This window comes from Streptomyces sp. NPDC090445 (assembly GCF_044769385.1).
GTDB lineage: Bacteria > Actinomycetota > Actinomycetes > Streptomycetales > Streptomycetaceae > Streptomyces.
In genome coordinates, this window is sequence record NZ_JBIVXV010000046.1 from 1 (window position 1) to 44,463 (window position 44,463).

The following is a 44,463-nucleotide window of genomic DNA, read 5'->3' on the forward strand; positions in this document are numbered from 1 at the left end:
CTTCCGTCCTACGCGGAGCCCCGCCCCTCTACATCAACATTCCCGAACCACTTGACAGCAGCCCCTGACTGCAAACTTCCCGGTATTGGGTCTTGGCCTCGCCGGGGTAGAGGCTGGCGATCCGTTGCATCGCGAGTCCGGGCAGGTAGGCGACCTGGCAGCCGGTGTCGCGGGCGCCGGTCAGTGGGAGGGCGCCGATGGAGGCGGGCTGGTCCACGATCACCAGGACGGCGATGTGGTGCAGGGTCCTGTGTGCGGTCACCGTCGGGTTGGACAGCTCGGTAGGCACGAGGCGGGGAGCAGGCGAGCATCAGCTCGCCGCTGAGGGCGGGAGCCAGATCTTGCGAGTCGGGGACGGACGGTGTTGGCTCTCTTTTGATCATGCCCGGCGACGGTGCTGGGCATATTGACCAGGGGGGACCCACATGCGTACTCACCGAGTTCGCGGACTCGCGACTGCTGTTGCCGTGTCCGGTTTAGTTGCCGGCCTCATTCTCGCGACCGGCATGGCCCAGGCCTACTCCACGACGTCGGCTCCTGTGCCGAGCCCCACATGCACGCCGACTCCGACCCACACGCCGGTTCCGACGTTGAATCCGACGTACACGTCGGCTCCGACCCGCACGCCGGTTCCGTCGACTTATCCCACCGGCACGCCGGTACCGACTCACTCGCCGGTTCCGACGTTGTACCCGACGTACACGCCGGCTCCGACCTACACGCCGGTTCCGTCGACTTATCCCACCGGCACGCCGGCACCGACTCACTCGCCGGTTCCGACGTTGTACCCGACGTACACGCCGGCTCCGACCCACACGCCGGCTCCGACGACGCACCCCACATGCACACCGGTCCCGACCTACACGCCGGTTCCGACGACGAACCCGACGGTCCCCACCCGCACGCCGGTACCGACGACGCACCCCACAGGCGTACCGCCGACTTCTGCGCACCCGATAGTGAAGTAGAGCGGCGAAGAAGGCCCCGGGCGAATGCACGGGGGTCTCCCCCCGCAGCCACGGAGGGGCGGCCGGGCTCGCCGCACCGGGCCCGGCCGGTGTCGCCCCGTGCACGACGACATCCCGCCTGCGAGGCCCTCTCGCAGGGGCCGCCGGGACGTGACCGGGCGGGTGGCATCGGGCCCTTCGCGTACACGAAGGGCCCGGTCGTTCAGCGTGGGCGTCGTGGCAGCGGCGTGACGGCGCGTGCTTCGTGGAGGGCGGCACCTGGAGCAACTGGACCACGCTCGGCATCCGGACCACCTGATCCCAAGCGGCAAAGAACGCCCTGCGCCCCGGGCCCGATCGGTCCCGGGGCGCAGGGTCGCGCGGCGACGTGAAGCCCGCGTCGGCGGTGCGGATCGGCCGCGAGACCAACCCGCCCCATAGTGAACCTTATGGAATTCGAACTCTTCGCTTATTTCACTTATGGCAAGATGTTCGGTGGTGAGCGGAACGCCGCCCGGAGTCGATGTGAGGAGCGGGGCGATGAAGACGATCGGGCTGATCGGCGGCATGAGTTGGGAGTCGACGGCGCAGTACTACCGGCTGTTGAACGAGTTCACACGCAACCGGCTTGGAGGACTTCATTCAGCCCGATGCGTGATCTATTCATTGGACTTTGCGGAGATCGAGCAGTTGCAGGTCCAGGGGCGCTGGGCAGATGCCGGCGAAACCCTGGCCGCGGCCGCTCGGTCTTTGGAGGCGGCCGGCGCTGACCTGGTGCTCATCTGCACCAACACCATGCACAAGGTCGCCGACGCCGTCGATGCTGCGGTGGCCATCCCACTGCTGCACCTCGCCGACGCCACCGCACACGCCGTACGGGCATCGGGGCTGCGCCGGGTCGGACTGCTGGGCACGGCGTTCACCATGGAGCAGGACTTCTATCGAGACCGCCTGGAAGCGGCCGGGCTCGAGGTCCGCATCCCGGATGCCGGCGGGCGCGCACTCGTCCACCGAGTGATCTACGAGGAGCTCTGCCTCGGCGTCGTGCGGGAAGAATCGCGCACTGCTTACCAGAAGGTCATCGGGGACCTCGTTGCCGCTGGCGCGGAAGGCATCATCCTGGGCTGCACTGAAATCGAGCTCCTCATCGGCCCCGGTGACAGTCCGGTTTCGCTCTTCCCCACCGCACGGCTTCACGCGGAGGCAGCCGTGGACGCGGCGCTGCCGGGCCTCCGGAACGACAGCCCCGGGCCGGGACGCCCGCAGTCCGCCGACGAAAGCGTGGCTGCATCCCTGCAGTGTCGCCGAGCAGGCTGACGCCCGCTCGAGTCCGGCGAGGGTTCAGAAAACCTCCGAGCGAGCCCCGGTTCTCCAGTCGGTGCACCGAAATCGTCCCAGCCCAGCCCAGCCCAGCCCGGGCCAGGCCAGGCCAGGCCGACCCTCGGGCTCGGAGAACCGCCGCCGGCCCTCACCGCACTCCACGGTGGACGCCTCTCTCCTTGGGCGGAACCCTCTTTAAGCCTTGATTGGTGCGGCCGACCTGGCGGCCTGCTCGATCTTCGCGCAGTAGGCTGCACGGGCTTCCTCGTCGACCTGCTTCTCGAGTTCGGCGCGCAACCCGGTCCGGCCGTCGAGGCCCTCGCGCAGGATATCGGCGTGCCCGGCATGCCGGATGGACTCGCCGAGGACATGGACCATGACGGCGAACAGGTTCGTGTCGGCATAAGGCTCCGGCCACCACGGCACGTGGCCGGGGGCGTCGAGGGGAAGCTCGTTGATCGTCGCGTCCGAGTGTTCCCACGTGCGCCGGTAGAACCCGATGATCTGATCGCGGGTCTCGTCCTCGGTCGCCCACAGATCGCTGCCGTCGGAGTCCTGCCACCGGGGCAGCGGTTCCGGGGAAGGGCGGTCGAAGACCTCGCCGAAGTACCTGGCCTCGACGCTGGCCACGTGTTTGACCAGGCCGAGAAGGTTGGTCCCGGTCGCTGTCAAAGGTCGGCGGGCGTCGTATTCGGACAAGCCGTCGAGTTTCCAGAGCAGCGTCTTGCGGTCCCGCCGCAGTCTCCCGTGCAGGTTGTCTTTCGCGAATTCATCGATCATGCGGCATGAGCCTGCCATGGGCTGCTCGTGGTCTCAAGATCCCGTACGTGGTCCGCAACGACCGGCAGAGCCGAGGCCCGGCCATGGCTGCCGCCCTGACCCGCTACAAGAAGGTCGCGAAACGTGCCACGTGAGACAACCTCTTGGCCTGCGCCAGGGCCGGCTCATGGGCAGCATCGGTCCGTGCGATTCCGGCAAAGGAGCCGACGTCGTGACCACCGTGGCCATCCGTATCAACACCGGTGACAGCGCCTCGTCCGACTGTGTACGTTCGGCCGGGCGCAGACCTCAGGCGGCGGCCTGCAAGCTGATCACCGGTCTGGTCGGCTACTGACGCTCAGCCTTCAGCACCCGCCGCCCGCCCGTCACGTGAACCGCGCTCGAGCCGGTTGCGGACCCGGTCCTCCGGGACCAGGTGCCTGCTCGCGCCGACGCCGGCGGTGTCATCCTGTGGTCGCCCGCCGGGTCAACCTGGCGGCGGATGCTGAGCACCCACCCCGCACACGAAGATCGACAATGTCGGATCTCGCCGGGGGCACATATGACCACGCATGCCAGGGACACAGCAGTAGCGACGGCAGCCGAGACCTCAGTCGGCGCGCCGGCCGGCAGCAAGCCGGTCGAGCCCATTCCCCGCTGGGCGGTCCGGGTGGCTCATGCCATCCCGCTGTGTGTCCTGCCGTCCGGCTTATGGCGTGTCGCGCTGGTGCTGGGCCTGGCCGGCTACGACACGGACTACCCCTGGGCGGTGTGGGAACGCCCGTACGTGATCGGGCTATCCGTGGTCTCCGAAGGGCTCGCGTTGCTCGCCCTCGGGCTGGTGCGGCCGTGGGGCGAAGTAGTCCCGCGTTGGGTGCCGGGGCTGCGCGGTAGACGGGTCCCGATCCTGGCGGCGATCATTCCGGCCGCACTCGGGGCAGCGCTGATCATGATGTTCTGCGTGTACGCAGTGCTGAACGAGATCTTCGGTTTCGTGGAGCCGATGAACGAGAACGGCAACGGTTCCCCTACCAGCGGTCCGGCCGCCTGGGCGCTGTGGACGACGTACGCCCCGCTCCTCGCCTGGGGCCCGCTCCTGGCGATCCTCACCGTCGCGTACTACCGACGCCGCCGAGCGAACGACGCATCGGATGCAGCTCGGCCCGAAGCCGAATAGCCGGTCCGATCGCGCCTGCCAAGGCGCAGGCCGACCGCGAGCCGGCGAACACACGCGCGCCTGTCTTCGGCCGGGGCCGCCCGCTCGTGGAGTGTGCGGGTGTCCCAGCCGGTCAAGGGCGCCTCCGGCGTCGCTCTGCGATGGCCTTCGGCCACCCTGGACAGTCCGACCCGCCCACGGCGGCAGGGCCCGGACCGTGCCGTCCGTCGCGGTCCGGGCCCTGCCCCGTGCGGTGCCGCCTTGCGGCGGCGGTGCGTCAGCTCTGTGCGGTGTCGTCGCCCGCGCCCTCGGCTATGCGTGTTTTCTCACGCATCTTGCGCACCAGCTCTGCCTTCTTGTCGGCGGCACCCTGGCGGTCGAGGTTGCGGTGCGGACCGTTGTTCTGCCGTTCGGCGCGGGACAGTTTCTTGCGCTGGCCGCCGCCCTGGCCCACAGGGTTGTTGATGTTCTTGCTGTCGGTCACGGGTTCTCCCGGTGGTGATGCGAAGGGATCTACGGATTCATCGGTGGGGGACGGGTGCGGCGACGTCGAAGGATGTCAGCGGGGCCCGTCCGCTCTCACTCGTGAATCGGCGTCTGGAACATGGCAAGGACGTTACCCGGTTCCGTCGGCCTTGCGCGCCAGGGTTTCGCCGCCCCGGCGGCGGCTGCCTGTTTGGAGGAGGTACTGCGGTTTCAGGAGCGGTCCGACAGCGGCACCGTGAGCCGCTACCGGCAGCGCTACGGTCTGATCGGCGAGGGCAGACTCACGGCCTGGGTGGGAGGAGGGCACGCCGGTGAAATCTCGGAGGGGAAGTTCGAGAGGGTGTGGCTGGACGCCCGGCGTACGTTCGGTTCCACAGGCCCTGGGGCCGCGGTGTGATGGTGCCGTCGGGATGCCACTGCCCGTCCCTCACCTGGAGTTCGCGCCTGCGTCGTAGGGCGCAAGGAGGGCTGCGGGTCGTCACGCCGTGGGGTGGCGGCTCTTCGCCTGTTCACGGATTGTCACGGTTCTGCCACAAGGGTGAGTTGAATGTGTTCAAAACTTGGTGGCGCGTGCCTACGCTGTCCGCTCCGCAACAGGGGAGGGACCCGATGTCCGAGAACGCCGACCACGCCGAACAGGCGAGACCGGGCGGGCCCGCCGAGGCTCCGCTTCCGCCGGCCCAGCCTTCGCCGGCCCAGCCTTCGCCGGCCCAGCCTTCGCCGGCCCAGCCTTCGCCGGCCCAGCCTTCGCCGGCCCAGCCTTCGCCGGCCCAGCTTCCGCCGGCTCCGCCGACCGCCCCGGGCCGGCCCGGGCACGACCCGGCCGCCTGGCACGCCTGGCAGATCCAGCAGTACCAGCTGCGCCGGCAACAGGCCCAGGAGGCGGCCGCCGCGAGGGCGGCCGACTCGATGTGGCAGCGGATCCGGCCCGCCGAGGCCGCTCCGATCCACACCGTCACCCTGGCGGCCGTGCCCGCCGCCGGCCTCGCCACCGCCGCCGCCCTCGGGGACGGCATGGGCCCCGGGCTGCTGCTCGCGGCAGTGCCCGCCATGGTGGCCGCGTACGTCGCGGCCCGCGCGGCCGGGCGCAAGGCCCACCCCTGGACCCTGGTCTGGATCGTCGGCTGCCTGGCGCTGCTCGCGGTGCCGGCGCTGCGGGACTCCGCTTGGCCGTCCACACTGGCGATCCTCGCCGCCGTACTGCTGGCCGCGCTGGCCCTGCACGGAACCCGCCGGTGGCCCGGCGTACTGCTGGGCCCGCTCGGCTTCCTCGACAGTGCCGTCACCGGCGTCGGCTGGGCCTGGGCGGGTGTACGGGCGCGCGGGGGCGGGGCGGGCCGGGAGCGGTGGCTGCAGGTAGCCAAGGCCGGTGTGGTGGCGGTCCTGCTGCTCCTCGTCTTCGGCGCGCTGTTCGCCTCCGCCGACGCGGCCTTCGCGGACCTGCTCGGCCGTCTGGTCCCCGACGTCTCCGTGGGGGACGGCCCGCTGCGGTTCCTGCTCTTCCTGGTCGGCGCGGTCCTGGCGCTGGCCGTCGCCCGCACGGCCGCGGCGCCGCACCGGTGGGACCGGGTGAAGACCAAGCCGGGCAAGGCGCGTTCCCGGGTGGAGTGGATGCTGCCGCTGATCGTGCTGAACCTGCTCTTCGCCGGGTTCAACGCGGTGCAGCTGGCGGTGCTGTTCGGCGGTCACGACAAGGTGCTGCAGAGCACGGGCCTCACGTACGCCGAGTACGCGCGCCAGGGGTTCTGGCAGCTGCTCTGGGCCACGGTGTTCGTCCTGGCTGTCATCGCGCTCGCGCTGCGCTGGGCGCCGCGCGGCGGGACCGGCGACCGGCGCCTGGTGCGGTCGGTCCTGGGGACGCTGTGCCTGCTGACGCTGGTGGTGGTCGCGTCGGCGGTACGCCGGATGGACCTGTACGTGGACGCGTACGGGCTGACCAGGCTGCGGCTGTCCGTCGTCACCATGGAGCTGTGGCTCGGCCTGGTCATCGTGCTGCTGATGGCGGCCGGGGTGGCGGGCGGCCGCTGGCTGGCCCGTGCGGTGGTCGGCAGCGCGGCGGCGACGGTACTGGCCTTCGGGCTGGCCTCGCCGGACGGGATCATCGCCGACAACAACGTGACGCGCTACCAGCAGGACGACAAGATCGACCTGGCGTACCTGCGCGGCCTCTCGGCGGACGCGGCCCCCTACCTGGACCGGCTGCCCGAACCCCGGCGCTCCTGCGCCCTGATGGGCATCGAGGCAGACCTGCGCAGCGCCGGCGCGGCGCCCTGGTACGCGACGAGCCTCGGCGAGCACCGGGCCCGGCAGATCCTGAGGGAGCGTCCGGTGACGGCAACGGTGCCCGAGTGCAGCCGGCTCGGGGCCTACGCGCCCCGCGAGGAGTAGGGCTCGATCGCCGCGCGGAGGCAGCAGCCCGTCCTGCGCGCCCAGCCCCACGCGTCAGGCCGTACCACTGGCAGAAACCGCCCGGCCCGCTTCCTGAGAGCTGCCTCGGTCAGCCGTCGCACGGCACACCGCCCTTGCCCTGACGGCCGCGACGCTCGCGGGAGGTGCGGTCCCGGCCGCCGCCGAGACCGCCCTCAGTACGGTCGAGCTGGAGGCCGGTGCCAACCTCCACCACAACATCGCGAGGGTGGACTGCGAGCGCATCGACGGCGCGGTGAACTCCGTCAAGGTCACCTACGCGCTGATCACCTCCGGCGAGCGTGACTGCGCCTGGGTTCAGTGGAACGACCCGAAGGCCGGCGGGGACGGCTGGACCTCCCTCACCCCCGAGCCCTCGTGTCACGGCATCGGCATGGGGGAGCCGCGCGAAGTCGTCATCAAGGCCCCGGCGGGCCACCCGCTCAAGGTGCGCCTGGCCGCCTACCACTCCGACAGCGCCGACGTGATGCACAAGGACATCGCGAAGCTCTAGCCGCGCGGCCGGACGGGACAGTCGGCCCAGACAGTCTTGCCTGGGCCGACACGGTCCCGTACGCCACAGCGGATTGCGAACTCCCGTACGGGCTACGGGCCGCGCGGGAGGGCCGGTTGTCCGGCTGGTCCACCGAGGCGGTCGCTGATGCGCCGGCTGCCTCGCGGCCGGGGAGTCCGCGGCGTCGGTGCGTCGCTGACCGCTCCGGGTAACGCTACGGGGCCGTTGGCGGTGCTGGGGGAGGTGTACCGGCGCCAGTGTGGATCCCGCGCCCGCGCCCGCTGGTGGGGCCCCGTGACCTGGGATCAGCGGCCCGTTGGGCCGGGGCGCGACCGTGCGGGGGATACCGTGCCGTGGTGTCCTGCTTCATGCTCCAGGCCGCATCAGCATGCGGACCGGCTACACACGGGACCGTCTACCCGGCCTGCTGCGGGCCTTCGAGGGTCCGTTCCCCTACCCCGGCAGCCTCGGCTGCTGGGGTGACCGGTGATTTCGTTCGAGGGGCGGGGACGAGAGCAGCACCTACCAGCCGCACTGATGCCGGTCTACCACGCGGTTCCTAAGCCGCCTCCGGCGGTCTGCACGGCGTCGGTGCCTGCGTGCCGAGCGGCCGATGTCGGCTCTGGACAACCCCATGGAGCCGTTGTTACTTTCGGGTAACAGCGACTCCGGGCAAGCAGAGATGCCGATGGGGGGCGGAACATGTCGTCCGTACCGCAGGGACGCAGTGCCGGGATCGTGGGCGGCGGGATCGGCGGCCTTGCTTCCGCGATCGCGCTGCGCAAGGCCGGATGGCTGGTGACCGTTTACGAGCGGGCACCGGAATTCACCGAAGTGGGCGCGGGAATCTCCCTGTTCCCCAACGCGATCACTGCGTTGGACGCGCTCGGCGTGGGTGCCGCCGTTCAAGCCGCAGGCGTCGGGGAGGGTCCCGGTGAGATCCGCAACGCCGCCGGGCGGGTCCTGTTCACACGTTGGGCGAAACCGCTCCCCGGTGGATTCACGGTGCTGCACCGTGCGGACCTCATCTCCCTTCTCGTACAAGCACTGCCGAGCGACTGCCTGCGGCCGGGCAGCTCGGTCGACGAGGTTACCCTCGACGGCACCCTGCGCGTCGACGGTGAGACGGTGCACCACGATCTGGTCGTAGGCGCCGACGGAGTGCACAGCGCGATCCGGCAGCGCCTGTGGCCGGGCGACACCGACGTGCGTCGCACCGGGATCACCGCCTGGCGTGGTGTGCTCGACACCCCCGTGCCCGAGTTCGCCGGTGGTATCTGCGGGGTGCATGCGGAATTCGGCGTGCTGCCGATGCCCGGTGGGCGCACCTACTTCTTCGCTGCCGCCCACCCCGGCTTCGACAGCCTCGACCATTTCGCCGAGTGGGCGTCGCCGGTGCCCGAGGTCCTGGCCGCGGCCAATCCGGCACGGATCCTGCGCGACGAGTTCCTCGAAGTGCCGGTGCCGAGAACGCTCGCTCTCGGGAAGGTCGCATTGGTGGGCGACTCGGCGCACGCGATGCGCCCGGAGCTCGGCCAGGGTGCCGCCATGGCTCTCGAGGACGCGGTGACGCTCGCGGCCCACGCACCCGACCTGCGAGCCTATTCGAAGGCGCGACGGCGACGGGTGCAGGCGGTGTCATGGATGTCGCGCCAGATGACCCACAACAACATGCCCAACTCCCGGTGGCGCGCGACCGTACGCGACGTCGGTACCAGCGCGGTGCCGGAGGCTGTCGCTCTCGCCCCCCTGTCCTGGCTGTTCCGCTGGCATGCGCCGGTCTCTGCTGCGCCCGAGAAGCTCTAGCACGGCTGCGCAACGGCTGATCGTGCCAGGTGCCGGCCGACGCGCGATGGAGCGGGACGAAGAGGCGGTGGCCGGGTGGGCCGGCCCCTTCGTACACGCCCTCCGCTCCGGTTCGGTCGTTTCAGGGTGAGGGAGTGCTCACCGCGTTCCCATGCCGGACGGGCTCGTCACGAATGCTCGTGGGCGTTCAGGACTGGTCCCAGGCATCGATGATCAGCAGTTCGTCGGGCGGACACGCCGCGATCAGGTCGGGATTCAGGTACGGGTCCGTGAAGGGCCACCGTCCCATCCCGAGCAGCTCCTCGTCGGCGAGGAGAGGCAGCACGTCACCGGCCCGGGCGGTGTAACGCAAGGGGTAGCCAGAAAAGAGGATCTGCTGCGCTTTCCCGTGCTGCTCGAGGTCGTGCAGCCACATCAGCATGGTCGTCGTCGTCCAGGAGGCGAGGGTGCGATCCCTGCCGGGGTGGTGACTGCTGTCTTTGAGGTCCTCTGCCTGCTCCCGAGTCGGAATGACGATGGATACGTTGAAGCCGAGCATGTAACCCCTCTGGTCGCGTGGTGGCCGTTTCAGCGTATGGGCCGTAGGTTTGTACCCGCGTACAGGAGCGGTGCGCCAGATGCCCGCCTCGGAGCGGGTGACCGTCTCCCTCCACCACCGGGGAGTGCCCCCGCCCGGAAGGAGACGATGCGTCGGCAACCGCAGCGGGGCCGCCTGCACGACCGCGTGACGGGGCAGGGCCCGGTTCGCAGCCCACAGCAGCGCGGCGTCGTGAACCTCGCTCCCCGCTCTTGCACCGGGAAGGGACGCCGTCCCGCGCTGCCGAGCGGGTTCCCCGACGTGGGCGGAAGGCTCGCCCTGGTAGATAGCCGGATCGCCCTCGCTCAACTCCTCCCCGTGGGCCGCCCGGATCTGCGCTCCCGGGCGACCTGCCGCCCGCCCCGGCTCGGCTTCCCTGATCAGGTCCTGGCCACCGTGCTCCACCTGCACCTTGCCCCGGCGGCCGAACCCCTCGCCGTGCTCTTCGGCAGCAGCCGCACGGCCATGCACCGCACCCTGCTGAGGTTCAGGAAAATGCTCGAAGCACACGGCATCGTCATCGGTCCAGGTCGCCAGGTCGCCAGGTCGCCAGGTCGCCAGGCCGGCCGCGGCCGGCGAAACCCGGCGCCGCGAAGGCCCCGCCGGCACGCCGCGTACGCCTGGCCCGACCTGGAGACCGTTGACCGCCCCGCCTCCGCCCCGGACACCTGGCGGGAACTCGCCCGCCTGATGGCCGCGTCCCTCCCCGACCTTGCCGATCCGGACGCGGCCCGGATCGTCGCCGACCTGACCCCGGCCGCCCGCGGCCGTATCCGGGCCCACCTCACCGCCCACCCCGACGCCCTGGTCAGCGGAGCACCCGCCGCACCCCGTTCCGACCAGGCCCTCATCACCACCCTGACCGACCGCGGGATCACCGGAGTACGGGCCCCGGCCTGCCTGCGCTGCGGGCGCGTCCGGCCGCTGCGCCCCGCACCTGCTCGGCCTGCGGCAAACCGGCCGAACCGGACCCTGCTCGAACTGCCGCCCCCTGCCGACGACCGCATGCGCGCTCTGCCACACCATCGCCCACGTGACCGCACGATGGCCGCTCGGCCCGGTCTGCACCCCCTGCTACCGGACCGCCCGCAGCGACCTGAGCCCAGCCGGGCACTGATGCCGATGGAGGGGATCAGTCAGCGCGGAGAGCCTGAGCCACCAGTGACCGCACCCGTTCGAGCAGTAACGACGGGGCTCTCGTGGGTACGGCGTCTTGGTCGACTTCCGTCCTACGCGGAGCCCCGGCCGGCGTCAGGCCGGGGGGACCAGGCGGTTCTCGTGGGCGAAGACCACGGCCTGGATCCGGTCGCGGAGTCCCAGCTTGAGCAGGATCCGCCCCAGATGGGACTTCACGGTCGCCTCCGCGAGGGACAGGGCGGCCGCGATCTCGGCGTTGGACAGGCCGCGACCGACCTCGACGAGCACCTCGCGCTCCCGGGCGCTGAGCCGGTCCAGCCGCTCGTCGCGGACGGCGGTGCCCCCGTCGGCCAGGTGCGGACGGAAGTCCTCCAGCAGACGCCGGGTGATCCGCGGGGAGAGCACCGCGTCGCCCGCCGCGACGTTGCGGATCGCGGTGAGCAGCTCCTCGGGCCGGGTGTTCTTCAGCAGGAAGCCCGAGGCCCCGGCGCCGAGCGCGGCGAAGGCGTACGCGTCCAGGTCGAAGGTGGTCAGGATCAGCACCCTGCTCCCCGGGGAGACCTCGACGACCTGCCGGGTCGCCTCGATCCCGTCCGTCCCGGGCATCCGGACGTCCATCAGTACGACGTCGGGCCGCAGCTTCCGGGAGAGGCGGACGGCCTGGGCGCCGTCCGCGGCCTCGCCGACCGGCGCCATGTCGGGCTGGGCGTCCAGGACCGTGCCGAAGGCCATCCGGAGCAGCGCCTCGTCGTCGGCGATCACGATGCGGATCGTCATACGGCGCCCGTCCCGCCGTTGCCCAGCAGGAGCCGGGTCCGCACACCCCAGCCGCCGCTCGGAAGCGGTCCGGCCCGCAGCGTCCCCCCGTAGGCGGCCGCGCGCTCGCGCATGCCGGGGATGCCGTGGCCGGACGGTGCGGCGGCGGGAAGCGCCGGCCGGGGGCCGCTGTCGGTGACCTCCACGCCGACGCTCCCGGCCGAGCACTCGACCAGGACCGTCGCGCGGGTGCCGGCGTGCGTGTGCTTGAGGGTGTTGGTCAATGCTTCCTGCACCAGGCGGTAGACGGTGAGTTGTGCGGTGGCCGGCACATGGGCGTGGCCGCCGCGGACCTCCAGGCCGGTCGGCAGCCCGGCGGCGGCCATCTGGTCGGCGAGCGCCCCCAGCTGGGCGATGCCGGGCAGCGGGTGGCGCTCGGCGTCCGGCTCGTCGGCCCGCAGGACGCCCAACGAGCGCCGCATGTCGGTGAGGGCCTGCCGGCCCGTCTCGGAGATCTGCAGCATCGCGGCGGTGGCCCGGTCCGGGGACCTGTGCTGCGCGTAGACGGCGGCGTCGGTGAGCGCGACCATGACGGACAGGTTGTGGGTGACGATGTCGTGCATCTCGCAAATGATCCGGGCCCGCTCCTCGGCGACGGCCAGCAGCGCCTGCTGCTCCTGGTGCAGCGCCAGCCGTTCGGCCCGCTCCTGCACGGCGGCGAGGTAGGCCCGGCCGGTCCGCACGTTCACCCCGAGGACGGCGGCGGCGACCACCGTCGCGGAGAGCGCGACGAACGGGGTCAGGAACGCGCCGTTCTGTGCCCAGCGCAGGCAGGCCAGCACGGCCCCGCCCTCCACGACGGCGGCGGCGAGCAGCGTGCCGCGCCGGCCCGTGTGCGCGGCCGCCGTGTACAGGGCCACCAGCAGGGCGATGTCCGCGGGCAGTTGGACGTCCGCCAGCCACTGGACGAAGGCCGCGGCCACCACGGCGGCGAACACCGCGAGCGGGGCCCGGCGCCGCCACACCAGGGGCAGCGCCAAGGCGGCGGTGAGTGCCGCCGCCACCGGCAGCTCCCGGGCCGGGTACGTGGTCACGGCGTGGAGCAGGAGCAGCGCCGGCAGCACCGAGTCCCACACCAGGGGCGGTATCCGGTCCCGGTGGCGCACCGTCACACCTCTCCGCCGATCGGTCGTCGTGGCGGCCCGGCCGGGGCCGCCACCGCGTACAGCCGCAGCCTAGGCCGCGGGTTCGCGTCGCACATGAGCCCGGCGTCGGAGCGCACCAGGCAGGGGTACGACCACAGGATGAGCTCTACCCCCTCCCGCGGTCGCAGTCGGCTGCCGGTCCGGGGGCGCCCGGTTGCGACTCCGGTCGCATCGCGGCCCGCCCCGGTTGCCATCCCGGTCGCAGTCGGCGGCGACCCGGGGCCGATGCGGCGGCGCGGGCCCGGCGCCGAGCATGGCCGGGTGACCGAAACCATCCCGGGGCTGTTCCTGTCCCTTCCGGAAGTCCTCGTCCTGCTGGGCGCCGTCGCGCTGCCGGTGGCGCGCTGGCTCCCCCCGGCCGCCCGCCGGCCCGGCACCGTCGCGGCGGGGGCGGTCCTCGTACCGTCGGCGATCGTGCTGGGCATCGTGGGGATCCGCTGGCAGATGCTGCCGGTCCTGGCCGGCGCCGCCGTCGCCTCGGCGTTCGCCCTCCCGCCCCTGCTGCGGCGCCGTACCGGCCGACCGGCGCGGCGGGCCCGCTGGTGGCTGGCCCTGCCGGGATCGCTGGCCTGCGCCGGCCTGATCGCCACCGGCCCGGTGGCCGCCTGGGCCTTCCCCGTGCCCGTCTTCCCCGAGCCGACGGGCGACTTCGCGGTCGGCACCCGGGTGGTGCAGTGGACCGACCCGCTCCGCCCCGAGAGCTTCACCGCCGATCCGGACGACCGGCGCACGGTCGTGGTCCAGCTCTGGTACCCGGCGCAGAAGAGCCCCGCAGGCGTCCCTCGGGCCCAGTACCTGGGACGCACGGAGGGCGAGGCGCGGACCGTCTCCGAGGCCCTCGCCGGCGGGGTCGGCCTGCCCGGTTTCCTGGTCGACGGCGTCCCGAGGGCCCGCAGCCGCGCGGTCGTCGACGCCCCGGTGGCCGGCGGGGGAGAGCGGTTCCCGGTCGTCCTCTTCTCCCCGGGGTCGGGCGGGGTGCGGTCCCAGAACACCGCCTGGGCGGAGGAGCTGGCCAGCCACGGCTACCTGGTCGCCGCCCTCGACCACCCGTACGACTCCACCGTCGTCGTCCTCGCCGACGGCCGCACGATCCGCGCCACCACCGCCTCCTCCGGGGACCGCGACAGGGACGAGGAGCTGGCCGCCGGCTGGACCGCCGTCCGGGCCGCCGACCTCGGCTTCGTCCTCACCCAGCTGGAGCGACTGGACCGCGGTGAGACCGCCGACCCGCTGACCGGACGCCTGGACACCGGCCGCGCCGGGGTGGCCGGCCACTCCCTGGGCGGAGCCGCCGCCCTGCAGGCGGCCCGGCAGGACCGCCGGTTCGACGCCGTCGTCGACCTGGACGGCTACCCCCACGGCCCCACCGCGCCCGCCCTCGAGCAGCCGGCGCTCGCGCTCACCCAGGAGATCACCGCCGGCACCGACCCGCGTTACCTGCCCCGGCTCACCGAGGCCCTCGGGCACAGCACCGCGACGAGCTACCGGCTCACCGTCCCCGGCGCCGGGCACCTCACCTTCATGGACGGCCCGCTCTACCTGCCGCCGGTGCCCTCGATCGTCGGCACCCTGGGCCGCACCGAGAGCCCGCGCGTCGTCGCCGCGGCCACCCTCACCTTTCTGGACGCCACCCTGCGGGGCCGCCCCGGCGACCCGGCCGACACGCTCCGGGCCTACGGCACGGTCTCGTCATCAGGGGCTCGGGGAACTGCGACGCCAACCCCGTGATCGGCCTTACGCGCACGTTCGGCCATCCACGGGGTCGGCCTGGCAGTTCCCCGAGCTCCGGAGCCGTACGGCACGTTCCTGCCGGTGAGCAACGGTCGGTGCGGGCGGTGGCGTGATCACCGGCAGGTGATCGACGGGATTCTGCACCTGGTCCGGACCGGGGTGTACCGGCGCGATCTGCCTGTGCGGTTCGGGTCGTGGAAGACGGGCTGTGAGCGCCATCGGTTGTGGTCGGCCGACGGCACCCGGGAACGTCTGCTCCAGCAGGTCCAGGCCGCGGCCGACGCGGCCGGCGACATCGACCGGGACATCTCGGTGGACTCCACATCGTGCTGCGCGCCCACCGGCACGCGGCCGGCGCCCGCACCGACCCGCCGCCGGCCCTTGCCGGCTCAAAGGGGGACGAGACGCTGGGACACCAGGACAAAAGTCCGCGGCAGAGCCTCGTCGGCCGGAGCTGCTGCGTGCGGTGGGCGAGCTGGCGCCCTCGGCGCGGCCGTGGCCGGAGGCGGTGAACACGCTGGTCCACGAGCCGCTCGCCGTGACGGGCGGGCTGGTCAGCGGGACCACGGTCCCCAGGGCGGCATCAACGACGTCTGGCGTGCCTACCAGGGGCGTGAGGCCGAGGCCGTGGCCATCGACGAGTACGCAGAGCACTGCACGGCCACCCTCACCATCCTGGCCACGCGATCGCGCCACGTCGAATGCGTCTCCGATACCCCGGTCGGGCCCGTCGCAGATTCGGAGACCGTCGCCGCGATGAACCATGACCTCGATCGCTGCAACCAGGCCGCCGCCCGGTGTGCGCCCACCGCCGGTGTCCCCTTCATTGACGTCTGGACCCCGTTCACCGAGACCGCCCACGTCCTCGCCCACCACCAGCACGCGGAAGCGTCTGAGAATCGGGCGCACGGGTGATCCGGTGGTGCATGCGACGGCGAGCTGCTACGCCTTCGCGCGGTTCGGCGATGAGTGGCGGCTGTGCGTGATCGAGCATCAGCGCCTCGGGGGTGAACTTATCCCGGGAGTTCATGGGGCAAGTGTGTTGTCTGGCAACGAGGTGTCGGCTGCTCCACTGGTCCCCAAGGCCGGGCTCGGAATGGGGACGCGGGCCCCGCACGAAACCGGGAGGTCGGGGGTTCACGTGCGGGGCCGCTCACGGGGTGTGGGCCGTCAGACTCCGATCAGGGTGTACGTACCCGTACCGTCCTGCCTGCCGCTGGAGTACTGGCGTATGAACTCCCCGTCCGCGTACCGGTCGTGGCCCATCATGGAGCCGGTGTACTTGTTCTGCACACCGATCTTCGAGCTGCCGGGTACGTCGCGGTAGATGTAGAACCGCTGGAGGTCGTCCTCCGCGCAGGGGGCCGTCTGCACGACCGCCTGTTCGGTGGCCGCGTTCTGCGCGGCGATGGTCGCGCACCCGCCGTTGCCCCAGTTCCACAGGGATGCCTCAAGGACCCCGTTGTTCTCGGTCACGTTGCACAGGCGCCAGTTGTCCAGGTGGGCGCTGAAGATCGTCGAGGGCCGCAGGCGGACACCGTCGGCCGCCAAGAGCGGCGCGCCCCAGGACAGGGGCTTGCCAGGTACGGCGATCTTGTAGGCGCCGGGCTCGCAGTTGAGAGCAGCCCGCGCGCTACGCCCGGTGGCCTTGCGCTGTTCGGCGGACGTGCCGCTGGTGAGAGCCGGGCGCTGCACGAGGCGGTCCCGCTTCTCCTTCGCCGTCGGCGCCACCGCACCCGCCGGGTGCTCGGCCTTCGCGGCGGCCGATCCGCAGTCGAGGAGTTCTTGCGCCTTGGTCATGATGCTGCCCGCGGGCACCATGTCCTGGCAGCGCACCGCGCCTTCCTCAAGGGTGGTGTAGGTGGTGAAGCTGCCGCTGCCGGGCCCTTCGATCCACTTCAACACCCAACTGCCGCCGTCCTGTTGGACGCGGTTGCAGTTGAGGCTTCCGTACGTACCGGTGACCTTCTTGGTGCCCTTGTAGACGCCGTAGTAGCCGGGCTGGCTGAAGTTCCACGTGACCGAATTCGACGCGCTGCTGGTGGAGGAGTAGTTGACCTGTACGTTCAGGCCCAGGCTCGCGCCGACGGTGCCGAGGGTCTCGACGGCGAAACTGCCCTGGTCGTTGCCGTTGAGGCCGACGGAGACCGAGATGGTGGTCTGGGTGCTGGTGCTGATGGTCTGGGAACCGGTCGTGCCCTCGGTGACGTACCAGCCCTTGAAGTGGGTGATCGTCGGGGACACTTCGGTGGTCTTGATGTACGGGTGGCGTGTGCCGAGGTCGGCCGCCGTACAGGTGCCGCCGGGCCGGAGCGCCGTCGTGTTGGTGGGCGTTGCAGCAGCCGGTGAGGCGGCAAGGCCCATGGCGGTGACCGCCCCGGCGGCCGCCGTAGCGGTCACCGCCATGAGTGATCTGCCGATGCGGCTGACGGGTCCTATGGGGCGCATCGTTGCCTGTTTCCCCCTGGTCGTGTGTGTCCGGTCGGGGGTGAATGTAGCGGCCACGCGGGTGGTGACGTGAGGCCGGAACTGGCCACGAATGCTCACGGAGGGGCTTGTCCCACCCCTGGCGCAGACCGTTGCCGGGCCGGTTCGATCCCCGGTCAACCCGTACGCCACCGAACACGGGAGACCACCCTGCGAAACGCGCCAGGCACCTGCTCGCGGCAGTAGCCGCACTCGCCCTGACCGCAGCCCTCCTCGCTCCGGGCGCCTCACCGGCCGCCGCCGCACCGTCGGCGGCCAGCCGGGCGGCTCCCAAGGCCACGGCACGTGCACGGCCACCCCCCGGCCCGACCCTGGGCACCCGCATCGCCTCAATCGCCTCCATCACCGCGGCGAACTGGATGCAGGCATTGGTGTCCCCGCCGATCCTGGCGCCGGCCGCGGGTCCGCGGCCAGGAGCTCGCCTGTACGGCCGCTCATTCATGCGGAACGCCCTCTCAACGGGATGCTTCTGACATAAAATCAGTGCGCTGCGTAATCGCGTGATGGGCTCAGTCCGCGCGCGCGTCGCGACGGACCCGGGCGGGGGACATGACGAAGGCTGCGGCGGCGTGGGCCGCGAGTCGGAGAGGGCCGTCGCTCCACGGGCACGGTCCCACCGGGCAGGCAGTGCTCACCGAGTACTTCGCCATCGGCGACCGCCTGGTGGCGTTCGTCATGCGGCCGGAGTCCGACGTTCCGGAAGTCGCCGAGCTACCGCTCGGCGTCCCGCAGGTGGCGTCGCTCTTGCGCGACTCGGTCGTCGCAGCCGGGCCCGACGGCAGACCCCTCGGCTCAGCCGAGGAATGGGCGAGGACCGCCGGCGCTCTCATCGAGCCCGCCCTGCGCCTCAGCCAACCGGGGGAGACGCTCTGGTTCGTCGGCCACGACGTCCTTCACCTGCTGCCGCTCCATGCAGCCCCCCTGCCCGGCGGCGAATGGCTGCTGGACCGCAATCCGGTGTGCTACGCCCCCAGTGCCACGGTGATGCGGCACTGCCGCAACAAGGTTCGCGGCCGCGGCCGCGGGGCCCTCGTCGTAGGAGATCCCGGAGGGGACCTGGGCGACGCCAGGGAAGAGGCCAGGACCGTCGGCGGAGTCCTGGGCGCCATCCCGCTGGTCGGCGCCGAGGCAGGCCGGGAGAACGTGCTCGCCCGCCTGCAGCAGGAGGATCCCGCATTCCTGCACTTCGCCTGCCACGGCTACTTCGACGCGGCCGATCCGATGTCCTCGGGGATCGAACTCACCGCCGGAGACGGCAGTGCCCGGCTGACGGTCAGGGACCTGCTGACCGTGCGGCTGCACCCGGATCTCGTCACGCTCAGCGCCTGCCGCACCGGACTGCACCGGCTCGCCCCGGGTGACGAACTGCTCGGACTGTCCCGGGCACTGCTCTACGCGGGGGCCCGTGCCGCCGTACTGACCCTGTGGAACGTCGCCGACCTCTCCACCAGGCTGCTCATGGGGCAGTTCTACGCCGCTCTGCGAGCGGCCGCCGACGCTCCGGAGGACCCTGCCGGTCCGCCGCGGTCCCCGGCCGAAGCGCTCCGCGGGGCCCAGCTGTACACCAAGTCACTGACCGTGCAGGCGGCCATCGACGGGATCGACGAGGAGCTGGCACGGACCGGCTGCGACGATCCGGAGCGGCAGCTGACCGCTCTGATCGCACGGGCCCGGATGCAGGTCGCCGCGAGGGATCCGGCGGAAGCCGCCACCGGCTACCAGGCGGCCCTCGACCTCCTCCCGGCCCTGCCCCGCCCGGCGGATCCCTCGATGGCCGCCCGGCTCTCCGAGCGGGCCGCCCTGCTGCGCTTCAAGGCCCGTGTTCCTGCCGCACCGGACTACGGCCGGCGCCCCTTCGCCGACCCCTATCACTGGGCGCCGTTCGTGCTGCACGGCGACTGGTCCTGAATCCTGCTCCCGTTCGAGGTTCCCGATGATCCGACTGGCAGACAGAATCCGTTCGCTGGCCGTGCTCGACCCGGCCAGCGACCGTGACACGGCCCTGGCCGTACTGGACGCGGCCGCAGCGCACCACGCCGTCCTCGACCACGGCGGGCGCCCTGGCGGATGCCCCGGCAGGCGCTACTCCGGCCCGCTCGACCGGACCCGCCTGGCCGACCTGCCGCCTGCGGCCCCCGTCGGCCTCCTCGCGGACCACGCGCGTGCGTCGCCCCGCCTCCACATCGACGGGCTGTCGGAACTCGACGGCCTCACCGTCCCCGAAGCGGAAGCCCTGGCCCTGCTGGCGGCCGTCGGCACGGAGGGCCTGGTGCTCTTCCAGGACGGCCGTCCAGTGGGCTTCGTTCCGTGGGACGACCTCGCGGACGTGCTCCCGCTGCCGACCGATGAGCCGGAACGGTCCGGTGGCGGCCTCGGCGGGACCCCGATGTCACCGGCCCGCTGCTATGTGTGCCGGCACTGCGATCCACCGGTACGCCGGCTGCCCCGGTCGGGACGCGACCTCCCGGTGTGCCCGGTGGACCTCAGGCACGGCCCCATGGAGCGTGAGGCCCCACGATGCTGACGACGGTACTGGCCCGGGGAACCACGGTGTTCGACCGCAGGACCCTCCTCTCCGCCTTCCTGCCGGCGGTCGTCTTCTGGGGCCTGACCGCGGTCGTGGTGCTCAATGCCGCGGTGGGACGGCGGGCTGCGCTCCACGGCTGGCAGGCGGTCGGCGGCTTCGCCCAAGGGCTCGCTCTTGCGGCGTTCCTCGTCTGGTCCGGCCTGTGGGCCTTCCTGACCGCCGCGATGAGTACCAGGACCATCCGCTTCCTCGAAGGCTACGGCCCGCGGCGGCCCGTGACGGCGGCGGTGCGCGACAGGCTCCGGAAGCGGCATGCGGACGAAGTGGAAGCGCTGGAAACCGCTGACGCCCGCCTGGAGATGCGGCATGTCGCCCTGCTCGAAGCCGGTCGCCTGCTGGTGCTGCCGAGCCCTGCTGAAGCCGGCGGCGGCCCGCCGGGAGCCCCCGAGGAGCTGGACCGGCTGCTGGACCGGGCGGAGCGGGCCGTGACCGGCCTCCGGGACGAAGACCTCCGGGCCGAAAACCTCCGGGACGAAGACGTCCGGGACCTCCCCGCCCGGCTGCGTGCATGGTGGTGCTGGTCGGCCGCCCAGCCGGCCGCCCCGGGCGCAGGCGGAGCACACTCGGAACGCCGGCGTCGCCTGGACTCCGTCATCCGGGTCTTCGCCGAGCGCGTGGCCAGGGCAGAGCGGTCGGTCGAAGCCGAGCGCGCCGAACTTCTGGCCCTGCTCGCAGTCTACCCGGCCGACCGGTCGCTGATCATGCCCACCCGTCTCGGCAACGCCGTACGCGCCGCCGAGGGGTACGGGGCCGAACGGTACGGCATGGACACCGTGCTGGTGTGGCCCAGGCTGTACCCGCTCCTGCCGGAGGCCGCCGTGAAGGCGGAGACGGACGCGCGCACCGCCTTGGACCTGCTGCTGAACGTGTGCCTGTCCGCGTGGCTGTTCGGGCTGCCGCTCTCGGTGGTCGCCGCGTTCGGCAGCGGCGTCCGCCCCTTGCTGTGGTGGGTGCCGCTCCTGCTGCTGCTCGCCGCGGCGGCCGTGCGGTCGGCCCCGGCCGCCCTGCTCTCCGTCGCAGCGTTCGCGGCACGGGTCCCGGGAGCGCCGGAGGGCTGGTCCGACGGCCGGGCCGACGCCGGGCTCCAGTTGGCGCTGACGTGCCTCGCGGCGGTGGCACTGCTTTCCACGGCCGCCTATCGCGCGGCGGTGGAAAGCGCCGTCGCCTGGGGCGAGCAGCTGAAGTCGGCGGTGGACCTCTACCGGTGGAGGCTGCTGGACGAGCTGAGCGTCCGCCGCCCGACCGGCCCCGAGCAGGAACGCCTCATCTGGGGCGAGGTGACCGGTGTCCTGCACCGCGGCTATCCGCCGGACGCGGCTCTGGTCGGCTACGGGGGAACCGAGCAGGCGTCCGCAGCCGGTCACCCGCAGCCCCGCCTGTTTCCGGTGCCCGTCCGGCCGCTGCCCGCCTTCCACCCGGTCGGGTCCGCCGACGTCGAACCGCGGTGGGTCTGGTGGAACCTGCCGGACGAGAGGTGCGCGGCCGCAGTCGAGGACATCGTGGGGCGGATTCCGCTGCAGGCCCTGGAGCCCGGCCGCCCGGTCCCGGCACGACTGCTCCTCGGCCCGGAAGGGCCGGGAGCGTCGCGCGCCCTGACCGAGGTGGGAATCGCCATCACCGGCCCGGACGCGCTCGGCGGCGCCTTGCAGCCGGGCGACCGGGTCGACCTCTCGCTCTTCTCCGCCGACCACGTCATCGCCGCGGCGTTCACCGGTCTCGTCGTGCTCCGCTACGTACCCGCACCCGCCGCCTCCCCGCCGGAGCCCACGGGCCCGGACACCCTCGTGGTGGCGGTCGAACCCGACATTGCCGCAGCCCTGACGAGAGCCACCCGCCACACGACCCCTGTGGCCACCAGGGCGCTCCCCCTCACCGGACGCGCCGTCACCACACCGAGCACCGGGGGCGCAACAACGTGACCGAGCCACGCCCGTTCGAACAATGGCTGAAGGACCTCCTCGCCGATCCGCGCTCCGACGACCGGGCGCTGCGGCGCCGGCTGCGGCGGCCGCCACCCATCGGCGTGTCCGAGATGCTGTTCCTGAGAGAGACCGGACTCCAGCTCATCAACGACGTGTCGGTCGAGGCGACGTGGCCGCTCCAACGGCTGCGCAGGCTCGTCATGGCGCTCGCCGAGACGCGTGACCCGTTGACCCGGACGGGACTGCTCGTCATCGGGCAGGAGATCGAGCGGGCGGGCGCAGGTCGCGGCGAGACGCCCGCACAGGCCCTCAACCACCGCGGTTGCGTGTTGGCCGAGCACGAACAGTTCCGGCCGGCCGTCGACCACTTCTCCGCCGCGCTCCAAGCCGACCCCGGCTTCGTGCCGGCACGCGTCAACCGGGCGCTCTGCGCACTGGAACTCGGCAGGGTGGACGACGCCCGGTCGGACGCCGCCGAGGCGCTGGGATGCGACCCCGTCTACCCGCCCGCCCGGTTCGCCGACAGGCTGGTGCGTCTCCTGCTCTCCCTGGCGGCTGGCAGTCCGCTGCCCGTCGGCCTGCTGGCTGCCGAGCACGGCGTGGTCGGCCTGCTCCGCACCTACGACCGCCCCCGACACCTGCTCGACGAGGTCCGCAGCGACTCTCCGTGGGACCTGGAGGCCATCACACCGCCTCCGAAGCCGCCGGCCTCCGCCGGCGCTGCGGAGCACAACCACTACGGCGTCGTCAACGGTCGCCTCGGCCGGTACGCCGAGGCGGTCCACGCCTTCGAATCGGCGCTGGCAAGGGATCCGAAGCATTCGCGGGCCAGGTTCAACCTGGCCAAGGCCCACCAGATGGCCGGTGATCACGAGCAGGCCCTGGCGGTACTGGTCGGCAAGAACCTGCCCCGCGGCGAGGCCTGCACCCTCCGCGCCCGGTCACTCAGGGCCCTGTGGCGCATCGACGAGGCCCGGGCCCAGGACGCCGAGGCGGACGGCCTGACGCGTCGGCGGCGCCGCACGCCGGGCCGACCCGGCCGCCCCGACCTCCCGGAGCTTCTTCGGGCCGTGGCCCGTCCGCCCGCTGCCCCCCGACCTGTGGACCTGGAACCGTGGAGCCCCGAACGCACCGAGTCGACCCTCGCCCAGCTGACCCGGCTGTCGGCCCGGGGCCGACACGACGATGCGATCGGACTCCTGGCCCGCATGGCGCTGCGCCCCGCGCCGACGGCACGGCTCGAAGCCGGGCTGCACGAGCAGCATGCGGTCGCCCTCGCCGGCCTCGGCCGGCCGGCCAAGGCCCGCGAACAGTACTCCGCCGCGCTCGCACTGCTGCCCGAGGGCTCCGCCGACGACATCCGCATGCGGTGCTTCGAAGGCCGGGCGTCCTGCACCCCGGACGGCACCGGGAAGTCCCGCACCGACGACCTGCACGCGGCGCTGACGGCCGCCCTGCGAGCGGCGGACCGGACGGCGGAAGCACGGCTGAGGACCCGGCTGGGACGCACCGCACAAGCGGGCGGACGCCCGCACACCGCAGCGGCGTGGTACCGGTCCGTCCTGGCGCCCGCGCGTGAGGCCGAAGACTGGCAGGTGGAGATCGACGCCCTGCGCCGGTGCGTCGAACTGGCCGGCCGGCTGGGCCGGGCCGATGAGGCGCGCACGTACGGCGAACAGCTGGACCGTGCCCGGCGCAGGGCCCGCGACCTCGCGCTCTGCAGTGACGATGACCCGGGCGCCGTGGCCCGGGCGTCCCGGCGGATCCTGCTCGCCCGCGCGCCCGCCCGGTCCGCCGCCGTCGGAAGCAGCAGCCGGGACCTCGAAACGCTCCTGGCCCACGCGGACCACCTCCGCGGCGTGGTGGGGCGCCCTGCCGACGCCCTGGCCTGCTACTACCCGGCGCTGGCCGTCTGCCTGCAACGCGAAGACCCCGAGGTGACGATGAAATGCCTGACCGGGATGGGCGTGGCCTACGAGAGCCTGGCGGGCGCGACCGCAGGCCGGGCGATCCGCGATGCGTTCAGGAAAGGCGCCCGGGGCGACGACGCCTGGAGCCTCATGGGAACCGTCTCCGATGCCGCCGGAGCACTGACCGGGGGTGAGGCCGGAGAACTGACGGAATGCGCCCGGGCCGCGTTCCGGTGGGCCCTGACACTGGCCGGTATCCGCGGTGACCAGGTGGCGCAGGCCACCGTCCTCAGCACCCTGGCCATGACCGAAGCGCGCATGGGGAACCTCGACACGGCTGCCCGCTACGAGCGGTGGGCGCTGGACGTACACCTGCGCGCCGGGGCGGACGACAACGCCCGCATCGGCCTGGAACACCTTGCGGGCATCGCGGAACGGCTCGGTGACGAAGAGGGCGCCGCCCGCCTGCGCCGCCGACGGGAGGGGCTGTACGAGAGTGTCGAACGCTGACCCGGGCCGCACGCCGCGGCCGTTCCACGAGGACTGGCTGACGGACGTCATCGGCGAGACCTGCGACGCGCAGGACGCCGCCGCCGAACTGCGGGCACTCCTTCGAGACGCTCCCGACGGTTCTGCCGAGGCCCTCACCGGGCAACTGGCCGAGCAGGCCCGGTACGCCCGCGGCTCCACCGACCGGGCCGGCGCGGCCACGCTGCTCGCACTGCTGGACACCGCCGCCGACACGGCCGGGACCCGCGCCGCACGCTTCACGGCAGAACTGGAGCACGGCCGGTACCTGCTGCACGCCGGACTGCCGGGCGACTCGCTGCCCAGGCTGGCCGCCGCACAGGAACTGGCGGACACCCCCGAGGAACGGTGCCGGGCCGTCTTCCACAGCGCAACGGCCTGGATGGAGCTGGGAAACGCCGCAGAGGCGGAATCCGGGTTCCGCAAGGCCCTGGGGCTGGCGATCGAGGCCGACGAGATCGAAGGACTGGTCCCGGCCGCCAACCGGCTCGCGGCGCTGGCGTTCTGGCGGAACGCACCCCGCGAAGCCGACGGGATCATCGACTCCGCCCGGTTGAGCGCCGAGCGCGCGAACCGACCCGACCTGGTGCTCCACCTGGTGATGACCTCGGGTGTCCGGTTCGCGAACAGCGGGGAGCTCGACAGGGCCGAGGCGGAGTACCTGCGCCTCGCCGAACTGGCATCGGCCCCCGGTCCCCGGGACTACGCCGACGAACGCCGCCAAGCCCTCGCGGCATCCCTCTCGGGCAGGATCGCCCTGCGGCTGCGGCGCCTGAAACCGGCAGAGGCCGCGCAGCTGGCTCCGCAACTGCGCGCCCTGCTCGACGGGCTCAACGTGGGCGAGCAGGTCAGGGACCTGGTCCAGCTCAGTGCGGTGGGCATGCTCCTGGGCAACCTGGACGACGCGCTGAAGGACGCCGTCCGCGCCGTCGAGCTGTCCGGGGGAGACCGGCTCCGCCCGGAGCAGGCCGAGGCGTTGGGCCAGCTCTCGTGTGTCTACATGCTGAAGGGAGCGATCGAGCCGGCACACCGCACCTGCCTCGCCGCACTGCGCCTCGTCGAGGACAGCCGCATGACCGTGGGCGATGCACAGGCACGGCTGGCCTTCGTGGAGGACCGCTCCGCGCTGTACCAGCAGGCGGTGCAGCTCTGCCTGATCCTGGCGAAGACCCTCCGCGACCCGGCGTACCGTGCCGAAGCCCTCACCTGGGTCGAACGCATCAAGTCCCGCACCCTCGGCGAGCTCCTGGGCCTCGGCAATCTGGCCGCCCCCGCAGGCATCCCGGCGCACGCGCTGGAATCCGAGCGGGAACTGGTGGGGCGGATCCGCCGGCACGAGTCGGCCGGCGGCCTGTCCCGTGACGAGTACCACCAGGAGTGGCGGCGGCTGGAGACGCTGTGGAAGACGATGGAGGACGAAGCACCCGAGTACGTGGCGCTGCGCCGGGGGACCACCGCGACCCCCGACCAGATCCGGGACCTGCTCGGCGGATCGGGCACCGACGGCACCGAAGGCACGGGAGCCGCCGCGCAGAAGCGCCGCGCAGCGGATCCCCAGCCCCGACCCCCGCGGTACGAAGCCTCACGTGAGGTCGACCTCGAACGGCCGGAGGGCGGGCACGAGCGGCTGCTGATCCTCCCCGGGACGCAGACGGAGAGCCGCCGTCGGCTGCTCGGCCGGATCACGCGGCCCGGCCCGGTGGGGGACCGGCTGGCCGACCTGGTGCGCAACCTCGCGGCGGTGGACGGCGCGTGGTGGCCGCTGTACGGGGACGCCGTGGACGACGGACGCGTGCCCGACGCGGAACAGCTGGGGGAGCGGCTGCGACGCTGCGTCGACCGGTGGGGTTCGGACGACCAGCGCCGCGCGGCGGAGCACTGGTGGAGCGAACGGCTGGTGGCCGGCCTGTGCCGCACGCTCACCCCCAGGCCGCCGGACGACGCCTCCTGGGCCCCCGTGAGGTCGGCCCTCCGCAAGGACCGTACTGCCGCCGCGCTCTGCCGCGACCTCCACGACCGCGGGCTGCTGCCCGGGGAACCCGCCACCGACGAACGGCTCACCCGGGAGGAGGAACTGCTGGGCGCACCCTTCTTCGACCGCCTCGCCCACCGGGTCCGCGACGCCTCCCGCTGCGGCCCCGCCGGAACCGCAGCGGCACGCTTCGAGCTTGGACTGCGCGCAGCCGTACTGCTCGTGCCGGCAGGAGCCCGCCTGCTCGCCGCAGGCACTGCGTTCATCGACGAGCTCCCGGAATACCGCTACGTGTGACGCCGCCCCGAGCACCACCCGTCCGCCGCCCCTCCTGCCGGAACGTGCCAGGCGATGCCGCGCCATTGCTTGAGGCGGTTGAGGCGGCGTTCCACGACGTCCGGCGTGTGTAGACCTGGCGGTCGAAGGCGGAAGGGCGGCCGCCGCGGCTGCCCTTGCGAGCCCGGTTGCGGACCTGGGCGGCCCGCTCGGGGATGGTGCGCCTGATGCCACGGTGTCGCAGCCAGGTGCGGATCGCCTTCGAGCTGTAGCCCTTGTCGCCGATGCCGTGAAGTGCCAGGTTGCGGAGCCCTTTTTTCGTGCGCCGGCCGCGTCCTGGTGAGCGCGGCCGGCGGTGGAGTCGACCGACACCAGCCAGCCGATGTCGCCTGCGGCGTCGGCCTGCGCCTGTGCCGCCGCCAGCACTCGATCTTCTGCCATTGCGCGTCCGTCGGCTCATGTCGCCGCACCACACAACGCATCTGCCCGGCCCAGGCACTGATCCACCCACCCCAGCAAGAGCCATCAGAAACGACCTGGACCGTGGGCGGCGAGGTGGTCGGCGAGCGCGGTGAGTTCGGCGGCGTCGCGCCCGAGGCGCTTCATCTGGTACACGGTGGGGATGACCCGGCAGTGCGGGGTGTGGGCCTTGATGTCGCGGGCGGTGGCGAGCGCGGCCTCGAACCGGGGGCGGACCCGGATGCGGGTGCTGATCTTCTCGCTGAACACCTTCTCGCGCGGAACGCCGTGCTTGGCGAGGGCGTCGAGCCGGGAGTCGAGTTCTTGCCCGAGGGTCGAGCAGCGGGCGTAGCCGATCCGGATGTCTGCACCGGGGGTGTCCGGGTCGACCGGGGCCGGCGGCGGGGTGCCGGGGCGCCACGGCTGCCCCGGCTGGCGGTCGGCCGGGGTCTGGACCCGCAGGAGCTTGGCGAGCCGGGGCACCTTCGTGAACCGGCCGGTGTGGTACGTCCCGGCGACCGCGCCGCCGCGCGAGCGGCACGGCTATCCCGGTGCGGCCGCGCACCGCGGGCAGGGGTGGCACTCGACGTCGGCGGCATCGGCCGGGGCGGGGTCGTGAGGGTCCGTCATAGCCCCGGACGTTGTCACCACTCAGTTCTCAGAACGGGGTGTCGTCCGTTCTCGAGTGAGAACGGGTTGTGAGAACCCGATCCGGCGTCCGTGTGGCTTCCCGGGCCTTCCGTTGACCTTGCTCTGGGAAAGGACACCGTTTATGCGAGATCAGACCGTCCATGAACGGCCTGGAACGTTCCCGCCGCGGTGAACGCGTTGGTGATCGGCGCGATGAGCGAGGCGAAGCGGCGGGCACCTGCGTTGCCGATCGGCGCCCATAGCGCGGCGCAGTGTTCGTCCGTTTCCACTTCGATGCGCTCGCGTGCCGTACTGCCGGCGTCGGTTACCACGCCGTGGGAGTCGAGCCAGCCGCGCGCGACGAGGCGTGCCGTCGCTGCGCTCCACTCCTCGTCGTCCCACTGGCGGGTCGCTCGCGCGAGAGCTGTCGGGAGGCGGCCTGTTGCGGTGTGCAGAACGAGGCAGTCGCACGGCCCGAGGCCGTTGTCGGCGAGTACGACGAGATGGGCGTCGCCGCGCCACTCGCGTGCCACCGTGAGCTGCTGCCACAGGGCGACAAGAGGATCGGATGGAAGCGCGACCGAGGCGTTCGCGGCGGCCAGCACCTTTCCGGCGTAGTCGGCACCGGCGACGACCGGGTCGATCAGCGAGCGCGCCTCGGCAAGGTGGTCGTCCGTGAGATGTACGTTGACGCGCCGCATCGCCCGACCGGCGGCCAGGAAACGGGCGGCCTGCCACCGCTCGGGCGGCGCGGTGTCCCACACGCCCGCCATGGCCCGCACTGCCCGCGGGCTGAAGTTGTAGAAGGCCGCGAGCGTGACCTGCCACGGAACCGCGCCCATCGCGGCCGACCGGAAGGCCAGATACGCCGGCCCGCGGTCGGTCACGCCGAGCCCGGCGGCCTCCTCGGCGCTCTCGGGGGCGAGATAGATGAACAGGTGGGCGGCGCTGACGACGCGGCTGACATCGCGGACGGCGTTGAGGTCCATCAGGCTGTCGCCGGTACGGGCGGAGTCGGGAAGGGAGCCGGGGTGCATGGCGGTGGTGTCTCCGGGAGTCGGGTGGCGCTGTCATGCGGGTGTTTCGGCAGTGGCGATCAACACCGCGCGTCCGGGCGAGGACGTTCTCATCGACTGCCGAATCGACGGTAGCATGGATAATCGATTATTCAGTGGATCGTCTAGGATGGGCTCATGACTCAGACGGCGCACTCCTCCACCCCGCCGGGGAAGCAGATGCTTTCCGAGCAGGTCTACGCACACCTGCGAGACGCGATCATGCGCGGGGACCACTCTCCCGGCGCCCCCCTCAAGCCGCAGGATCTTGCCAAGGAGCAGGGCGTGAGCTTGGCCGTGGTGCGCGAGGCGCTCGTGCGGGTGGTCGGCGAGGGGCTCGCCGACCGGCTGCCCAACCGCGGTTTCGCGGTCCCGTCCTTCTCCGACCGCCGCTGGCAGGAGATCGCGGAAGCCCGCCGGACCGTCGAACCGGTCGTACTGCGCATGTCCATCGAACGCGGCGACGTCGACTGGGAGGCCAGCGTGCGGGCCGCCCACCATCGTCTGGTGCGCACTCCGGCGTACGTGCCGCAGGAGAGCGAGTACTACACAAGCGCTTGGGCCGAGGCCCACAGGGCCTTCCACCGCACCTTGCTGGAGGGGTGTGGCAACAGCGCACTGCTGGCGACCTTCGACCGGTTGTGGACCGCAAGTGAGCTGGCCCGCCGTTGGTCGGCGCACCGCAACCCCGACCGGGACGGCGCCGAGGAACACCACAGGCTGGAGGAGGCGGCGCTGGCCCGCGACGCCGACACCGCAGCCGCGCTCCTGGTCCGGCACCTCACCTTGACCGCGGCTGCTCTGACCGACGATTCAGGCCTCTGAGGAGGATCGGGTCCTCCAGGCGCCGTAGCTCGGGGATGAACCGGGTCAGCGGGTTGTCCGGGGGTCGGACGGCGTATGCCTCGATCACCTTGAGCGCGTCGCCGTCGCTGGTGGTGAACCCCGCCCGGCCAGCCGTGACGCCCCTGCTGTCACGGATGTTCTTCGCGTAGGCGTACTGGATCCCGGTGGTGCTGTCCTCGAAGGCGCTGACCAGCTGGTCGGCACGGCGCCGCTGCTCGGCGGTCATGTCCGCCACCGGCTGCGGCGGACACCGGTCCGCGGGGGTCGGGTGGCTGCACGGGCCCGAAGGCGAAGACGAGGCCGCTTCATCCGGCTTCAGCCGCGTAGACACGGACATGGTCGACCATCATGGTGGGCCGACTTGAGGGGGTCCGGCCGGGTACCGGCGGCGCCGTCGAAGTCGTCCGACCAGACCAGGTGCCAGGACGAGGGCGGAGGTGCCGGGGACGGGCTCGCGGGCGGGGTGCAACCCGTCAGCGCCAGCAGCAGAGCGAGCCCGGCCGCCGCCGTGAGCCGCCCGCCAGGCCGGGCTCCCGGCACGGTCCCGCATCGGCGGATCACGAGGCACCGCAGGTCTTGTGGAGGTAGCAGGTGCTGCCCGCGGGTACGAGGTTCAGGTCGCGGCGGACGATGCTGATCTTGTCGCCCCAGCCCTGGCAGACCTTCCTCATGCCGGACTCGGTGTACTCGATCACGTCGTTCCCGAACGCATCGGTGTAGGCGGCGCACTCGTCGTACTGGCCGCACTCCTCCACCACGGCGAAGTCGGCGCCGACCTCCTTGCGGGCCGGGGCCAGTTCCGGGGTGTTCTTCTGGCCGACGGCCAGGTTCTTCTCGTGCGCGTGGGCGGCGAGGAGGGAGAGAAAGGCCTTCGCGTCGGCGGGGTCAACAGGCCTTTGGGGGCGCGGATGCGGACGGGGACGGTGTCTCGTCCGCTGCCTGGCCGCCTTCGCTCAAGCAGCCGGATATCGTGAAGGCGCCGACCACGGCCGCCACCGTGAGCGCCGCGGCGGTCCTGCGGGTAGAAGTCCGCTGTTTGACGGGTATGGAGACCTCCAGGTCGAGAGTTCGCGGGTCAGTTCGTCCGCGTGACGGGCAGGCAGGCATGCGGGAACGGCGTCCCGGCGGACGGCGGGAGGACGAACGGGTCCGTGGCGTGGCACCACTGGCTCGCGCATGCTTTTTCGAGGTGCCGGCCGGACGGCCTCCACGCCGGCTTCGCCGCCGGGCCCTGGAGCTGTCGGGCTCCAGGAGAGGCCGGCTCCAGGAGAGGCCGGCTCCAGGAGAGGCCGGCTCCAGGCGGGTCGGGGCCGGTCGGTCAGGCGGTGCCGGACACCAGTCCGGCGCGGTGGGCCAGGACGACCGCCTGGACCCGGTCGCGCAGGCCGAGTTTGGCCAGGATCCGTGAGACATAGGTCTTGACGGTCTCCGGGGCGATGAAGAGGGCTTCGGCGATCTCCGCGTTCGACAGGCCCTCGGCCACCTGCCGGAACACCTCCTGCTCGCGTGGTGTCAGTGCCTTGACGACCTTCACGCGTTCGGGGTTGGTGGGGCGGATGTGCTCGGCGAAGTGGCCGATGAGGTGGCGGGTGACCGCGGGCGCGAGCAGGGCCTCGCCCCGGGCCACCGTTCGGATCCCGTTGACCAGCTCGGCCGGGGGTGCGTCCTTGAGGAGGAAGCCGCTCGCTCCGGCCCTGAGGGCGTCGTACACGTACGCGTCGACGTTGAAGGTGGTGACGACCAGGACCTTCGGCGGGTCCTCGGCATCGGGTCCGGCCAGTTGCGAGGTGGCCTGGATTCCGTCGAGCAGGGGCATCCGGATGTCCATCACGACCACGTCGGGACGGAGCCGCCGCGAGGCTTGGACCGCCTCGTGCCCGTTCTCGGCCTCGCCGACGACCTCCATGTCGGGCTGCGCGGAGAAGATGGTCACGTAGCCTGTGCGCACCAGTGCCTGGTCGTCGCAGACGAGTACGCGGATCGGCGGCGGCGCGTCGCTCTGGCTCACGGGGCTACTCCTGCACGGGTTGGGTGGGAATCGTGGCGCGGACCTCGAATCCGCCCTCGGGCCGGGGTCCGGCCTCCAGTTGACCATCGAGCATCCGCACCCGGGCGCGCAGCCCGGCAAGACCTCGCCCGCCCTGCGGTCCCGGCCCGTGTGGTACTGGTGCGGCCTGCGGGGAGCCGGCGGATCCGTCGGTGATCACCGTGATCTCGATGCGGTCCCCGCCGTGGTGGACCGAGACCCGTGTCGGCTGCCCGGCCGCGTACTTCATCGCGTTGGTGAGCGCCTCCTGCACCACACGGTAGGCGGCCAGTTCCACGTCCACCGGCTGCGGCCGTTGCTCGCCCTGCTCGCTGAACTCGACCGGCTGGCCGGACCTGCGAGTCCCTTCGACGAGGTCCGTCACCCGCCCCAGGGTCGGGGCCCGCTCGGCACGCGCCGCCTCTCCGGTCGCGCTCTCTCCGGCCGCGCTCTCGCCGGTCGCCTCCAGCACGCCGAGCAGATACCGCAGCTCCCTCAGCGCCCGCCGCCCGGTGTTGCTGACGGCGACCAGCCCCTCTCCGGCCCGCTCCGGCGCGGAAGTGATCAGGAACTGTGCCGCGTCGGCCTGGACCACCATGGCCGTCACGTGGTGGGTGACCACGTCGTGCAGCTCGCGGGCGATCCGGGCCCGCTCGGCCGCCGTGGCCACCTCGGCGGCCAGCCGCCGCCGCTCCGCCTCTTGCGCCCTGCGCACGCGCACGCTGCTCCCCACCAGCCAGATCGCAGCCAGAGTCAGATAGAACGCGGAAAAGTCCGCGACGCCCAGCGGTGAGCCGAGACGGTTCAGGACGAAGGCCAGGGCGACGTAGCCCGCACTCGCTGCGGCCGCCGTGCTCCGGCGGAAGCGGACCTGATGGGCCCCGGCCGAGTACAGCGCGACGTACAGGCCCACGCTGCCGAACGTCGTCGCGAAGCCCAGCGCCTGGTGCGCGGCGAACGCAGCGGCGACGACGGCCAGACAGGCGGCGGGCCACCGGCGCCGGGCCGCCACCGGCAGGGTCTGGGCCAGGGTCAGTGCGATGCTCAGCACGCTCGCCGGCCGCTCGGGCAGATCACCGATCTGCGCGCCGATGTTCGACAGGGTCGGCGCGAAGGCGAGCAGCGCGAGCACCAGGGCCAGGACGCCGTCCTGGAAGGAGGCGCCCTCTTCCCTCCACCGGTTGAGCGGCGCCCGGAGCCGTGAGAGGCCCCAAGGTGTCTGACGGGACGTCACTTCCGTATCCTCCGGTCGGTCTGTGTCAGTGCCGGGCCCGCCGCCGGGGCAGCAGGTTCCCGCCCCGGCGGGCTAGGACGAACATCGGGACGGTGATCAGCACGCTGAGGAGGATGGGCACGACCGATGCCTCCAGACCGAAGATACCGCCGGTCAACAGCGACGAGCCGTGGGCCTCCACCGTGAACAGGCCGTCGGGGGTGTGCCCGGAGAGCGGAACACCGGCCAGCTGTTGAACGGTGTTCCAGGCGAAGTGCAGGCCCGAGACGAACCAGATGCTGCGCCGCCACATGTACGCGGCGCCGAGCATCACACCCGCCTGCAGAGCGATCGCCAGCGCGCTCCACGGGCCGGCCCCCGCCCCGCCCAGATGGGCGGCACCGAACAACACCGCGGTCACCACGATGGCAATCCGGCTGCCCCACCGCTGCTCCAGGCCCTGCAGGAACAGACCGCGGAACATCAGCTCCTCGGTGACCGCGGTACCGATCTGCACCATGACCGCGGACCCGACGACCGGAAGCAGGCTCTTTCCGGCCCAGGAGAAGGAATATCCCCCGAACAACGAGACCAGCAGCAGGGACGCGAGGATGAAGCCCAGGCCGATCCCACCGCCGAGCAGCGCCTCGCGCAGCGCGCCGGGCCGGGCGATCTCCGGCGTGGCACGCCCCGCGAGCCGGCGCATCACCAGCACGTACACGGCCACCGCGGCGGCCGCACCCAGCACCGGCACCGGACCGGGCCCCGTCGCGGTCACACTCGCGACCAGCCCGACCCCGACCAGCCCGGTCACCGTCCAGCCGAGCGGGGAGCGCAGGATCCTGCCGAAACGGCCGCCCCGGCCAACCGGCTCGGTGTCCGGACCGGGGTCCGCTTCGTGCTTCGCAGTGGATGTCGTACTCATGATGGCCTCTCCTGTGGCGGTGGTCGCACCGGCGGCGACCTGACGACCACGCTAGGAATCCGGAGGCGTCCCGCGAATCACCCGCCGATGGACAGCCCTGGTAGCTCTCACGGGGGATGCGCCGCACCTGCCGACCCGTTCCAGCCCTCTCAACCACGGAACGCAGCCGAGGCACGAACAGGATCGGGCACCCTCCGAGGGCCGGGCCACCCCGGTCGCTGCGGCGGCGAGGTCGAGGTGACGGCCCCCGCCCGGGCCCCTGGCTTCGCGCACCCAGGAGGTGGCCGCTGCCGTCAGGGTCATCGCCACCTCGTGCCCGCAGGCCCACTGCCAACCCCCGTGTCGCTGGCCACTGACACTCCCCTGTCGTCCGTGATGCTCGCGACGCCCGGAACGGTACCGCGATTCGTCGGCAGAACAGCCGAGTGCGCTGATCGGCCGGCCTGACCTGGAGGACACCCTCAACCGCGGCGACGGGCCGCTGCGGCTCAACGACGACGGCGAGTTGGTCATCTCGCCGCTCACAGCGAAGGACATCCCAGGCGAGGCCGAGGAGCTGCACACGGAGCTGGAGCAGATGCTGCCGAACGCGCCCATCACCTCGCTACCGGTGGAGATGGACCGGCACGGGGCGGGAAGGGGGCCCGGTGAATACCCGACAAAGGCGGTGCGGAGAATGTCGGGTGATCGGGGCCGGTGTCGTCGCACGATGGGGGCATGGATGACACGATCTTGGTATCCCGTTTCCTCCGCGACGGCTTCGTGAAGTTGGAGGGCGCCGTCGCGCCGCGCGTAGCCGCGGACTGCGCGCGGCTGCTGTGGCGAGAGACGGGCTGTGCCCCGGACGACCCTTCGACGTGGACGCAGCCCGTGCACTGGGTGGCTGGCATGGCGCAAGGGCCATTCGCCGCCGCGCCCAACTCCCCATCCCTGCATCACGCGTACGACCTGCTCGTCGGCCCAGGACGCTGGGAGCCGCGCTATTCGCTGGGCACGTTCCCGCTGCGCTTCCCGCACAAGGAGGAGCCGGACGACGCGGGCTGGCACATCGAGGGGAGCTATCTGCCGGAGGGCGAGAGCTGGTACTTCACCAATCTGCGCTCCCAGGGCCGGGCGCTGCTGATGCTGTTCCTGTTCAGCGAGGTCGGTGAGGAGGACGCCCCGACCCGGATCCGGGTCGGCTCACACCTCGACGCGCCGAAGGTGCTGGAGCAGTACGGGGAGGACGGGGCGAGCGGGCTGACCCTCGCCCCCGATCTGGTGGCGGCGTCCGACCACCGGCCACTCGCCCTCGCCACCGGGTCCCCGGGTGACGTCTTCCTGTGCCATCCGTTCCTGGTGCATGCGGCGCAACCGCACCATGGGGTGCGGCCGCGCTTCATGGCCCAGCCTCCGCTGATGCCGGCCGCGCCGTACGAACTGGAGCGGGCCGACAGCGCGTACTCACCCGTGGAGATTGCGATCCGCCGGGGCCTGGGACAGGACACCCCCGGTCCGGACGGGGACGGTACCGACCGCAGCGCCGAATAGACGTGCTTCACGATGCAGCTGCCGACCGGGAAGGCGTTGACTGTCCGGGCGGCGGCCGGTGTATCCCTTGACTCGCTCGGCAACCCGAACACGGTGCGGAACCACGGGATCGGGGTTGGCAAGACCGCCGAGCGGATCGGCGAGGGCCGGCAGCCGCTGTCGTCGGTCGCGGACGACGAGATCGGCGAGGCCCCCGAACTGCTCTGGGGGCACTGCGGCGGCCAGCACCTGGAACTCACGCCGGGCCGCGGCGCTGTCCTGGCTGCTCGGCTGGTGCCGCCACCCCGGCCCGCTCGAAGATGGCCATTGACCGGCTGATCGCCCGGCGCGGGGTCCGCCTGCGGGAGAAGACGCTGTGGCGAACGCTCTACGAGACGTCCGGGCGGGCGGATTCGATGTGGGCGGACTTTCAGCCGGGGACCGTCCAGAACCACCCCGACCCGGCGGCCGGCCGATCGCGCTGGACGTGCGTGAAGCGCCTCCACACTTGGTGCCGGAGGACCTGCGCTGGCGGATCACCGGCAATGGGGTCGCGGTTCCCCTCGGCTGGGCCGACCCCACCGACACCGTCCGACTTCCCCACGACCCTGTGTGCCGCTACAGCTTTGTCCCTGTCATCTCCGAACCCGGGAGCGGAACGGGAGAAGCTCCTCTCCAAGTTGCCCGCTCACCTCCGGCAGACCCTCAAGGTCCCTGCAGCACAGCTTCAGACCGACATCCAGGACGCCGTCACCGACGCGCTGTCCGTCCTCACGGCCGGCCACGAGGAACGGCAGGTGCACCCGCCGGGGGAGCGGGCCGCCTACGCGCTGGCCTGCCAGGCCGCCGACCAGACGCGCTCGCCGAAGCGCACGGTGCTGCCGCCGCTGACCGAGCTGCGCGAGCGGTGGCAGGCCTCAGCAATCGCCGCGTTCGGCGCCTGCACCGTTCACCGGCTCGCCGAGCGGGCCCGGGCGGCGGCCACGGCAGTATGGGCATAGGTGCGGCCGGTCATCGACGTCGCCGCCGTGGTGTACGTGATGCGCGGCGCGTTCAAGCACCACCACCTCCGCTCCGAAGCCCGCCACCTCTCCTACATCCTGCTCGTCCAGGCCGTTCTCACCGGCCCGGCCCGGCCTGGACGAGCAGATCGTGCAGCACGTCCTCGACCACTACACCCGCACCATCGACCAAAACCAGACGATAACCGCCGACCTCCACGCCCTGTACCCGCAGGACACCGAGGACCAGGCCGTGCTGCGCCCCTGACCCGCAACAACCGGTCCGCCACCCCGTACGAGCGGGCCCGCCTCGCCGCCGACGCCCTGACCGCCCGGGTCCACGCGGTATGCCGCGCAGACCGCCTGAACTCCCAGGCCCGGCCGCGCACCGTCGCCGTGCCGCCCACCCCGAGACCGAACCTGCGCCCGGGGCGGAGGGCCGGCCGGGACCTTGAGCCGACGACGGACGTCCCCGCGGTGGAGCAGACCCGCCGGACGCTGGAGGCCGCCGCCGAGATGGCCGCCAGGCTCCAGGCCGGCATTCGGGAACGAGCCGCCGCCCACGGTCCCCAAATGCAGCCCGCCCCGGCGACGTCCCCACCACCGCACGCCCAGCAGCCTGTCCAGCCCGTGCCGGGCCGGACACCACCGCCGGAGGAATCGCATGACCACCACGCCGTCGCCGGACCCGAGGATCGAAGCCGTCGCCGCCCGGCTGAGGGAGGCCGTCCAGGAGCGCGCCGAGGCGCTCGGCCCGCCGCCGGTGTGGCAGCCGATCTGGAAGCGGCCCCGGAAGCCGAAGCCCATCAAGGCGAGGAAGGCGGAGCTGGCCCAGCAGCGCAAGGCTGGCGCAGCTCGATCCGCTCCGGCGCCAGTGTGGTGGCCCGGGGGCGCTGGTTGGCGAGGCGGTCCCGTCCGAAGGCTCGGCCGTTAGCGTGGTGTTGATGGTGTGGCAGGGTGGTGGGGCATGTGGGCCTTCGGGGTCCTGTGAACGCGAGAAGGGTATGTCATGAACGAGGCCGAGCTCAGGGCGCTGTTCGACGAGATCGACACGGACGGCGACGGGCGGATCAACATCGTCGAACTGGCGGAGGGGTTCAAGGCCGAGGGCGCCCAGGGGCACCTCGCTGAAGAGGTCAAGAAGGCCATGGCGGCCGACGTGAACCACGACGGGGTCCTCGACTTCGAAGAGTTCCGCACCCTGCTGAAGTAGCGGCAGACTGACAGCCCCCGTACGGACCCGGAAGGGCCGAACGGGGGCTGACGTGTGTGTGAGAACGGTCATCGCCGGGAGCCGGCGAGTACATCGGCGATGCACCGCAGTCTGGTGCTAGAAACGTGTGCCGTGGAGGGGAGGCGGACGACGTCGACGCCGGCGCCCGCGAAGTCCCGTTCCCATCGCTTGCTCCGGGGTGTCCCTTTCCAGCCGCCACCCTTGAAGCAAGGCACAGGGCTACCCGGACGCCTACGGCAACGTTCGCGCCTACGTCAGCCGGGCCCTACGCGGCAAGCCCCGGCGGGTCGGTCCCCGGCAGCCTTCCGCCCGCGCCGTCACCCGCTGGATCCTCACGCGCCCCGGCGCTCTGTTCGAGAGCGACCGGATCCAGCTCAAGGCCGTGCCGGCCACCTGTCCCGAACTGGACGAACTCGCCGGGCACGTGCGCTCCTTCGCCCACATGCTCACCCAGCTGCAAGGCCACCGACTGCCGGCATGGATCGAAGCGGCAACCGCCGCCGACTTGCCCAGCCTCCAGTGATTCGCCCGTCATCTGGAGCGTGACCTCGACGCTGTCACTGCTGGACTCTCGCAGCCGTGGAACTCCGGAGTCGTCGAAGGCCATGTCAACCGGATCAAGATGCTGAAGCGCCAGACGTTCGGCCGGGCCGGCTTCGAACTCCTACGCAAGCGCGTCCTTCTCTACTCCTGAAAAGGCTGCTCAGGACTCATCGTCGACCAGCCCGAACCCTTCCGGGAACTCTTCCAGGAACTCACGACGAGCCGGGTCGCTCTCGGCGGCTGCCATCTCCCCCACCAGCTCAACCAGCGCCTGCCGCTGATCATTCGGCAGCGTACTGACCACGTGGGCGACGCCCTCCATCACCTTGACCGCGTCGTCCTGATCCATCTGCTCGTCTTCGCTGCCGTCGATGAACCACAGAACATCGACCAAAGCCTCGGCCAAGGCACGAGTCAGGGACGGATACGAAGACGTCACGATGGTCTCCCAGCAGATCAACAGCAGAGTCCGGCCATCCCACCACACACTACTGACATCACTATCCGTGAGCCTCCACGGAAAGTGGACCAGAGCCCGGCCTACGGGTTCTGGCACAGATCTTGGGGAGCGGTCACAGACGGTGACAGTGTCATTCGATGGAAAACTGGAGTCATGAGCCTGGATGCTTGGCTGCAACGTGGTCACCAAGTCGCGGTCGTCGAGCGCCTACGGCGCCGTGGGGCCCTGCACTATTCGGGGTGAAGAACGCAGTGGATCCCAGTCAGGCTTTCGTTCAGCTCGCGAGCTCCCAGGGCGACGCGTTCGTCAGGATCCTGCGTCAGCTCCTCGCAGAGCCGCATCGCGTCGTCGCGGTCGCTGGCGTAGATGGCAAATGCATCGCGGACCGCGGTGTGGATCCAATCGCCATGGTTCGGGCTGGCGACTGCCAACGCGGACGCGACAATCAGCAGTCCGGCCCTGTCCTGCCTTCGGAGCAAGGCTTCTGCGGTCACCCGTGTGACAAAGGTGTCATCGCGGTCGAGCACCAGCTCCAGCAGTGGATCGACAGCCTCTTCCATCTCGGCAAAGCTCGCCAGACCGCGACCGGCGTCCGCCCGGTCCCCAGAGTCACTGCTTCGCCCGAGCTCGCCGAGGGCCACGACAGCAGCACGCCGCAGGGCACTGTCCACCAGCTTGCCCACCCCTCCCGCAAATTTCGGCAAAAGTAGCACCACGGTCCCCGCAGCAGATCGGGGGCCTCCACGGCGACTGCCTACCGCCAGTGGGGCAAACTCACTCAGCCCACGGAAACGACCTCCAACTGGCTCCATACTCACTGGTCAGCCCCACTCACAAACCCCCGAGTGGGCACCCTGTCGGGATCTGGACGACCGGCTTCGAAGGCGTCGACCAGCGGCAGAGCAACATCTCCGCGAGGAACTACTGAAGCAGGATCATTTTTCGGAGCAGTTCAAATCCGGCTCGACCGTAGAGCTGTCGCTTGATCTTCTCGATCCGGTTCACGGCGCCCTCGATGCTGCCCGAGCTCCAGTCCAGGGTGAGCCCGGCTGTCACGGCGTCAAGGTCCCGAAACAGGTGGAGTGCGAAGCCGGTGAGCCCGGGCAGCTGGCTGGCCTCGACCGCGTCGATCCAGGTGGGAAGTGTGGAGCCGACGCGGCCGGTGAGCATCTCGCCGAAGCCGCAGACATGCCCGGCGGCCGTGTCCAGTTCGGGGCAGCGGGCCAGGACATCCTTCAGGCCGGCGCGGTCGTCCTCGCTCAGCGCGGTGGGGCGTCGGGTGAGCCAGCCGATCACCTGGCGCACCGTCGGATGCCGGGGCGGCTGACCGGACGGAGCCCCGCGGAGGGTGGCGATGTGGGCGCGGACCATCTGATAGGTGACGGGCGCGTTGTCGGCGACGAGTCCACGGTGGAGGTGGGTGACGCTGGTGCATCCCGCAGCGAAGCGTCGCTCCAGGTAGGGCTTGTAGGGGTCCAGCCTGCTGGGTCGGGGCCGGTTGTCGCGGATGGCGTCCTGCCAGCGTGCGGCGTTCGCGTACCGGAGCACGGTGTTGAGGCCCCAGCCCAGGTGCCGGGCTAACGCCCGCCGTGAGTGACCCTGGGCAAGCAGCTCGTGGGCCAGGGCATGTGCTGCCTTCTTCCGCTCGGCTCGCCGGCCCACGGGGTCCGAGCCGTCCTGCGGCCGACCGGACCCCAGGGTGGCCTCCAGTAGCATGCTGCTGGGCGAAGGACTACGTAGGCAGTCGCGGTGGGCGGCGACGCAGGTTTCCACGGCTCGGCCGAGGCCCTGCCACAGATGGAACCGGTCGGCGACCTGCAGAGGGTCGGGGGCACCACGGCGGGCGCCCTCGGCGTAGGCGCCGGCCCGGTCCCGGCAGATGATCTCAACGCCGGGGTGGCGGATCAGCCAAGTGGCCAGTGGCCCGGCTTCACGGGTCGGGAGCACATCGACCACGCGACGGTCTTCGACGCTGGTCAAGACGGTGGAGTAGGTCTGGCCACGACGGATCGCAAAGTCGTCCACGCCCAGCACACGCGGCATGCTGCACTGCGGATCAGGCAGTGCCATGACCCTGCGTAACAAGGTCATCCGGCCGGCTGCGCAGCCCAGCTGGGCGGCCAGCCGAGCGCCTGCCCGCCCGGCCAGCGCGAGCCCCACTCGCTCCAAGGCGCGGTTGAGTCGAGTCGTGAACCGTGCGTATGGGGCGGCCAGCCGGGAGAACGGCTCGGCGAACGTTCGACGCGGGCAGTCCGCAGTTCCGCAGATGAAGCGCCGGACGGTCAGCTGGATCACAAAGCCCTGCTCAGCGAGCGGCAGGTCCTTCAGCTTGCGCTGGTAGCGGTCGTGGACCCGGTCCGAGAAGCAGCCGCAGTCTGGGCATGCGGCCTCGGCCTCGCGGCCTCTCGCCACCACCTCGACGGTGCCGAACGCGGCCGTCACTGTCTCGACGTCCACCTCGTCGATCCCGTCGAAGACCAGCGAGTCCCAGAACGGTGCATCGGTCTGCATGACCAGCACCATCACCGTTTACGTCCGACCGCAGCAGAGACCGGCAAACACCTGAGGGAGCGTCACTTCTGACCGTCAGACGACAAGGCGTACGCCGTCTCACAGGAATCAGTCTCCTCGCAATCGAACAGCGGGGTAACGCTCCGCGACCGCTCCCCAAGATCTGTGCCAGAACCGACCTACGACGTCGTTTCGATGTGAGGTGGGGAGTCGCAGGCTCGCACGAACAGGTGATGTTCACGAGAACGGGCTCTGGCTCAACTTCTGTGGTGCGGCGCAGCCGCTTGGCGTGCCGCGCCAACGAGCGAGGGAATCACGCAGATCAGCGGCTTGCGACGAGTCGATCGCTCTCCCATAGAGCCCGACTCCACAGAAGTTGAGCCAGAACCCGAGAACGGGAGTCAGCTGCCGCAGGCCCTTTCCCGGGGGTCTCCGTCACTGCCCGGTCTGGTTGGTGAGGGGCTGTGGGGAGGCGGTGGGTGGCGTGAACAGTGCCTGGGCGGTTTCGGTGGCCAGGTCTCGCAGCCAGGTGTGGGCGCGGTCGTTGTCGTAGCGCTGGTGCCACAGCAGGTACAGGGGGACGTCGGGCAGCGGGAGCGGCGTCGGCAGCGTGGCCAGGCCGAGTTGTTCCCGGGCCGTGCGGGTGACCGCGTCGGGGAGGGTGACGACCAGGTCGGTGTTGCGGGCGAGTTGCAGTGCGAAGGCGGCGGTGGGGCCGGCGGCGACGACGCGTCGTTCGAGGCCGCGTGCGGTCAGGGCGTCGTCGATCGGGTCGCGCAGGCGACCGCGCCGCGAAACGGTGAGGTGTTCGGCGGCTGCGTAGCGTTCGATGCTCAGCGGGCCTTCGGTGAGCGGGTGGCCGGGTCGGACGGCGACGACCAGCCGGTCCGTGCCGACGAGGCGGTGGCGGATGTCGGGGAGCGTCGGAGCGCTGGAGCTCGATTCGAGGTCGACCTCACCCCGGCGCAGCTCGGCGTCGTCCGTCCCGGGTTCGGCGGACAGTCGCAGTCGGACGCCGGGGGCCTGATCGCGGACGGCCGTGGTCAAGGCGGTGCCGGAAGCGGCGGTGAGGACGTCGTGCCAGCGCACGGTGAACACCCGGTCCAGGGCCGCCAGGTCGAGTTCCTGCTGCGCGGACAGAAGTTGGTGGGCCTGCTGCACGAGGGAGTGGACCTGGGCGCGCATGGCCAGCGCGCGGGTGGTGGGCACCATGCTGCGGCCGGTGCGGACCAGGATCTGGTCACCGGTGGCCTTGCGGATGCGGCCCAGGGAGCGGCTCATCGCCGGTGGGGTGACGTGGAGGCGCGCTGCCGCGCCGGCGACGCTGCCCTCTTCCAGCAGGGCGTCCAGCGCCGTGAGCAGGTTCAGATCCAGTTGCATGACGGTAACTCTACAAGTGACAAGCATGCACTTGTTGTTAATGATCGGGCGCCCTACCTTCGAAGTGCGGGGACGAGACATCGCAACTGTTTCCCCCCGCTTCTACCGATCCCCCAAGGAGCCCACCATGAGCACAGCCATGCCTTTCGACGCCGACGCGACGTTCCTGGCCGACGTGACCGCCGCGGTGAAGGCCGCCGGCCTCGCACTGCGTGACCGCTACACCTCGCATGCCCGGGGCGTGAGCCTGGACGAGATCGTCGGCGAGATCCACGCCAACGACGACGCGGTACTGGACGTGCTGAGGAAACCGCTGTTGCGAGCCCGGCCGGGGTCGCAGTGGGCCGAGGACGAGCTCGCCGGCGGCGCGCTCCCGGCCGGGGAATGGTGGGTGGTCGACCCCGCCGAGGGCAACATCAACCACGTCCACGGCATGGGGGACTGGGCCGTCACCGCCACCCTGGTCAGCGACAACCAGCCGGTCCTCACCGTTGTCCACCTGCCGCTGACGGGTGACACGTACACCGCCGTCGCCGGCGGCGGCGCCCGCCTCAACGACCGTCCCCTGAGGGTGTCCGCCAAGACCGACCTGGGCGCCGCGCTCATCGGCACCGGTCAGGCCAAGCCCGGCGAGGACGAGCGCACGTTCCGACGGATCGGTGACTCCGTCACCGCCCTGCTCATCAACGGCCTGGTTGTGCGCGTGTCCGTTCCCGCCACGATGCAGCTCATCCACGTCGCCGCCGGACGCATGGACGCGTTCTGGCAGTTCTCAGACGTCCGCTCCGGCCTGGTCGCGGGCGCCCTGCTGGTCTCCGAGGCCGGAGGCACCGTCACCGACCTGACGGGCGAACCCTGGACCACGGGCAGCCGCGACTTCCTGGCCGCCGCCACCGGCATCCACACCGCCGCCCTCAAGGTCCTCTCGCCGATCGCCTGACCGGACGCCTCTGTTCCTCCCCACCCCCATACCGCAAGGAGTATCACCGCATGACCAACATCGGCATCCTGGGCGCCGGACGCGTCGGCACCAACCTCGCCGGCAAGCTCTCCGCAGCCGGACACCATGTCACCCTCGGAGGCCGGAGCCTTGAAGCCGCCGCGGCTCCCAAGGCCGGGCTCGCCCCGCGGATCGCCTTCGCCGACCAGCGCACCACGGCCCGCACCACGGACCTCGTGATCAACGCGACGCCCGGCGAAAGCTCCCTGGAGCGCCTCATCGACCTGCGCACCGAGCTCTCCGGAAAGATCCTCATCGATGTCTCCAATGCCACCCGCGACGCCGCTGACGGCCTGCCCGGCGACCTGTGCTATCCCGGCAGCAGCCTCGCCGAGAAGCTCCAGGCCGCGCTCCCCGACACCCATGTGGTCAAGACCCTCAACACCATGCTCTTCATGGTCATGACCGCTCCCGAATCCCTGGCCACCCCACCGACCGCCTATCTCTCGGGCAACGACGAACACGCGAAGAAGACCGTCACCGGCTTGCTCGGCGACCTGGGCTGGCAGCCCGAACGGATCGAGGACCTCGGCGACATCACCACAGCCCGCGCCACCGAGGCCATGATCCTGGTCGTGCCCCACATCCTGCGCCGACACGGCTTCAAGCCCTTCGCCGTCTCCCTCGCTTCCTAATGCTGTTGTCAAGCGGCTGCCGTGGCTGGCGGTGTCACTTCGTAGCACCGTCGGTCACGGATCAGGGCCCAGATGACGTTGACGCGTCGGCGGGCGAGGGCGAGGACGGCCTGAACGTGCTTCTTCCCTTCGGCTCGTTTGCGGTCGTAGAACTTCCGTGAGTTCGGGTCGTAGCGGACGCTGACCAGCGCGGAGGTGTAGAAGACGCGCTGGAGTCGTCGGTGGTAGGAGATGGGCCGGTGGAGGTTGCCGCTGACCTTGCCCGAGTCTCGTGGTGCCGGGGCGACGCCGGCGAAGGCCGCCAGCGCGTCCGGGGAGTCGAACTCGTCCAGGTCACCGCCGACGGCGGCGACGAGCTCGGCGCCGAGCACGGTGCCGATGCCGGGGACGCTCAGGATGATGTCGGCGAGTTCATGCTCGCGAAACCGGCCCTCGATGAGCTTGTCCATCTCGGCGACATGCTCGTTGAGGGCCATCACCTCCTCGGCCAGGGTGTGGACCAGCTTGGCGATGGTCTTCTCCCCGGGGACGGCGGTGTGCTGCCGCTCGGCGGC

At 71.5% G+C, this 44,463-nt stretch carries 37 protein-coding genes and 8 pseudogenes; 25 read left to right on the top strand and 20 right to left on the bottom strand.

The annotated features are described in order from the left end of the window. Positions 1-76 precede the first annotated feature (76 nt). Positions 77-229: pseudogene (locus tag ACIQUT_RS38420) on the bottom strand (transposase); the annotation flags it as partial. 1,258 nt (positions 230-1,487) lie between these two features. On the opposite strand from ACIQUT_RS38420, the gene ACIQUT_RS38425 reads away from it, so the two are divergent. Continuing rightward, the gene (locus ACIQUT_RS38425; RefSeq protein WP_403570158.1) at positions 1,488-2,264 is read left to right on the top strand and encodes an aspartate/glutamate racemase family protein; all 777 of its coding nucleotides are present in this window, start codon (positions 1,488-1,490) and stop codon (positions 2,262-2,264) included. A 198-nt stretch (positions 2,265-2,462) separates the two neighbouring features. Here the strand turns inward: ACIQUT_RS38425 and ACIQUT_RS38430 are convergent, their stop codons facing one another. Further along, complete coding sequence (locus ACIQUT_RS38430; RefSeq protein WP_403570160.1) at positions 2,463-3,047, bottom strand: DinB family protein; 585 nt, start codon at positions 3,045-3,047, stop codon at positions 2,463-2,465. Between the two features lie 5 nt (positions 3,048-3,052). On the opposite strand from ACIQUT_RS38430, the gene ACIQUT_RS38435 reads away from it, so the two are divergent. The 3 genes from ACIQUT_RS38435 to ACIQUT_RS38445 all read left to right on the top strand — a co-directional run bounded on the left by ACIQUT_RS38435 (position 3,053) and on the right by ACIQUT_RS38445 (position 4,203). After that, a complete protein-coding gene (locus ACIQUT_RS38435) occupies positions 3,053-3,181 on the top strand; it encodes a hypothetical protein (protein ID WP_403570162.1) in 129 nt (42 codons plus the stop codon). A 77-nt stretch (positions 3,182-3,258) separates the two neighbouring features. Beyond that, positions 3,259-3,381, top strand: coding sequence for a hypothetical protein (locus ACIQUT_RS38440; protein WP_403570163.1), 123 nt, complete (start codon positions 3,259-3,261; stop codon positions 3,379-3,381). 207 nt (positions 3,382-3,588) lie between these two features. Then, complete coding sequence (locus ACIQUT_RS38445) at positions 3,589-4,203, top strand: hypothetical protein (RefSeq protein ID WP_403570165.1); 615 nt, start codon at positions 3,589-3,591, stop codon at positions 4,201-4,203. Positions 4,204-4,459: 256 nt separating this feature from the next. Here the strand turns inward: ACIQUT_RS38445 and ACIQUT_RS38450 are convergent, their stop codons facing one another. Beyond that, positions 4,460-4,666 carry a DUF6243 family protein gene (locus tag ACIQUT_RS38450; protein WP_403570166.1) on the bottom strand — a complete coding sequence of 69 codons (207 nt, stop codon included), beginning with the start codon at positions 4,664-4,666 and terminating at the stop codon, positions 4,460-4,462. A gap of 611 nt (positions 4,667-5,277) precedes the next feature. On the opposite strand from ACIQUT_RS38450, the gene ACIQUT_RS38455 reads away from it, so the two are divergent. From ACIQUT_RS38455 to ACIQUT_RS38470, 4 genes and pseudogenes are all read left to right on the top strand, one after another. Beyond that, positions 5,278-7,056: a DUF4173 domain-containing protein gene (locus tag ACIQUT_RS38455; protein WP_403570168.1), complete on the top strand. Its 1,779-nt coding sequence runs from the start codon at positions 5,278-5,280 to the stop codon at positions 7,054-7,056. A 247-nt stretch (positions 7,057-7,303) separates the two neighbouring features. Further along, a complete protein-coding gene (locus ACIQUT_RS38460) occupies positions 7,304-7,588 on the top strand; it encodes a hypothetical protein (protein WP_403570169.1) in 285 nt (94 codons plus the stop codon). 702 nt (positions 7,589-8,290) lie between these two features. Further along, positions 8,291-9,394 (top strand): FAD-dependent monooxygenase, encoded by a 1,104-nt coding sequence (locus tag ACIQUT_RS38465; RefSeq protein ID WP_403570171.1) that lies wholly within the window; start codon positions 8,291-8,293, stop codon positions 9,392-9,394. Positions 9,395-10,325: 931 nt separating this feature from the next. Next, positions 10,326-10,499: pseudogene (locus tag ACIQUT_RS38470) on the top strand (ISAzo13 family transposase); the annotation flags it as partial. A 723-nt stretch (positions 10,500-11,222) separates the two neighbouring features. Here ACIQUT_RS38470 and ACIQUT_RS38475 read toward each other — a convergent pair. Both ACIQUT_RS38475 and ACIQUT_RS38480 read right to left on the bottom strand, forming a co-directional pair. Next, on the bottom strand, positions 11,223-11,885 hold the full coding sequence (locus ACIQUT_RS38475) for a response regulator (protein ID WP_403570173.1): 663 nt from the start codon (positions 11,883-11,885) through the stop codon (positions 11,223-11,225). Beyond that, the gene (locus ACIQUT_RS38480) at positions 11,882-13,036 is read right to left on the bottom strand and encodes a sensor histidine kinase (RefSeq protein WP_403570174.1); all 1,155 of its coding nucleotides are present in this window, start codon (positions 13,034-13,036) and stop codon (positions 11,882-11,884) included. Before ACIQUT_RS38480 ends, ACIQUT_RS38475 begins: the two co-directional genes overlap by 4 nt. Before the next feature lie 258 nt (positions 13,037-13,294). On the opposite strand from ACIQUT_RS38480, the gene ACIQUT_RS38485 reads away from it, so the two are divergent. The 3 genes and pseudogenes from ACIQUT_RS38485 (at position 13,295) to ACIQUT_RS38495 (ending at position 15,715) form a co-directional block, all read left to right on the top strand. After that, the gene (locus tag ACIQUT_RS38485; protein ID WP_403570176.1) at positions 13,295-14,797 is read left to right on the top strand and encodes an alpha/beta hydrolase family protein; all 1,503 of its coding nucleotides are present in this window, start codon (positions 13,295-13,297) and stop codon (positions 14,795-14,797) included. A gap of 39 nt (positions 14,798-14,836) precedes the next feature. Next, positions 14,837-15,174, top strand: a pseudogene (locus ACIQUT_RS38490) (transposase); the annotation flags it as partial. Between the two features lie 253 nt (positions 15,175-15,427). Continuing rightward, positions 15,428-15,715: a hypothetical protein gene (locus tag ACIQUT_RS38495; protein ID WP_403570177.1), complete on the top strand. Its 288-nt coding sequence runs from the start codon at positions 15,428-15,430 to the stop codon at positions 15,713-15,715. Between the two features lie 255 nt (positions 15,716-15,970). On the opposite strand, the gene ACIQUT_RS38500 is transcribed toward ACIQUT_RS38495, so the two are convergent. Further along, positions 15,971-17,206 carry a hypothetical protein gene (locus ACIQUT_RS38500; RefSeq protein WP_403570179.1) on the bottom strand — a complete coding sequence of 412 codons (1,236 nt, stop codon included), beginning with the start codon at positions 17,204-17,206 and terminating at the stop codon, positions 15,971-15,973. A 708-nt stretch (positions 17,207-17,914) separates the two neighbouring features. Between ACIQUT_RS38500 and ACIQUT_RS38505 the strand changes: the two genes are divergently transcribed. From ACIQUT_RS38505 to ACIQUT_RS38525, 5 genes are read left to right on the top strand one after another with little or no spacing between them, the layout of a single operon-like run. Then, positions 17,915-19,195: a CHAT domain-containing protein gene (locus ACIQUT_RS38505; protein ID WP_403570181.1), complete on the top strand. Its 1,281-nt coding sequence runs from the start codon at positions 17,915-17,917 to the stop codon at positions 19,193-19,195. A gap of 25 nt (positions 19,196-19,220) precedes the next feature. After that, positions 19,221-19,811, top strand: coding sequence for a hypothetical protein (locus tag ACIQUT_RS38510; protein WP_403570182.1), 591 nt, complete (start codon positions 19,221-19,223; stop codon positions 19,809-19,811). Beyond that, positions 19,805-21,793, top strand: coding sequence for a hypothetical protein (locus tag ACIQUT_RS38515; protein WP_403570184.1), 1,989 nt, complete (start codon positions 19,805-19,807; stop codon positions 21,791-21,793). Before ACIQUT_RS38510 ends, ACIQUT_RS38515 begins: the two co-directional genes overlap by 7 nt. Next, positions 21,790-24,216 (top strand): tetratricopeptide repeat protein, encoded by a 2,427-nt coding sequence (locus tag ACIQUT_RS38520; RefSeq protein WP_403570185.1) that lies wholly within the window; start codon positions 21,790-21,792, stop codon positions 24,214-24,216. Before ACIQUT_RS38515 ends, ACIQUT_RS38520 begins: the two co-directional genes overlap by 4 nt. Continuing rightward, positions 24,203-26,503 (top strand): hypothetical protein, encoded by a 2,301-nt coding sequence (locus tag ACIQUT_RS38525; protein WP_403570187.1) that lies wholly within the window; start codon positions 24,203-24,205, stop codon positions 26,501-26,503. The genes ACIQUT_RS38520 and ACIQUT_RS38525 overlap by 14 nt, the downstream gene beginning before the upstream one ends. Before the next feature lie 50 nt (positions 26,504-26,553). Here ACIQUT_RS38525 and ACIQUT_RS38530 read toward each other — a convergent pair. The 3 genes and pseudogenes from ACIQUT_RS38530 to ACIQUT_RS38540 all read right to left on the bottom strand — a co-directional run. Then, positions 26,554-26,911, bottom strand: a pseudogene (locus tag ACIQUT_RS38530) (transposase); the annotation flags it as partial. Between the two features lie 96 nt (positions 26,912-27,007). Next, on the bottom strand, positions 27,008-27,424 hold the full coding sequence (locus ACIQUT_RS38535) for a recombinase family protein (protein ID WP_403570188.1): 417 nt from the start codon (positions 27,422-27,424) through the stop codon (positions 27,008-27,010). A 287-nt stretch (positions 27,425-27,711) separates the two neighbouring features. Beyond that, on the bottom strand, positions 27,712-28,608 hold the full coding sequence (locus ACIQUT_RS38540; protein WP_403570190.1) for a hypothetical protein: 897 nt from the start codon (positions 28,606-28,608) through the stop codon (positions 27,712-27,714). A gap of 156 nt (positions 28,609-28,764) precedes the next feature. Here ACIQUT_RS38540 and ACIQUT_RS38545 point away from each other — a divergent pair, with 156 nt between their 5' ends. Next, positions 28,765-29,451, top strand: a complete 687-nt coding sequence (locus ACIQUT_RS38545; RefSeq protein ID WP_403570192.1) for a GntR family transcriptional regulator — start codon at positions 28,765-28,767, stop codon at positions 29,449-29,451. Here the strand turns inward: ACIQUT_RS38545 and ACIQUT_RS38550 are convergent. The 5 genes and pseudogenes from ACIQUT_RS38550 to ACIQUT_RS38570 form a co-directional block, all read right to left on the bottom strand. After that, positions 29,408-29,698, bottom strand: coding sequence for a chitosanase (locus tag ACIQUT_RS38550; protein ID WP_403570194.1), 291 nt, complete (start codon positions 29,696-29,698; stop codon positions 29,408-29,410). The genes ACIQUT_RS38545 and ACIQUT_RS38550 overlap by 44 nt on opposite strands. A 331-nt stretch (positions 29,699-30,029) precedes the next feature. Then, positions 30,030-30,302: pseudogene (locus ACIQUT_RS38555) on the bottom strand (endo alpha-1,4 polygalactosaminidase); the annotation flags it as partial. A gap of 488 nt (positions 30,303-30,790) precedes the next feature. Beyond that, positions 30,791-31,480 (bottom strand): response regulator, encoded by a 690-nt coding sequence (locus ACIQUT_RS38560; RefSeq protein WP_403570196.1) that lies wholly within the window; start codon positions 31,478-31,480, stop codon positions 30,791-30,793. Between the two features lie 4 nt (positions 31,481-31,484). Beyond that, positions 31,485-32,732, bottom strand: a complete 1,248-nt coding sequence (locus ACIQUT_RS38565) for a sensor histidine kinase (protein WP_403570198.1) — start codon at positions 32,730-32,732, stop codon at positions 31,485-31,487. A gap of 25 nt (positions 32,733-32,757) precedes the next feature. Further along, a complete protein-coding gene (locus ACIQUT_RS38570; RefSeq protein WP_403570200.1) occupies positions 32,758-33,636 on the bottom strand; it encodes a lysostaphin resistance A-like protein in 879 nt (292 codons plus the stop codon). 717 nt (positions 33,637-34,353) lie between these two features. Here ACIQUT_RS38570 and ACIQUT_RS38575 point away from each other — a divergent pair. The 5 genes and pseudogenes from ACIQUT_RS38575 (at position 34,354) to ACIQUT_RS38595 (ending at position 37,359) form a co-directional block, all read left to right on the top strand. Beyond that, positions 34,354-35,166 (top strand): phytanoyl-CoA dioxygenase family protein, encoded by an 813-nt coding sequence (locus ACIQUT_RS38575; RefSeq protein ID WP_403570202.1) that lies wholly within the window; start codon positions 34,354-34,356, stop codon positions 35,164-35,166. Between the two features lie 12 nt (positions 35,167-35,178). Further along, positions 35,179-35,564 (top strand): annotated as a pseudogene (locus ACIQUT_RS38580) (site-specific integrase); the annotation flags it as partial. Continuing rightward, positions 35,564-35,752, top strand: a pseudogene (locus tag ACIQUT_RS38585) (DUF6083 domain-containing protein); the annotation flags it as partial. The pseudogenes ACIQUT_RS38580 and ACIQUT_RS38585, both read left to right, overlap by 1 nt. A 73-nt stretch (positions 35,753-35,825) precedes the next feature. Continuing rightward, a complete protein-coding gene (locus ACIQUT_RS38590) occupies positions 35,826-36,146 on the top strand; it encodes a hypothetical protein (RefSeq protein WP_403570217.1) in 321 nt (106 codons plus the stop codon). Positions 36,147-37,155: 1,009 nt separating this feature from the next. Next, positions 37,156-37,359, top strand: coding sequence for an EF-hand domain-containing protein (locus ACIQUT_RS38595; RefSeq protein ID WP_385433038.1), 204 nt, complete (start codon positions 37,156-37,158; stop codon positions 37,357-37,359). Between the two features lie 286 nt (positions 37,360-37,645). Here ACIQUT_RS38595 and ACIQUT_RS38600 read toward each other — a convergent pair whose 3' ends face one another. After that, entirely contained in the window at positions 37,646-37,987 is a 342-nt protein-coding gene (locus ACIQUT_RS38600; protein ID WP_403570204.1) for a hypothetical protein, read from the bottom strand. On the opposite strand from ACIQUT_RS38600, the pseudogene ACIQUT_RS38605 reads away from it, so the two are divergent. Beyond that, a pseudogene (locus ACIQUT_RS38605) lies at positions 37,961-38,074 on the top strand (hypothetical protein); the annotation flags it as partial. The gene ACIQUT_RS38600 and the pseudogene ACIQUT_RS38605 overlap by 27 nt on opposite strands. A gap of 9 nt (positions 38,075-38,083) precedes the next feature. On the opposite strand, the gene ACIQUT_RS38610 reads toward ACIQUT_RS38605, so the two are convergent. From ACIQUT_RS38610 to ACIQUT_RS38625, 4 genes are all read right to left on the bottom strand, one after another. After that, positions 38,084-38,362 carry a hypothetical protein gene (locus ACIQUT_RS38610; RefSeq protein ID WP_403570205.1) on the bottom strand — a complete coding sequence of 93 codons (279 nt, stop codon included), beginning with the start codon at positions 38,360-38,362 and terminating at the stop codon, positions 38,084-38,086. Positions 38,363-38,613: 251 nt separating this feature from the next. Continuing rightward, entirely contained in the window at positions 38,614-39,066 is a 453-nt protein-coding gene (locus ACIQUT_RS38615) for a hypothetical protein (protein ID WP_403570207.1), read from the bottom strand. 238 nt (positions 39,067-39,304) lie between these two features. After that, positions 39,305-40,894: an ISL3 family transposase gene (locus tag ACIQUT_RS38620; RefSeq protein WP_403570209.1), complete on the bottom strand. Its 1,590-nt coding sequence runs from the start codon at positions 40,892-40,894 to the stop codon at positions 39,305-39,307. A gap of 435 nt (positions 40,895-41,329) precedes the next feature. Beyond that, positions 41,330-42,274, bottom strand: a complete 945-nt coding sequence (locus ACIQUT_RS38625) for a LysR family transcriptional regulator (protein WP_403570211.1) — start codon at positions 42,272-42,274, stop codon at positions 41,330-41,332. Between the two features lie 127 nt (positions 42,275-42,401). Between ACIQUT_RS38625 and ACIQUT_RS38630 the strand changes: the two genes are divergently transcribed. Further along, a complete protein-coding gene (locus ACIQUT_RS38630) occupies positions 42,402-43,214 on the top strand; it encodes an inositol monophosphatase family protein (RefSeq protein WP_403570212.1) in 813 nt (270 codons plus the stop codon). 50 nt (positions 43,215-43,264) lie between these two features. Next, complete coding sequence (locus ACIQUT_RS38635) at positions 43,265-43,909, top strand: NADPH-dependent F420 reductase (RefSeq protein WP_403570214.1); 645 nt, start codon at positions 43,265-43,267, stop codon at positions 43,907-43,909. An 8-nt stretch (positions 43,910-43,917) separates the two neighbouring features. On the opposite strand, the gene ACIQUT_RS38640 is transcribed toward ACIQUT_RS38635, so the two are convergent. Next, positions 43,918-44,463, bottom strand: a 546-nt coding sequence (locus ACIQUT_RS38640; RefSeq protein ID WP_403570215.1) for a transposase, incomplete at its 5' end; no start/stop codon positions are given.

Excerpts from the sequence above, each read along its gene's own strand:
- ACIQUT_RS38425 (WP_403570158.1), top strand. The coding sequence starts at position 1,488 with ATGAAGACGATCGGGCTGATCGGCGGCATGAGTTGGGAGTCGACGGCG.
- ACIQUT_RS38430 (WP_403570160.1), bottom strand. The coding sequence starts at position 3,047 with ATGATCGATGAATTCGCGAAAGACAACCTGCACGGGAGACTGCGGCGG.
- ACIQUT_RS38435 (WP_403570162.1), top strand. The coding sequence starts at position 3,053 with ATGAGCCTGCCATGGGCTGCTCGTGGTCTCAAGATCCCGTACGTGGTC.
- ACIQUT_RS38445 (WP_403570165.1), top strand. The coding sequence starts at position 3,589 with ATGACCACGCATGCCAGGGACACAGCAGTAGCGACGGCAGCCGAGACC.
- ACIQUT_RS38455 (WP_403570168.1), top strand. The coding sequence starts at position 5,278 with ATGTCCGAGAACGCCGACCACGCCGAACAGGCGAGACCGGGCGGGCCC.
- ACIQUT_RS38465 (WP_403570171.1), top strand. The coding sequence starts at position 8,291 with ATGTCGTCCGTACCGCAGGGACGCAGTGCCGGGATCGTGGGCGGCGGG.
- ACIQUT_RS38475 (WP_403570173.1), bottom strand. The coding sequence starts at position 11,885 with ATGACGATCCGCATCGTGATCGCCGACGACGAGGCGCTGCTCCGGATG.
- ACIQUT_RS38485 (WP_403570176.1), top strand. The coding sequence starts at position 13,295 with ATGCGGCGGCGCGGGCCCGGCGCCGAGCATGGCCGGGTGACCGAAACC.
- ACIQUT_RS38500 (WP_403570179.1), bottom strand. The coding sequence starts at position 17,206 with ATGGCGGTGACCGCTACGGCGGCCGCCGGGGCGGTCACCGCCATGGGC.
- ACIQUT_RS38510 (WP_403570182.1), top strand. The coding sequence starts at position 19,221 with ATGATCCGACTGGCAGACAGAATCCGTTCGCTGGCCGTGCTCGACCCG.
- ACIQUT_RS38515 (WP_403570184.1), top strand. The coding sequence starts at position 19,805 with ATGCTGACGACGGTACTGGCCCGGGGAACCACGGTGTTCGACCGCAGG.
- ACIQUT_RS38540 (WP_403570190.1), bottom strand. The coding sequence starts at position 28,608 with ATGCACCCCGGCTCCCTTCCCGACTCCGCCCGTACCGGCGACAGCCTG.
- ACIQUT_RS38545 (WP_403570192.1), top strand. The coding sequence starts at position 28,765 with ATGACTCAGACGGCGCACTCCTCCACCCCGCCGGGGAAGCAGATGCTT.
- ACIQUT_RS38550 (WP_403570194.1), bottom strand. The coding sequence starts at position 29,698 with ATGACCGCCGAGCAGCGGCGCCGTGCCGACCAGCTGGTCAGCGCCTTC.
- ACIQUT_RS38570 (WP_403570200.1), bottom strand. The coding sequence starts at position 33,636 with ATGAGTACGACATCCACTGCGAAGCACGAAGCGGACCCCGGTCCGGAC.
- ACIQUT_RS38575 (WP_403570202.1), top strand. The coding sequence starts at position 34,354 with ATGGATGACACGATCTTGGTATCCCGTTTCCTCCGCGACGGCTTCGTG.
- ACIQUT_RS38595 (WP_385433038.1), top strand. The coding sequence starts at position 37,156 with ATGAACGAGGCCGAGCTCAGGGCGCTGTTCGACGAGATCGACACGGAC.
- ACIQUT_RS38600 (WP_403570204.1), bottom strand. The coding sequence starts at position 37,987 with ATGGCCTTCGACGACTCCGGAGTTCCACGGCTGCGAGAGTCCAGCAGT.
- ACIQUT_RS38620 (WP_403570209.1), bottom strand. The coding sequence starts at position 40,894 with ATGCAGACCGATGCACCGTTCTGGGACTCGCTGGTCTTCGACGGGATC.
- ACIQUT_RS38625 (WP_403570211.1), bottom strand. The coding sequence starts at position 42,274 with ATGCAACTGGATCTGAACCTGCTCACGGCGCTGGACGCCCTGCTGGAA.
- ACIQUT_RS38630 (WP_403570212.1), top strand. The coding sequence starts at position 42,402 with ATGAGCACAGCCATGCCTTTCGACGCCGACGCGACGTTCCTGGCCGAC.
- ACIQUT_RS38635 (WP_403570214.1), top strand. The coding sequence starts at position 43,265 with ATGACCAACATCGGCATCCTGGGCGCCGGACGCGTCGGCACCAACCTC.